Raw genomic sequence first — 42120 nt, 5'->3', positions numbered from 1 at the left:
TTTCTGCTCATAGCCTAAAAATAAGCAGCTATAACTTTTTATACAAAAAAGAGGCTGCCTTTTCAGACAGCCTCTTTTGCCATTTTTGGAAGCCTGTTATGACTGAAGTTAAACCGCTTCTGATTCTTCTGAAACTTCTTCTGAAATTTCTTCGGCAACATCGTCTTCCGAAGTATTTGAAGTCTCAACACCAAATTTTTCTAACTGCTCTTCTTCCCCTGTAAAGTATGGGAAAACATCCAAGATTGGAGATTCGGTAATTGCGGGAATGGTGTAATCTCCCATAGTATCGGCCATTGCCGTAGTAGTGTTCTCAAAAGCCTCTTTTATGTCGTTGGCCTGGACAAGCAGATAAATATTCGTTTTTCTTTCCTTCCCGCTCTCCTCATCGAGTGCTATCAGGGAAACTTTTGATTTGAACCATCTGTCAGAATTTTCAAAAGGATGAACTTCCGAAAAATTCGCCACTTTGATGTTCATGATCCTGAAGTCTTCGTTGGTAAAGGTTTTCATCTCCTCTGTGATTCGAGATTCGGCCTCTGTATAAGAAACCGCATCAAGCAGGTAAGTATCGGTTGTCACCTTCTGCTCTCCCGTCTCATGTGTTTTTCTGTATTTCACCTTACATTCATACCAAATAACGCTCATAGTTCATTTTTTTAGGGTGCCAAAAATATCATTTTAGACAGGTGTTCCTAAAAGAATTCAGTAATAGATATTCACAAATTGAAAAACTATTTCTTTAACACCTGAACTTCAACACAATGAATATTTCTATATATTTTCAGAATTTGTGTTTAAGATTCGGGCTTCCGGACCACTCAAATCTACTCCTGGTTTTAATTCACCTAATCTCCTTCAGGTTAGACCCCTCAAAAATGGCATTTTAGAGTTTCTTTCTTCAGTAATAATTTGGTTTTTCCATAATAATTTTAACTAATTCAAAGAAAATTATTGTTCTAAATATTAGTCTTACTAAATTTTTATTAGATATTTGTGACTCATCGTATACAAATTTAAAATTAGATTATTGTGTGTGGAATTGTATGTGCTTTCGAATTAAAAGAATCATCTGAATCTTTAAGGCCCCGCCTTTTAAGTATGGCGAAATGCCTGCGTCACCGCGGGCCCGATTGGAGCGGGATCTACAGTAACGAAAAAGCTATTTTGGCCCATGAAAGACTGGCTATAGTTGACCCTACTTCTGGAAAACAACCTTTAATAAGTGAAGACCAAAATCTTGTGCTTGCTGCCAATGGTGAAATTTATAATCACAGGGAGCTGCGTAAGCAGTTTGAAGGAGCTTATAATTTCCAGACAGAATCTGATTGTGAAGTGATCCTTCCGCTTTACCGGGATAAAGGTGCAAAGTTCCTTGACGAAATGAATGGGATCTTCGGCTTTGCCATTTATGATGCCGAGAGAGATGAGTACTTAATTGCACGCGACCACATGGGTATTATCCCTCTTTACATAGGTTGGGATGCCAACGGAACTTTTTACGTGGCTTCAGAACTAAAGGCACTGGAAGGCCATTGCACCAAGATAGAATTATTTCCTCCGGGACATTATTTATCAAGTGAAGAAGAAGGTTTTCAACGCTGGTATCAAAGAGACTGGATGGATTATGAGAACGTAAAGAACAACGAAACCAGCATCGCTGAACTGCGGAAGGCCCTTGAGGCTGCCGTACACCGGCAATTGATGAGTGATGTTCCTTACGGGGTGCTTCTTTCCGGGGGGCTTGATTCTTCGATCACTTCAGCTTTAGCAAAAAAATATTCAGATAAACGAATTGAGAGTGACGATGCCGATGCTGCCTGGTGGCCGCGACTTCACTCCTTCGCCATTGGTCTTGAAGGTTCACCCGATCTTGCTGCGGCCAAAAAAGTGGCAGAGCACCTGGATACGGTTCACCACGAAATAGAATTTACCATTCAGGAAGGTATTGATGCCATTAAAGACGTGGTTTATCAACTGGAAACTTATGATGTGACCACGATAAGGGCTTCCACGCCTATGTATCTAATGGCCAGGGCTATTAAAGCTATGGGGATTAAAATGGTACTTTCGGGAGAAGGTGCAGACGAGATTTTTGGGGGTTACCTGTATTTTCACAAGGCTCCCAATGCCAAAGAGTTTCATGAAGAAACCGTGAGAAAACTGGATAAACTACACCAGTACGATTGTCTTAGGGCTAATAAATCGCTTTGTGCCTGGGGTATTGAAGGGAGAGTGCCCTTTCTTGATAAAGAATTTATGGATGTTGCCATGCGCATCAACCCTCAGGACAAAATGATCAATGGTGAACGCATGGAAAAATGGGTGCTGCGAAAAGCTTTTGAAGACTATCTTCCCGAAAGTGTGGCCTGGAGGCAAAAAGAACAATTCTCTGACGGAGTTGGGTACAGCTGGATTGATACGCTTAAGGAGATGGTGAATACACAGGTAAGTGATGAGCAACTTAAGAATGCCCATTTCAGGTTCCCGGTGCAACCGCCAAAGAGCAAGGAAGAGTTCTTTTACCGCTCAATTTTCACTGAGCATTTCCCGAGTGATGCCGCTGCCCTCTCAGTACCATCGGTACCATCTGTAGCCTGTAGTACGCCTACAGCTTTAGAGTGGGATGAATCATTCAGGAATATGAACGATCCATCGGGAAGAGCTGTTGCCAATGTTCATTCAGATGCCTATAAAAAAGAAGAAAAGAAAGCTGCAATTTAACAGGCTTTAATCTCGCGTTAATGTTCAGCCAAATTAGCTGTAATCATTGCTGTTAATATAAAACCCCTTCAAAGTGAGAACCTTGAAGGGGTTTTTTGGTCATATTTTTTAGATTTAAATTTGGTCCCGTACTTCGTACATTATTGGCAGGGAGTATTCTACTGATACCGGTTTTTCCCTTTGCCTGCCGGGAATCATTTTAGGTAACAACCTCACAACACGTGCTGCTTCCTCTTCCAGCCTCTTATTGGGCCCTCGTGCCCTAATATCGGCAACATCTCCTTTTTCATTGATCTTAAAGACAACATAAATCCTGTTCATGCCGGTGAGCCCCAGTTCTTCACTAATCCGAACATTGAAATGCTTCCTTACATGGGCATCGATCTTTTGAGACATACACTTTTTCTGCTCATCCTTGTCCTTAATACCTTCACAACCCGGGTAAGTTGGTATTTGTTGAACGACCATAAAAGGCACTTTTTCAATCTCTTCTTCTTCCTCTTCATAGGCCACTTCTTCTACCTCAATGATCTTCTCTATCTTATCTTCCTGGCTGGTTTCGGTAGAGCGTATCTCTGTTTCCTCAACCTCCATTTTATCTTCTACAACTTCTATCACTTCGGGCATTGGCGGGGGTGGAGGTGGCGGAGGCGGTGGAGGGGTGTTGAGTTGTGTAATTGGAATATCTTCCTGGTCAAAATCGGTCACCTGCACTTCCTGAAGGTCAACATCTTCACTGCCATAAGATCTCCATTCCAAACCATAATAAGTGAGGCCGAGCATTATTATAAGTCCCACCTGGAAAAAAATCATGCTCCTTCTTCCAAGATCTGCTTTTGGGTTCTTTTTGAATTGCATAACAGTAGATTTAGAAATTAACTACTAAAGCTTTATATCAAGAGGATTAATCCTCTGGAACTTGCAATTGGAAGGCTTCCCAACTTACTATTATAAAGACTCTGAAATTCTTTCAGTCTTCCAGGTCTTTCTAAAGAGAGCTGTGACTGGTTTCCGTCATTTTCAGCTTAAAACATTTATTAACCAGCATATTAAAGATACTCACTCTCTAAGGTTTAAATAATGATATTTATCATGCAGCCCCGGGAATCCAGCTATAGATCGAAAGAATTGTGCATAAAAAAACCCGACTATTGCCGGGCTTCTATCAGGGAGTTTAATACTCTTATTTTCTTTCTGAAGAAGTGTTTGTATCCTTCAGACGCTTTTTATATTAGTCAAAGATCTTGAGGTGTACCGCTTTTGTTACTTCAGAAAAATATATTGTTCTAACAGAACCTGAAGTAAAAGAAATAGTTTCCTCTTTCAGCACATTTAGGAATATTATCGGCTTTAATTCCGATAATATAAATTATCGGGTTATAAGCCTATATTTGCATATATCGGATATTAACCCGATATTTAAACTATGAAAGCAGTAATCACAGGAGATATTGTAAATTCAAGAGCCGAGCCGGCAGCACACTGGCTTCCTGTTCTTAAGGAAATACTGGAGCAGTACGGCCAGGAACCTCAGGAATGGGAAATTACCAGAGGCGATAGTTTCCAACTTATTTTAGATCCTGAAGAAGCCCTTTATGCTGCTTTCCAGATCAAAGCGGGAATTAAGCAACTTTCGGGGCTTGATGTAAGAATGGCAATTGGAATTGGAGAGCAGGAGTATAAGGCCAGGAAAATTAGTGAATCTAACGGCTCAGCATTTATTCGTTCGGGAGAATGCTTTGAAAATCTAAAAAAGCAACATCTGGGAATTCGTACAGGAGATCAGGAAAAAGACGAAACTTTCAACCTGCTCTTTTCCCTGGCCCTGCTCACTATGAACAACTGGAGTGCTACGGTAGCCAAAACCATTACTGTTTTTCTTAAATTCCCGGAAAAGAGTCAGACGGAATTGGCTCAACAATTAAACAAATCCCAAAGTAGTTTAAGTGAAGCCTTGAAACGGGGTGGGTTTGACGAAATAATGCAGCTTGAAAACTTTTATCGTAAAAAATTTGATCGCCCATGACAGCACTTGCTTTAAAATTGCTTTTGGCTCACCTCCTGGGTGATTTCCTGTTACAACCTGACAGCTGGGTGGCTCAAAAAAGGCAAAAAAAACATCGTTCTCCTCTACTCTACGCTCATATTGCCATTCACTTCTTTGTAATGCTGGCGCTGCTGGGCTTCAACTTCACTTATTGGCTGGGCATGCTTATAATTGTGGTCACTCACTATTTTATAGACCTGCTTAAGCTACATCTTGAGGAGCATTACCACAAAGGAAAACTGTTCATTTTTGATCAGGTAGCACATATTTTGGTTATTGCTGCAGTAACCTACAGCTACCACGCATTTACCATAGAACCGGGGGAATTCCTTCAGCCTGTGGTACTGCTTTTCATTACCTGCATAGTATTTCTTGGTCCCGTGGCTGCAATCATAATGAGGCTGTTAATGAATCGCTGGGTTTTGCCTGAAGACAAAGAAAATGAATCCCTGCCCCAGGCCGGTAAATATATTGGAATACTTGAACGCCTGCTGGTCTTTACATTTATCGTCATCCAGCAATGGCCGGCAATTGGCTGGCTCATTGCAGCCAAATCAATTTTACGTTTTAGCGACCTTACCCGTGCTAAAGACAGGAAACTTACCGAATACGTACTTATTGGCACCCTGCTAAGCTTTTCCCTGTCCATAGTTACGGGCCTTATTTATTTTTATGTGAGAAATAGTATCTAAAATGATTTTACTATTTTAGAAAAAATAATTATGTCGGGTACCGCATGGGGTTTTGCCATTATTTCAGGAGTAGTTTTAATTGCTGTTGCTGTGTACAGTGATCAAGCTTAGAAAGCAGGTACACAAAAGAGAACAGGAAGAGCAAAAAAAGAATGATTTAAACTGAATATTTCTGAAATTACCTCTCAAAAATGGCATTTTTGACACCTAATTTTTCACTGGTTACTTCGGAAGAAATTATTTTGAATTCGGAAAGAAAAATTTACCTGGTTTAGGTAAATTTGTAAGGTGTTACTCCTGAATATTTCAGAAGCATTTGCCCTTTCAAGCCCGTAATGATCTTAGCCTACACCATTTAACTTATTCTGGCACGGTTGCTGCTTTAAAGTAAACACACAGCTTTTTAAGTATCTACCTAACTACTAAAACTCACATCTATATGAAGATTAAAAACTTCACCTTACTATTTGCCGCGTTTGCCTTCATTTTCACATCCTGTTCTAAAGACGATGAAGTTCTTGAAAAAGAACCTACATCGAAGAATCCGGAGGAAAATGTGGTGGCACAGGAGCTGGAAGTCGAAGACTTCATCTATTCGGGAATGAACGAGATCTACCTTTATAAAGCAGATGTTGATGTTCTGGCCGATAATTATTTTAATTCTGAAGATGAAAAACTTGATTATCTCGCTGGCTTCAGCACTCCGGAATCCCTTTTTGAGAGTCTTAAGTCTTCCAGCGATAAATTCAGCTTTATTACAGATGACTATAAGGCGCTTGAAGATCAATTTAATGGCGTAAGCAGCAGTACAGCCGGAATGGATTTTGGTTTGGGTAGAATTACCGGTACCAATTACCTCTTCGGATTTCTTCAGTATGTTATTCCTAATACTCCTGCCGCCGAAGCCGGTCTTACCCGCGGAACTATTTTCACAGAAATAAACGGAGAAAAAATCACCTTAAACAATCTAGAGTCTCTACTCGATTCAAACTCCCTTACCATTAACATTGGAAAAGTGGAAAATAACACGCTGGTACTTACAGACGAAACTGTTACTCTTGATCATTCCTCATACACTGCAAACCCGGTTCAAGTGGTGAAAACTCTTGAAGTAGACGGGATACAGGTGGGATACCTAATGTATAACAGCTTTATTGGGAACTTTGATGACGAATTGAACCAGGCTTTTGGCGAACTTAAAAGCCAGGGCGTTGATGAACTCATTCTTGATCTTAGGTACAATGGCGGTGGAGATGTAGAATCTGCCGTAGATCTTGCCAGCATGATCACCGGTCAATTTGAAGGAGAAGTATTTATGCAGGAAATGTGGAATGAGACTTACCAGAAATATTTTGAAGAAAATGCTCCCGAGAGATTGCTGAATCTATTTGACAGCAAAATAAGAACCGGTGAGACCATAAACAGTCTTAACCTTTCAAAAGTGTATGTTTTAACTACAGCGAGTACAGCTTCGGCCAGCGAACTTATCATCAACGGACTTGAACCTTACATTGAGGTAGTACAGATAGGCGAAACAACAACTGGTAAATTTCAGGCTTCGGTAACCTTGTATGACAGTGAAGACTTTTCCAAAGATACCGAAGTAAATAAGAACCATACCTATGCCCTACAACCGCTTGTACTAAAATCGGCCAACGCCAATGGAAAATCCGATTACTTTAACGGCTTGAAGCCTGATGTAGAAATGAGGGAAGACATTAATAATCTTGGTACACTGGGAAGTCCCGATGAACCATTTTTACAGGCAGCTTTAAACCATATACAGGGAATCTCACCAGCCGCCGCAGCTTCTGCCCAACAAAAAAGATCAGAAAGCACTCTGAAAATTGTAGGAGACGGAGAAATGTTTGAACCTTACTACCAGAGAATGTACCTTGATAAGGTGCCTGCGATTATCAGAAGAAAATAACCAGAATTAAAAGAACTCAAATCTCTCTAATCCAATTAGAGATTGACAATCAAGAGGCTTCGAAAGGAGCCTCTTTTTTTGTGTTCAAGCCCATGAACGAATAACGCAAAGAAATTTAGTTCTTATCTAGTCTACACCTTTCTGTGGAAAAATTCATCATTTTTTGTTAATCTATTGGCTAAATCCCCATATTCAGCCATTATTATATGGAGAAATTTACATATCGACAGGGTTGTATGAAACCACTTACACAAAACACAACCTATTGTAAATAAGGCGTTTAAACCTCTTCGCCACATATAGCTTTAGGTATTTCATAGTATTTATTCTTCTTGCTTCTTCAAAATGGAATTGGTATTGCTTCTATAGCTATGACCAAATACCACAATTATGAGATTAAGAGAAAAACGATTATACAAAAAAGTTTTCCTTGAGGCATATCTTGCGCAAATTAACTGGGATTGGCTATTTCTAAAAGGTCAATTGATCTTCACCGGAATTATTAGTCTTGGAACTATAATTTTCATCTTCTGGTTTTTGCTCTAACTCTACCCAGAAAAACTACTTTCCTCTGAAAACACACTTCATCTTTAAAATCCTTCCATTCAGTAGAATTTAGTTCTGCAAACATTGTAAGCTGTTCATCTTTACAAAAACTAATAAGATGAAGTCGGTATTTACATTGGTGGGATTGTTCCTTACATTATCGCTACAGGCCCAGAATCAAATTTCCGGAAAAGTAACCGACCGGAACGAGCAGCCAATTGCCGGTGCCAACGTTTACCTGGAAGGAACCTATGATGGCGCCACTACAAACTCTTTTGGAGAATTCTCTTTTTCTACTAAAAACCGGGGGGAACAAATCCTCGTGATCTCCTACATTTCTTTTGAAACCGCACGCAAAAAGATACAGGTAAACACTGCGCAGCACCTGTTTATAAAGCTAAGGGAAGATGTTACGGCTCTTGATGCTGTTACTCTTAGCGCAGGCACATTTTCTGCGGGAGACAACTCTAAAGTCACTGTGTTAAAACCTCTTGATGTAGTTACCACGGCAGGGGTGGCAGGAGATCTTATGGCCGCTTTACAAACCCTTCCCGGCACTCAGCCGGTAGGAGAAGATGGCCGTCTTTTTGTAAGAGGAGGTACAGCCGGAGAAACCGCAGTCTTTATTGATGGGCTCAGGGTATTCCAACCTTATACTTCTTCTGCTAATAACCTGCCCAGTCGCGGGAGATACTCCCCTTTTCTTTTCGACGGAATAACTTTTTCTACAGGTGGCTATTCAGCCGAATATGGACAGGCACTCTCAGGGGTTTTACTCCTGAATACTATTGCCGAACCAGACCAAACTGAAACCAATATTTCGCTCATGAGTGTGGGTGGCGGGCTGGGGCACACTCAAAAATGGCAAAAATCTTCCCTCTCTTTAAATACAGGTTACATCAACCTTTCCCCTTATCTTAAATTGGTGCCCAATAATGAGCAGGCAAAATTTAAAAAACCATACCAGAGTTTTAGCAGTGAAAGTGTTTACAGAAAGCATAGCAAAAATGGCATTTTTAAGTGGTATACTGCTTATGAGCTTACCAACCTCGAAGTACTTCAACCCGAGATTGACCAACCCCAGCCGGTAAACTTTAGCCTGAAAAATGAAAACCTCTATACCAACCTTTCCTATAAATCGGCTCTTGGGAATGGCTGGAGTTTTAACCCCGGAATAAGCGCCTCATACAGCCGCAACAAATTTGATATAGACCTCACCCAAATTGAAAATCGGGAATTGGCTGCCAATTTAAAACTGAAAATGAGCAAAAGGTTCAACAATCATATCAAACTTCACTTCGGAGGAGAGTATATCTATAAAAATTTTTCTGAAGATTTTATTGCTTCTGAAAATCCTGAAGAGCTTCAGATTAAACCCGAAGTTTCAGCAGGATTTGCTGAAGCCGATTTTATATTCAGTAAAAAATTTGCGCTCAAAATGGGTTTCCGAAGTACTTATCTGGATTTAAAAAAACAGTTTTACTGGTTACCACGACTTTCAATGGCTATGAAAACCGGAAATGACGGGCAACTTTCCCTGGCCTACGGACAATACCTGCAACAGCCTGAAACTGATTTACTAAAATTTGATCAAACCCTGGAGCCTGAAACCGCTACCCATTACATTTTGAATTATCAATGGACGCGCCCCGGTTACATTTTACGGGCAGAAGCATATCACAAAGAATACAATGATCTCGTTAAGTTCAATACGCCCGAACCCGGCTATAATAGTGCTTATACCAATGAAGGATACGGTTACGCCCGTGGTGCTGATTTCTTTTTTAGGGATGATAAAAGTGTCGAAAACCTGCAATATTGGATCTCTTACAGTTTCATTGATTCACAACGGAATTTTAGAAATTACCCGGTAAAGACCACTCCTCAATTTGTCGCCAACCACACAGCAAGCCTGGTGACAAAATTCTGGATTGAGGAATTAAGGAGTCAGGCGGGTTTCACCTATACCTTCGCTTCGGGAAGGCCTTATGAAGATCCCAATACTCCAGGATTTATGAATAGAAAAACGAAAAACTACAATAGCCTCAGCTTTAACTGGGCATATCTACTTAGTCAGCAAAAGATCATTTATTTCTCTGTCTCCAATGTTTTGGGTAGCAGGAACGTCTTTAACTATGATTACGCAAAAACGGCTGACGAAAATGGCATTTTTGAGAGGCAGGCAATTACCCCGGCAGCCGACAGGTTCTTCTTTGTCGGGTTCTTCTGGACCATCAGCAGTAATAAAAGCAAAAATCAACTGGATAATCTCTAAAGATTTCGGTTCATCATTAAAATATTACAGTTCAGTAAAAATGAATTCAGGCTTGAACAAAAAAACTGCAATTTCGAAATAGATTTTAGTATTAACCGTAAAACCACCTCATTATGCAAGCATTTATCATCACTATCGCCCTCTCCCTTTTTACTGCTATTGGTTTAAACGCCCAGACACAATATGAGCAAGAAATGACCAGAGCCCTGGAGTTATGGGAAGATCAAAAACCCGAAGAGGCTGCCAATCTTTTTGAACGTATTGCCGGCGCCGAAGCAGAAAATTGGCTTCCGTATTATTATGCATCACAAATTAAGATCGTGGAAAGCTTCCCTGTGACCAACAGAGCTCAAAAAGAACAAATGCTTACAGAAGCCCAGAATTTACTGGATAAAGCAAAAAACCGCAATGCCGATAAAATAGAGATCATGATCCTCCAGGCCATGTTACATACTTCAAGGCTAACCATAGACCCTTCAACCTACGGAATGAAACTGGCGCCTGTGATTTCAGGAATTTATTCTGAAGCTTCTAAATTAGCCCCAGACAACCCCCGGTTATTTCTCTCAAAAACTGAATGGGATATGGGCACTGCAGCCTACTATGGTGAAGACCCCAAAAAATATTGTCCTACTTTAGAAGCAGGGCTTGAGCTCTTTGCAGAAGAAGATCACGCTCCCACAGTGGCTCCCGCATGGGGGGAAGAAAGAATGAAAAAGCTCATTGAACAGACATGTAACAACAAGTAGTCTTTAACAGTACCCCAAAAAAAATATATTTAAAAAACCGGAAAAGAAACCGAAATTAGCTCATCTAAATACTAAAAAAGTGAAAGAAATCCTCAAAATCATAAAGATCTCAATTATTATTTGTGCAGGACTCGTTCTCATAAATAGCCTTTTTGGTGCACACAGTTGGAAAAACATAATGGACTGGAGTGTATGGGGAACATACTTTTTTTATTCTTTCGTTCTCACCGCCCTAAACTCCACATACTTCAACCTTTTTGCCAGGAAGATTGGATGGCAGGGAGCGAATTTAATGACGATTATTTTGGCAGCTGTGGGCTCTATTGTGCTTACAATGATAGGCTTCTTTCTTTGCAGGCTTATAGATGAGACGCTTTTCCAGGGCTTCACGGTACAGCATTTCTTAGCCAATGAAAAGCTGAGCTATTATCTTTTTCCCTTATTCTTAACCGCCTTTATATCGCTTATTTTTCATCTGGTGTATTTTTATAAAGCACTCCAGGATAAAAGAGTTACAGAACAAAAAATTATTGCAGGGAATGCTTCAGCGAAATTTGAGAGCCTTAAGAATCAAATTGATCCGCATTTTTTATTCAATAGTCTTAACGTACTTACTTCCCTTATTGAAGAAAATCCGGAGCAGGCTCAAAAATTCACTACCGGTCTTTCCAAGATTTACAGGTATGTACTGGAGCAAAAAGACAAGGAGCTGGTAGACCTTGAGGAGGAAATTAAATTTGCGGTGACCTATATAAACCTTTTAAAAATGAGGTTTGAAAACAGCATTTATTTTGAGGTTCCCGGGCAACTTTCAACCCCGGAAGCCAAAGTTGTTCCTTTATCATTACAATTGTTGCTGGAAAATACTATAAAACACAACGTAGTGAGTGAAAACAAACCTCTGCGCATTAAAATATTTGAAGAAGACGGTTACCTGGTGCTGGAGAACAACCTTCAGGAAAAAGAAGTTTTACAAAAACGTGCGGGAGTAGGGCTACAAAACATCGTTAGCCGGTATGGTCTTGTAACCCGACGGGAAGTCCAGATTATTAAAGACTCAGAGAAATTTTCAGTAAAAATTCCGATACTCACCAAACAAATCAACATCATGAAAACAGAAAATATATCAGAAAACAATGCATATTTTAAAGCTAAGCGACGAGTAAAAGAGATTAAGGAATTCTACGGCAATTTAATCTCTTACTGTCTCGTGATCCCTGGGCTCGTTTTAGTTAACTACTATACTTATTGGGACTTCCAGTGGTTCTGGTTTCCAATGGCAGGCTGGGGTCTTGGACTTGTAATTCATGGCTTCTCGGTCTTTGGTTACGGTGCCAACTGGGAAGAACGAAAAATACAGGAATTGATGGAAAAAGAAAAACAATGCACAAAAACCTGGAACTAATGGAAACAAATGATAAATCCTTTCAGTATCAACTCGCTAAAAAAAGGGTGAAAAAAATTAAAGGATTTTATGTGCACATGCTGGTGTACCTGTTTATTAATATTGCCATTATTGCAGTGAATACAAGAGGAAGAGGCTTAATTGAAGGCATGCAGGATCTGGGTAATTACTTCACTGCCTTCTTTTGGGGAATTGGACTATTTTTTCATTGGTGTAATGTTTTTGGTCCCGATGTTTTCTTCGGAAAGAACTGGGAAGAGCGAAAAATCAGGGAAATTATGGATAAAGAACAAAGAAACACCTGGGAATAAATTTTTATAGATGATACAAGCAGTTATTGTTGAAGACGAAAAACCATCTGCGCGAAGGTTGCAGCGCATGTTGGAGAGCCTGGGAGTAAAAGTAAGAACCACCCTGCATTCTGTTGAGGAAGCCCGCGATTGGTTTTTAAAAAACCAGCACCCCGATTTAATCTTTTTGGACATCCAGTTGAGCGATGGGCTTTCCTTTGAAATCTTTGAAGATATTGAAATTAAAAGTCCAATAATATTCACCACTGCCTATGACGAATATGCACTACAGGCTTTCAAGCTAAATAGTATAGATTACCTCCTGAAGCCTATAGATGACGAAGAGCTGGCAGCCGCGGTTAAAAAGTTTCAAAACAACCATCAAAAAAGGGATGTTAATGTAAGTTTTAATGAGCTTAAATCTCTGCTAAACATCCCCGGTTCAGGTTTTAAGAAGCGCTTCTCCATACAGGTGGGGCAGCATTTAAAACTCATAGATGTTTCAGAAGTTGTTTGTTTTTATTCCGAAAATAAAGCCAGCTACCTCCATACTTCCGGAAACAGAAGCTACCTGCTGAATGGCAGCCTGGACAAGCTGGAACCTGAATTAGATCCTGAAAAATTCTTCAGGGTGAGTCGAAAATTCATAATCGCAATGGAGGCTATTGAAGACATACTCACCTATTCAAATATGCGGCTTGAAGTAAAACTGAAGGATTACAATGGGGAACAGATCATAGTAAGCCGGGAACGCGTGAAAGATTTTAAAGATTGGTTGCAATGATTGGGAGTATGCCTGTTTTCTGTACTAAACCAGACGAAATCATATCCTATGGAGATACTTCAATAAGAGTTGAGAGCAAAAACAAGTCAAAAAAGAAGCCGCCTTCTCTACGAGCATTCCGGTTACCCTACATTCCCGGAAGCATGGCAGAAAATGACGGCCTTTCTTTATCTAGTTAGATCAATTTAAGATCTTTCAATATACCCACTAAATGCGGGGTTGTATTGGCTCCAAAATCTTCGCGAAGCTCTTTTAGTCTTTTTTCTATAGAACTCCTGCTGTTTGGTGTTATTCCCCTTGTTTTAAAATCTCCCTCTATTTCATCCTGCGTGTAGCCTGTAGCAATAGACCTTAAAAGTTCCATCTCCCAGTCTCCCAGAATTAAAATAGTGTCGTCTCTCAAAAGTCTTTCAATGCGCAAAGAATTGTACTTATCACCTTTGTTGACCGCCTGAATTGCCTCCCTGAGGTCGCGCATTCCATGCCGGTCTTTAGAGACATATCCATCAATATTACCCGATTCCCAAAGGGTGCGAACAGTTTGTGGATTATCTTCAATAGTGTTTACCAACACCTTTAAATCGGGGTCTTCTTCTTTAACCGCTGAAATCAACTCTTTACCCGACCTTAATTTCTCAGGACGATGATCGGGCCTGAAAGACAGGTCACAAATAAGAAGATCAAATGGACTCCCTTCCCTTTTTGCCTTTTTAAAAAGCAACCATGCTTCATCGCAATATTGGGCATGTTCTACCGTGCATATTCCAAGATCATTCAGTAATCCGGCAACTGCCAGGTTAATACTGTCAATATCTTCTGCTACAAGTACCTTCTGAAACATCGCTCTTTGAACAGGTAAACCCACTTTAATGACTTTCTTTGCCCCAAAATTAAGACAAACAATTCAGGTTCTATTACGGAAAACCGTAATTCACTAAAAAAAACGAAAACGTTTGAATTTATTTATTTCAATACTTCCCGCTGCTGCACCCTTAGCAGCTTGAGTTTAAAAGAATTCAGCAATAAAAGAACTGTGCAGGTTTTCAAATAAACTCAAAACAGTATATTTGAAGCAGCCATCTTAAACAAGAATATGAATATTGCAGAAGTAACTGCTTACATCCTCAGTTTTATTATCCTGTTTCCCACAGCGGCCTCAATAAGCCGGTTTGACCAGTGGTGGATTAGAGATTTCGATTTTCCCAGATTGCAGATAAGTGTTCTTATCCTTGCGGTGATGATCTACAATGCCGTAGCTTTCGACTTTAGTTCGATATGGGAGACGATCATAACCGTGGTGGTAGGATTAAGCTTTATCTACCAGGCAACAAAGATCTATCCCTACACTTACCTGGCTTCAAAACAGGTAAAAGTATACCGGGGAAAGGAGGTAGAAAGACAGGTGTCAATACTTGTGAGCAATGTACTTACAACCAATACTAAATACGATAAGCTCGTTAAACTCATAATTCGGGAGAACCCCGACCTTGTTCTTACCCTCGAAAGTGATGAAACATGGGAAAAAGAGCTAAGTCGCATAGAAGAAGAATATTCCTATACGGTAAAGATTCCGCTTAAAAACCTCTACGGAATGCACCTCTACTCAAAACTTGAGCTGGAGGATATTCATGTTAAATATATCATTTCAGAAGAAATTCCTTCAATTCACGGTAAGGTAAAACTAAGATCGGGAGAAAAGGTAAATATTCACTGCCTTCACCCCAAGCCTCCAAGCCCTTCAGAAGATGATACTTCCACAAATCGCGATGCAGAGCTACTGCTGGTAGGAAGAGAAATAGATGGTAAAAATGCTACGCTCGTGTTTGGAGATCTTAATGACGTGGCCTGGTCAAGGACCACGAAACTTTTCCTTCGTTTAAGCGGACTACTTGATCCGCGTATTGGTCGTGGCTTTTACAATACATTTCATGCACAATATCCCGTTTTCAGGTGGCCTCTGGACCATGTTTTCCACAGCAGCGATTTTCTGCTGCTCAGCTTAAAAAGACTGGAAAAAATGGGATCAGACCACTTCCCTATGTTCATTAAACTTGTCTATCAACCTGAAAACGTAGAGAAAAATGGCAATGGTGAAACCGAAGAACCCGATGAAGAAGAAAAAGAATGGGCCGAAGAAAAAATAGACAAAGGCCAACATCCTGAGTCACATCAATCCTGAATATTCTTTATAGTTTTTTATTTTTATTCGGAAGTTGTGCGCAAGCAAAAAAAATCCTGCTAAAAGATGAAAAGTATTTTCTTTATATTTCTTAGGATGATTTTTTGGAGTAACTCCTCTGCACAGAATCAAGAATCAGACAAATATGATTCATTTACTGAAAATGAAAACTACCAAGTTCAGATGAAAATATCTGACAATAAACACATAATAAAATATTCTAGAAAAATAGATTCCTTAAATTTTCACTTGGAAATAATCCCAAGTATGAGAAATATTTTCGATTCTGTATCCCGTTTGAGTGATAATAAACAAATTTTCATAAAAATAATTCAAGTAGATAAAAATCTCTATCAAATTGATCAAATGAACTTTATAAATTTAGATGGTAGAAACATTTCCGTCCACAGGGACTCAGATCATTTATTTAATATTGACCTATCAGATTATAAATTAAGAATGATAGATTGTCAAAACTGTATGGAAGAAATCTCATTTTCGATTTACGATAAAGAAACTGAAAAAGAATAAAAATTTAGAAGAATGCCAGCGCACAACATCGGTTACGAGCAAATAGCGGGCATTATAGTGAAAAGTGCTATTTTAGAGACCAATTAAAAACCAACTAAGCCGACAAGGACGCGTCCCTACTCCACGCCACTTGCCGTAACCAAGACCGTTGTGGGCAATTTAAAAAGTTATTGTAAAATCTTATTAAGTGTATTTTGCAGTTCTACATCCAGACAAATTTAGATCCGATATTAGAAGATTTAGGATCGGATTAATAGTTTTAACTGCACTTTATCTTGGATTTATCGGAATAATTTTAATAGGTGGTTTTATTTTTATCCTAAAAAACCAAATAACGGACAGTGGCCTAATAACCCTTTGGTTCACAGCAATATTTTTCGGTGGAATTATCCTAAGTATTTACCAGTTAATCTATTCATATCGTTTCAGATCTTTTGAGCGAAAATATATACCTGTTTCTAAAAAGAAAAATAATGACAACTTCAAAATGTCAATATTTACAGGAATTATCGGACTATGGCTATGGCTACCAAATAAAAAAGAGATCAAGAAAATTATTGAAAAAACTGGCTATAGTAAATAACACAAATTGTGGATTACTTCTTGAAAATGGCACTTTTGACTACCTTTTAAAAACAGTATTTAACTGATAAACTTGTATTCCCAAGCCGCAACTTGCGTTATTCGAGTTTTTAAAATTTAAGAAAATGACCCAATCGGAACTTATCATTTTAAATCTTTCAGAAATAAGGCAAAGAAGTATAAAGATTTGGAAAGCACTTCCTAAAAACTATTACAATTGGAAACCTGACGAAAAAGCAATGACTGCAATTGAAATGATCAGGCACGTTTTAGAAGCTGATTATGGATGGAATATTATAATCAACAATGGGAGTATGTTGAATTATAAAACACCCTGTGAAAATAGACCTTTTGTTAGTGTTTCTGACGAACTGGAATTTGCCGAACCCTATAGAAAAGCATTTTTAGAAAGTATTCAAAAATTTTCTGATCCCGAATTAAGTGAAACCCACATTGTTCATCCCGGAAATGGAGAAATGAAAATCCTGGGAAAATATTTATTGAGAATAGGTTATCATGAATCTGTTCACGCAGGACAATTTCTTTCGTACTTAAGAGCAATGAAAGTTACCCGCCCGGGAATATGGGACTGAAAAATAAAAGCACTACAACTAATAACACATTGTGAAAGACCTGTCAAAAATGCCATTTTTGACACCTAATCTTTTTCTGTAATTACAGGTTCAAGAACTTCCCACACGTTCATAGCTACAATATCATAACCTTCGGCTGTTGGATGAATCCCATCCTGCTGGTTAAGCTCTGGATCACCTGCCACTCCTTCCAGTAAAAAAGGAATAAGATGAATATTGTTTTGCCGGGCCAGTTCGGGGAAGAGTTCCTTAAAATCTGTAGTGTATTCTGTTCCTAAATTCGGCGGAATCTGCATTCCGGCCAGGATGATCTCCACATCAGGATTTTTTTGCCGCACCATATCAATAATGGCCTGCAGGTTCTTCCGGGTCTCCTCTACTGCAATTCCGCGAAGGCCATCGTTAGCGCCCAGAGCCAGTACAAAAACATCAACCTCCTGGTTAAGCACCCAGTTGATCCTGTTTTTTCCGGCCGCGGTGGTTTCCCCACTAAGTCCGGCATTTACCACCCTGTAATTAAGCCCCAGGGAATCGATGATCTTCTGAATTTCTGCCGGATAACCTTCAGCAGGATCAAGACCCATAGCTGCGGTAAGGCTGTCCCCAAAAAACAGGATAGTACCAGTGTCTCCAGCATCTTCAGGAGCATCAGTATCTTCAGTTTCATTTTCAACTTCCGAAGCAACATTTTTTTCAGCCTCATGCGCTTCTTTTTCGGTTTGTTTACAGGAAGAAAATAACAGCAGTGTCAAAAATAGCAAAAACAACAGGTTTCTCATGGCTACAGGCTTGAAGTGAAAATCATTTCTTATTTTGCTTTTTTTGAAAGCGAACTAAAGATGACAAAAATATTGAACGTGCACAACCTGAAGAAAAGCTTTTCGAGCGGCTCAAGGTTGCTTACCGTGCTCCACGACATAAGTTTTGATGTTGAAGAGAAAGAAACCTTTGCGATTGTGGGGCCTTCGGGCAGCGGTAAAACCACCTTGTTGGGGCTTTGTGCGGGGCTGGATAAGCCCGATAGCGGCAGTATTGAACTCTGCGGCACCGGGTTGACTGCGCTTTCAGAAGATGAGCGGGCAGTACTCCGCAATCAAAAGGTCGGCTTTGTCTTTCAGGATTTTCAATTACTTCCCACTTTAACGGCTTTAGAGAATGTTGCTGTTCCGCTTGAGCTACAGGGTGCCAGAAATGCTTCGGAAGTTGGAAAAGATTTACTCGAAAAAGTTGGCCTGGGCGGCCGATTTGATCATTATCCTTCACAGCTTTCGGGCGGGGAACAACAGCGGGTAGCAGTAGCCAGGGCTTTTTCGAACCGGCCCACCATCCTCTTCGCCGATGAACCCACAGGAAATCTTGATGCCGAAACAGGAGAAAAAATTATTGAACTCTTGTTTGAGCTCAACAAACAGGCAGGAACCACGTTGATCATCGTCACGCACGACCTTGAGCTCGCAAAAATGACACAGCGTATTCTGCACCTCAAAGGTGGAAAAATTGTAGAGACTCATGAGCAGCACTAACACCGGGAGCTTCTACTGGCTAATAAAAATGGCCTGGCGCGACGGAAAAGCAAGTGGCCGCAAACTGAGCCTTTTCATGGCCTCGATTATTTTGGGGATTGCTGCCGTGGTTTCTATACAATCTTTTGGAGAAAGCCTTAAAGACAATATCGCACTGCAATCTAAAGCCATGATGGGTGCCGATTATAAAATTGACCTTGACCAGGCTCCCACTCCTGAAGTACTCTCTATCATTGATTCTTTAGGAGGTGCCCCTGCCAGGGAAATAAGTTTTACCTCGATGGCTGCCTTTCCCCGAAATGGCACAACCAGGCTGGTGCAGGTAAGAGGAATTGAAGGCGATTTCCCTTTTTATGGAGAGCTGGAAACCCGCCCTGCTACGGCAGGAAAGACCTATCAGCAAACCGGCGGCGCTTTGGTTGATGCCACTGCAATGCGCCAGTTCAACCTAAGCCCAGGCGACAGCATTAAAATAGGAAAAGTAACCCTGCCTATTGCCGGAGCTTTAACATCTATTCCCGGCAGCAATTCATTCTTTAGCTCTGTTGCCCCACCTGTTGTTATTCCACACCATCTTATCGAAGAAACAGGCCTGATTCAAACCGGGAGCCGTATCTCTTACGATTATTATTTCACTGCAGCAGCAAATACAGATCTTGAACAGCTGGACGAAGTACTGGACCCGCAACTGGACAAACTGGAAGCCGATCTTGACACCCACACCGCTACCAGTGAAAGACTTGGCAGGCGTTACGACAACTTTGGGAAATTTCTCAACCTCGTAGCCTTTATAGCCTTACTTCTTGGGTGCGTAGGGATTGCAAGTGCAATAAATATTTACATTAAAGGTAAATTGAAATCGGTTGCAATCTTAAAATGCCTGGGAGCAACAAAAAGGCAGTCTTTTATGATATACCTTCTCCAAATTGCGGCTATGGGCGTTCTTGGTGGAATTATAGGCACTATTGCAGGTTTGCTTTTACAGCAGCTATTTCCTTTACTGCTCGAAGGTCTTTTACCGGTAAACATCCAGGTTAGTTTTAAACTTCAAATTATCATTTTAGGAATTTTGCTGGGGCTGTTTATGGCAGTTTTGTTTGCTTTAATTCCGCTTATTGGCACGCTGTACGTCTCCCCTTTACAGGCCCTAAGAGTACAATCTGAGAGCAACCCTAAAAAAGGAAAAGCAAAACTTGCTGTATTGGCAGGCATTTTTCTTTTTATCCTTCTTTTCTCTTACTGGCTGCTGCAAAACTGGAAATATTCTTTGGCCTTTGTGCTGGGAATTGTTGTGACCTTCTCAATACTTGCGGGCATTGCCACACTATTCATGAAGCTAATCAGGAAAAATTTCCCTGCTGCCTGGGGCTTTCCGGCAAGGCAGAGCCTTCAGAATCTATTCAGGCCTCAAAACCAGACTTTGACCCTGGTACTGGCTATTGGGGTAGGAACCTTTTTAATTAGCACACTCTATTTTTCCAAAGATGTTTTACTTGCACAGGCTTCTTTAGATGCTCAAAAGAACAGCCCAAATATGATCTTGCTGGATGTGCAGACGGAGCAGGCAAAGGCGGTGACGCAAACTATTAAGAATAGCGGGAGCCCGGTACTTAATGATATTCCCATTGTTACTATGCGCATACAGAGCATTAAAGGAAGAACCGTAAACCAGATAAGGGAAGATTCTACCTCGGGGATTAACCGTTGGGTGCTTAATCATGAATTCAGGGTGACTTATACTGACTCCCTCAAAAATTCTGAAACCCTTACCACCGGAGAATGGATTCGCCAGGTTGATGATACTAACCTCATCCCTATTTCAATAAGTGATAATTTTGCTGAAGATGCACAGGTGATAATTGGAGATAAAATTTCCTTCAACGTACAGGGAGTAATGATGAATACCGAAGTGAAGAGTATGAGGGCGGTTGACTGGAGCCAGATGGAACCAAATTTCACCATAGTCTTCCCGCGGGGAGTATTGGAAGATGCGCCACAATTCCGGGTGATCACTACAAAAGTCCCCAATGATAATGCCAGTGCAGCATTACAACAGCAACTGGTGAGTTCCTTCCCTAATATCTCTATTCTTGATCTCAGGCAAATCATTTCGGTCGTAGAAGATCTCCTGAATAAAATTGCATGGCTCATTAATTTCATGGCTTTTTTCAGCATTTTTACCGGTATCATTGTGCTTCTTGGGGCCGTTCGCACCAGCAAATTTCAGCGAATAAGAGAAAGTGTCTTGCTGCGCACTATTGGCGCCCGGAGTTTTCAAATTCTAAAAATTCTTGCCCTGGAATATTTTTATTTAGGAGCGCTGGGAACATTATCGGGCATCCTGCTTTCCCTGTTAAGCAGTCAGTTGCTCGCCTGGCTGTTATTTGACAGTGTTTTTACGCCTTCTATTTTTCCATTTTTGGTGCTCTTTCCGGCAATTACCCTACTGGTTATATTTATTGGGCTCACCAACAGCATAAGCGTAATTAAAAGTCCGCCATTAGAAGTGCTTCGGAAGGAAAGCTATTAGCGCATTTTGTTATGAACTGAATTTATTCCGAAGTAATTCAGGTAAAGAAGATCGAAAAAGCACTTTTTTAGAACTTCAGAAAAAGCTTTTGAACTCCTTCTTGTATCTGATTTTTTACCGAATAAGGTAATCTCGATTGAAGCATCAAAAAAAGCTATTTTTCATTCTCTCTTATTCTTCGTATTATCCCGATCTTTGATTAAAACTGAATTTTGCTATGTCTCACAATACTACTTCTATTCCATATTCTATACTAGAACTCGCCAGTGTGGGTGCCGGTTCCTCTATTGAACAAACTTTTAAAGACAGCCTTGATCTTGCCCAAAAAGCTGAAGACATGGGCTATACACGGTTTTGGCTGGCAGAACACCACAACATGGTAAGTATAGCCAGTTCGGCAACTTCTGTGCTTATTGGCCATATCGCCGGAGGCACCAAAAAAATAAGAGTGGGCAGCGGCGGAATCATGTTGCCAAACCACTCTCCTCTTATAGTTTCTGAACAATTTGGAACGCTTGGCTCCCTTTACCCAAACAGGATTGATCTTGGCCTGGGAAGAGCCCCGGGTACAGATCAGGTCACCGCACATGCCATAAGGAGTGACCGGATGCAGGCGGTTTATAAATTCCCGGAAGAGATAAGCGAGATTCAGCAGTATTTTTCAGCAGAGAACGCCAAATCCCAGGTGCGCGCTGCAGTGGCCGAAGGAGTTGATGTTCCTATTTACGTACTGGGTTCGAGTACCGACAGTGCACACGTGGCCGCAGAAAAAGGCCTGCCTTATGCCTTTGCCAGCCATTTTGCGCCGGCACAACTTTTTGAAGCGCTGAATATCTATTATAACAAGTTTCAGCCTTCAAAATACCTCGATAAGCCTTACACTATTGCCTGCATTAATGTGATTGCAGCCGACACCGATGAAGAAGCCGAAAATATTTCGACTACCCTCATCAAAATGATGCTGGGCGTAATGACGGGAAATATAGATTATATGCAGCCTCCGGTCAAAATGAACAGCGAATTGAGAGACCTCGCCGCAAATCCTGCTTTCCAGAGAATGCTGAAATATGCCTTTATTGGAAGTAAAGAAACAGTGAAAGAGCAAACCTCAAAGTTCCTTAAAGAAACAGGAGTAAACGAAGTGATGGTCGCTTCTCACATTTTTGATCACAACGACAGGCTGAAGTCGTATAAGATCTTTTCTGAAATAATGAAAACACTGTGATTTTTTGCCCTTTTTGGAAGGTATAGCGGTGGAGTAAAGAAAATACTATTTGAAAAGCAGAATCCCTGCCGGTTAATTGTTATTTTTAATCATGCAATTACACGTTTATCAAATCAATGCTTTTACAAACGGACTTTTTAGTGGAAATCCGGCCTGTGTAGTACCTTTATCTGAGTGGCTTCCCGATGATCTCCTTCTGAAAATCGCCAGGGAAAATGCAGTTGCCGAAACGGCTTTTTTCGTAGATTTAGGCTATACCTTCCACCTTAGATGGTTTACCCCCGAAATGGAAATGGATCTTTGTGGTCATGCCACACTGGCTACTGCACATGCCTTAAAAGAAATCAGGAAATACCCGGGGCAAAGTATCATTTTTGAGACCTCTAACGGCACCCTTACGGTAAAGGTAACCGGTGATCTTTATGTGCTAGACCTCCCGGCAAGAAAACCTGCCTCCACCACCTTACCTCAGCTTCTCAAAGATTCCCTTAACATACAGCCACAGGAAATTCTGAAAGCTCGCGATTACGTTTTAGTTTACAACAGCGAACAGGAAGTAAAAGATATTAAGATTGATCGTGCTTACTTTGATCAACTCGAGTTGGGTACCGGTGGCGTCATTGTCACTGCAAAAGGCAGCCAGTGTGATTTTGTTTCCCGGTTCTTCACCCCGAGAGCTTCGGTATTTGAAGATCCTGTGACGGGTTCTGCACATTGTTCCCTCACCCCCTACTGGAGTGAAGTACTTGGCAAAAATGAAATGACAGCCATGCAATTGTCTGAACGCGGTGGCCAACTCTTGTGCAGAGATAAAAAAGAAAGGGTTGAAGTCGCAGGGAAAGCACGGACTTATTTTGTGGGAAAACTATGGACTGAATAATAATTCGACCCCTTCTTTTTCTGCTGAAATTATTCCTGGATCTTAACTGGTTTTACCTGCCATATTCTATCACAGTAATCCTGAATAGAACGGTCTGAAGAGAATTTACCCATTCTGGCCACATTCAGAATAGATTTTTTAGTCCATTCTTCCTGATCGTTCCAAACTTTAAAAACTTCCTCTTTTTTAGCACAATACGAATCAAAATCCTTTAAAAGCTGATAAGGATCCTGTTGGAGTAAATTATGATAAAGAGGTTTAAACAGGTCTTTATCGCCATTCGCAAGTTCTCCCGACACCAAAAAGTCCAGAACCCTTTTTATTTTTTCATTTTCTTCATAATACTGATAAGGCCGGTAACCTTCACGCCTGGTTTGCTGTATCTCTTCGGTAGTTTGACCAAACAAAAAGAAATTCTCATCCCCCACTTCTTCCCGTATCTCTACATTTGCCCCATCAAGAGTTCCTATGGTTAACGCCCCGTTAAGCGCAAACTTCATATTTCCTGTACCCGAAGCTTCTTTACCTGCCATCGAGATCTGTTCCGAAAGATCGGCAGCGGGATAGACTCTCTGGGCCTGTTTGACATTGAAATTGGGCAGAAATACCACTTTAATAAGCTTGTTCACCTCTTCATCGTCATTCACAAGATCAGCCACAGCTGTGATAAGACGTATTATCAGTTTTGCAAGAAAGTAGCCGGGTGCCGCTTTTCCGGCAAAAATAAAAGTAGAAGGGGCTATATTTTCTGTTTTTCCATCTTTGATCCGCAGGTAGAGATCAATGATATGCAACACCATGAGGTGCTGCCTTTTGTACTCATGGATCCTTTTCACCTGCACATCAAAGAGCATATCAGGATCTACCTTCACCCCGGTTTGCTCTTCAATAAACCGGGTTAAAGCTGTTTTATTCTGAAGTTTTACATCTCTCCATCGCTGCTGAAACTTTTCGTCTTTGGCAAATTTCTCCAGTTCGCTAAGACTGCTGAGATTTGTTAGCCACCCGAAGCCGATTTTTTCTGAAATAAGATTGGCTAAACCTGGATTGCTCACTGCCACAAACCGGCGATGTGCCACCCCATTGGTAACATTAGTAAACTTACCGGGCCATAAATCGGCAAAATCATTCAGCACCTGTGACTTTAAAAGCCGGGAGTGCAGTTCAGAAACACCGTTCACTTTAAAACTTCCTACTGTTGCGAGGTGGGCCATTCTCACTGAAGGCTCTCCCTGCTCATCTATAAGAGACATACGGGCAATTTGGTCACCACTATAACCCTTATCTCTCAATTCTTCTAAAAAGCGGCTGTTTATCTCGTAAATGATTTCCAGGTGCCGTGGCAGTATTCTTCCGAGGAGGGAAACCGTCCACTTTTCAAGAGCCTCGGGCAGCAGGGTGTGATTGGTATAAGCAAAGGTTTGCCGGGTGATGTCCCAGGCCTCATCCCATTCGATCTCATGCTCATCTACCAACAAACGCATTAGCTCGGCCACCGCAATTGAAGGGTGGGTATCATTAAGCTGAATAGCAAATTTCTCATGAAACTTCTTCAGTTTTCTACCTTGCATTGTATGAAGTCTTATCATATCCTGCAAAGAACAGGATACAAAGAAATACTGTTGTTTAAGCCTCAATTCTTTTCCTGAAAGATTTTCATCGTTAGGATAAAGTACTTTGGTAATATTCTCAGAACGCAGCTTCTTCTCTACCGCACGATAGTAATCGCCTATGTTGTAGACAGAAAAATCAAAGGATTCTACAGCTTCAGCCTTCCAAAGACGCATGATGATGCCGTTACTTTGATAACCTAAAATGGGGGTATCGTAGGCAGTACCTTTGATCTCAGAGTCGGGCAACCAGTCTACTTCATATCGGTTCTGCCCATTGGTGCGGTGCTCGGTTCTGCCACCAAATTTTACAACATAAGAAATTTCGGGACGCACAATTTCCCAGGGGTTGCCACTATGAAGCCACTTATCTGTAGTTTCCATTTGCCAACCTTCCTTGATCTCCTGCTTAAAAATTCCGAATTCATACCTAATACCGTACCCAATAGAAGGTATCCCAAGGGTTGCCAGGGAATCCATAAAGCAGGATGCCAGCCTGCCCAGGCCGCCATTACCCAATCCAGGTTCCCCTTCCTGATCCAGGATCTCATCAAGATCAAGATCGAGTTCGGCTAAAGCTTCTTTTGTTTCCTCTACAATGTGAAGATTGAGTAAGTTATTTCCCAGGTGAGGCCCGGGGAGATATTCGGCTGATAAATAAGCGACGCCGCGCGCATCTTGTTGGGTGAACTCTTCGATTGACCTTACAAACTTCCGCAGCGCCCTGTCACGTATGGTTAGGGCCATAGCAGTATAAAGGTCGTTAGGAGTTGTTAAGGCAGGTACTCTTCCAAGATGATAGAAAAGTTTATGTAAAAAGGCCTTTTTTATGTCTTCTTTACTCAGGCCAACATCACTGGCTCCGGCACCTATTGACTCAAAATAACTCTCTATAGATCTATTGTGTTTTTTCATAGCTGCTTTTTCCAAAAAATAAGAAAAAATTGAAATATGCTGACACAAAAAACTAAGTTATAAGATAACTTTAGGACTTTTTAGGTGAAACCATCTCTGCTGATCCTGAAATTTCTTCTGAAGAAAAGGATGTCAAAAATGACATTTTTGACAGGCTGTAGATTTACTCCTGCGCCATAAAGAGTCGTTTTTCCTTGATCATCGCTGTGGTCTTTGGCGGTAACATCTCTTCCCAGCCCGGTTCCCCGTCTACAATCATTTGATGTACTTCCCTGGAATAGATATCGAGGATTTCGGGATCGTAGTCTGTAATATCCACCACCCTGCCATTGTCTTTGAAGAACTTGAACAACTCCTTCATTCGTGGATGTACTTTAAGGTTGTTACTGGTAATGATCTCACCTGTTTCGGGATCTTTTAACGGGTGCAGGTAGATCTTCAGATCGCGGAAGAACAATTTTCCGAAAGCTTCGAGAATCCCTCCGCTAAGGTGCCGGTAGTATTTTTCGTCAAACAGTGCCAAAAATGTATTTATTCCCATGGTGAGCCCCATTCTTTCGGCCGTGTATTGAGAGAAATACTCTACAACTTTATAGTATTCCTGAAAATTAGAGATCATTACCATTTGTCCTAAAGACCCCAGCAAATCGGCCCTATCCAGAAAATCCTTTTCATCAATATCTCCTTCAGACCTAAGGTTGGAAAGAGTGATTTCAAAAATGACTTCAGTTTTTTCCTCACTCACCTTTTTTTCATTCAGAAACAATTTGAGGGATTGTTCAAACATGTTCATATTCACTTTGGTAACAGGCCTGAAGCTACCTCTAAGAGTGAGGATATTCTTTTTGTAAAGTTCATTGGCCGGAAGTACGTTGTTTCCGGTTGAAGCGAACATAACGGCCTGGGTCATCCCATTCTTTACCAGCTGCAGACTCATAAGGCGATTGTCAACATCTTTGAAAACAGGCCCTGTAAAATTGATCATGTCAATCTCTACCTGGTCATTGTTGAGATGATCATACAAATGTTGCAAAAGCACCTTAGGCTTATCATACTGATAAAAGGCACCGTAGATCAAATTTGTGCCCATAGTGCCCAGCGTGATTTGCTGTAGCCCGGCATTATTCTCATGAAACTGAACATGAATAATAATCTCACTGAATTCTTCTTCTGGCTTAGTCTGAAATCTAATCCCCAACCAGCCGTGGCCTTTATATTTCTTGGCAAAATCTATAGTAGCAACTGTATTGGCATAACTAAAGAAGAGTTTATCGGGATGTTTCTCCCTCAAAATTCTTTGTTCAAGAAGATTGGTCTCATACCTGAGCATACTTTTTAATCTTGCCTCGGTCACATAGCGCGCATCAGATTCAATGCCGTATATCGCGTCGCTAAAATCCTTATCATAGGCACTCATAGTCTTCGCAATGGTACCCGATGCGCCACCCGCTCTAAAAAAATTACGCACGGTCTCCTGCCCCGCACCAATTTCGGCAAAGGTGCCGTAGATATTTTCATTGAGGTTTACGCGAAGCGCTTTATTCATTATCGAGGGAAGAGGATCGAACTCTAAATCTTCTACATCTCTGGATTTCATATCAAAAATTACTTTTGATTTTAATTTAGGAATTAAATCTGGTAAAAAGTGAATTTTTGACAAGCTTATTTCAGAATAGAAGTAAATGATGCTGAATTTCTTAAGATTCGGCCAGGGCTATAAGTTGGAATGCCTGAAAAAGAAGTGAATCTTATTATATTGGGAACCTATTTCTAAAAAAATCAATTTTATTACCAACTACTGGCTCCAAACAATTAAATACTCTGTATTTCAATAACTTATATAAAATAAACGTCTTTTTTCATTAAAGATTGTCGTATATTTCCATTTACTATAATATTTACTCTCCAAAATTATCCAATGCCTACTTATAAAATAAACCATATCAATTATTACGGTTATTACGGCTTCAGTTTTTGGTGCCAAAAGCAATAAAATTAGAGCCTTATGAATATTGATTAATCAATTTAACAGGCAAAGCAATGATAAACTTGATTATTAGATCTTATATATGGTTTACTGCTTTGCTCTTATATATGAGTGCACTTCCCCAAAGTCTCCAAACCACAAAAGGTGAAATAAGGATTTCTGAATTAAGAGTTTCCCAAAAACTCTCCCCTAATGAAGTTGCTGCATTAAGTAGAACTTACCAGGACAAGGCATTATGGTTTAAACAAATGCCCCACTTTAACCGGGACAGTACTGTTTATTATTTTGATAAGGCCGCGCAACTACTCCAGAACAGCAAACCTCGACAATATGAACGTTTGGCTAATTTATATCGTGATATTACAGACAGAGCTAATAGGTCGCACAATTTTAATGTGGTAGATTCTCTGGCACCTATAGGTTGGTCTTATTATGAAAATATTCCGGAAAGCAAGAAAGATAAAGTGTTGGGATATGACCTGTTAATCAATTGGGCTTTAATTAAAATTATAAGAGGAGAACCAAAAGAGGGACTGGAGCTTTTCGTGAAAGCATTGAACCTCCTGGAGAATGATAAACGGCCTGAAATTCAGCTTAAAATATTGAAAGACAAAGGCAGATTTCTTTCTCAATATGGTTTACCAGAAGAGCAGGAAAAAGCTTTTCAATATTTAAGAAAGAGCATGATAGGATATCAGACCTCAATTTATCCTGAAAGAAATGAGGCCCTTGCTGTTGCGTATAAACTTTTATCCTACCATTATTCCGAATCCAATCTTGATTCAAGTGACTATTACGTACAAAAAATGGGAAAGCTCCTGCCTGAGGTTGGTAATCCCTTCCATCACACCTGGTACTATTATTCAATGGGCAACAACCTCATTAGGAGGGAAAAATATGAAGAAGCAAAAGATTATTTAAACAAGACCATCCAGTTATTAGAAGAATATAATCTCACTACCATTGATGTTTACCAATTTGCACATTCCCGGATAGGAGACATATACATGGCTGAAGACAATTATAATGAAGCAATTGACTATTATGAAAAAGCCAGAAATTCATCGATAGCAATTAATACAAAAGCAAATACTGCATATTTTCTCAACAAATTATACAGTGCGCATGAACAGAAGGGCGATTACAAAAAAGCTCTTGAATACTACATTGCATGGTCTGAGGCTAATGATATCATTGAAGTAGAAAGAAACGAAAGGAGTCTTCGTGAGAATGAATTACAGGAAGATATTTTAGACCAGGCCGAACTGCTAAGTGCTAAACAACAACAACAAACTATTTATCTTACTATCCTGCTTATTGCGGCTTTAGTACTGGGGCTATTATATCATAACTTCAGGCTTAAAAAAAGCCGTAATAAGCGGCTAAAAGCACTAAATGATGAGTTGGCCCATAAAAATGTATTGTTGGATAAACGTAACGCAGAGAACGAGCTGCTCCTAAAAGAAATACACCATCGCGTAAAGAATAATCTGGAAATGGTAAAAAGCCTAATCTCCCTGCAGTCAGCTCAAATAGAAGACCCTGCCACTAAGGAAGCCATGATTGCCAGTCAAAACCGGGTGCAGTCTATGGGGATCATTCATCAAAAATTATATCAGGGGACAAATCTTGGTAGTATTGAAATGAAAGATTACTTCATAAACCTGAGTGAAGGAATCCTGGATTCCTTTAATGCTGAAGACCGCATCAAAATTGAATGTGCAATGGACAACCTCGAACTGGATGTTGATACTGCAGTTCCTATTGGCTTAATTGTCAATGAGCTGCTTACCAACGCACTCAAATATGCCTTTCCACAAGATCAACGGGGGGTTATTAATATTAGTCTTGAAAAGGACAGCAATTATAATTTAAAGCTCGAAGTGAGAGATAACGGAATAGGTAAGACTGCAGGAGTTGCTCCTAAAGGCACCGGATTTGGTTCACAATTAATACAATTACTTACGCGGCAACTAAATGGTAAAATGCAGGAATATAGTGATTTGGGAACCCGGGTAGCGTTTGATTTTAGTATTCAGAAAAGTGCATAATGAGCGAAAAAATTAAATTATTGATCGTGGAAGATGAAATGGTCATCGCCGCAAATATTTCTCTCCAACTTAGCGAGCTGGGGTATGAGGTGATGGGGATTATACCACGCGGGGAGGAAGCGCTTATACATGTAAACGATAACCCGCCCGATATCATTTTGATGGACATCAATTTAAAAGGCCATTTAGACGGCATAGCAACTGCACGTCTTATACAAAAGAAGCAGGACATTCCAGTGATCTACCTCACAGCCAATGTTGATGATGCCCACTTTAACAGTGCTAAAGATACCCACCCTTACGGCTTTATTGCAAAACCATTTAAGAAGCTGGATCTCCAGCGGGCTATTGAATTGACCATCAGCCAGACAATTTACAAAAATGAAGAAAGTAAAAATCCAGTATATCAAAGAGATGAAAGTTTTGTTTTGAGCGATTGCATCTTTGTACGGCATTTGAATTCAATGGTTAAAGTGTGCATTGAGGACATTCTTTTTATTGAAGCCGAACGCAACTACTGCCGCATCTTTACAAAAAACAAAGAGTATTTAGTGGTAATTACCCTAAAGGAAATGGATATAAAACTTCCCTCAAAGCATTTCCTTCGGGTTCACCGCTCCTATATCATCAATATCTCCCAGGTCAAGGAAGTAGCCACCAGCCATATAGTTATAGGCAGAAAAGTTATTCCTGTTAGTAAACCTTCAAAAGAGGAGCTGCTTAAGCGGCTACAAACCATATAATCCCTTCGTTTATTAATCTTCCCTTTTCGGACAGCAATTTGATGCCTTAGTCCTACATCGATTTCCATTACCCATGATAATCAGTTACTTAAGACTATTAAAACTGATTATTAATCCTTAAACAAAAAATCATGAGAACAATTAAAATTTTTATTGCAATAGCTCTTATTGCAACAATGGGAATGGATGTGCTGTTTGCACAGAATGGAGGAAGTGAAATTCTGCATACTACAGAAATCACAGTTAAACAGGGACACAATTCCCGGTTTATAGAAGGGGTGAAAAAATGGAAAGATTGTTATCTCAAACATAATGGGAAGGAGAAATGGAGTATGTGGTTCAGGCAGCAGGGAGAAGGAAGGGTTTATATCATGACTGGCAGAAATTCAAGTTGGGCGGAAATGGAAAAAAAAGATAAGGTAGATAACGAATGCTACATAGCCCTGTTAAATCATATTCTGCCTCACATCGAAAAAGTAAATACCAGAGTAGCCAGCACACTACCAGAGGTTAGCAGAAGTACTCCCGAGAACATAAAGTATATATGGGTAACCTACTACAAAGTACATAATGAAAGTACTTTTAAAAAAGTTATAAGTGAGGTGACTAATGCTATAAAGGAGAAGGAAGGTTTGCCCCGTGGCCTTTGGTTCAATTTTCAACTAGGAGCACCCGATACACCAAATTTCATGGTGGTTGAACCTTATATGGGATACGCTGACATTGACATCAAAAAAGATAGTCCGGCAAAAATTTACACAGATGCGGTAGGAGAAGAAAAAGCACGTGAATTATGGAATTTATGGTTTGATACGATTAAGCAAAGATGGTCCTATATCTATAAACTGAATCCTGAAATGAGCAACTAAGAGTAAAATAAAGAAGCATTTTAGAACCTAAAATAAGGTCACGCTTAAATTATTTACTCCTTTAGATCATACGAATTTTTGGAAGCATTAGTCTATTTTCAAAATTTGATTAAACCTGAAATCAAGTTTGGATTAATGAAAGAGTGGATTTTTATATGGGATTGTAAATTGAACTTTATCATACTAATTCCTCTGAGGCTAGCCTCAGAGGAATTAGTATGATAAACACTGCTATCCTGCTTCTAAACTTGTATAAAATTGCGCTTGTTAACTTTCTGAATTGAATGATGAAAGCGCCTCTATATTAGGGAGAGAGAGAGAGAGAGAGAGAGAGAGAGAGAGAGAGAGAGAGAGAAATTGAAAATATTTTACCTTTCTACAGCCACTTTATAGGTGGGATCTTCAAGAATATTTACCTCTATGATCTCATCGGCATTTCTTAGAAGTTGCCGGCAGTCCCGACTCAAATACCTAAGATGCAGTTTTTTACCCTGTTTCAGGTAACGTTCGGTAAGCTTGTTTAAAGCTTCAATCCCCGACATATCTACCACCCGGCTTTCAGAAAAATCGATAATCACTTCCTCAGGATCTCCAAGCACATCAAACTTCTCATTGAAAGCAGCCACACTTCCGAAGAAAAGCGGTCCGTAAATCTCGTAGTGTTTCACGCCTTTATCGTCCATATATTTACGGGCACGGATTCTCTTAGCATTGTCCCAGGCAAAGACCAGGGCCGAAATAATTACTCCCACCAGCACTGCCAGTGCGAGATTGTGAAGTACTACCGTCACAAAAGTTACCAGCACCATTACCAGCACATCACTTTTGGGCATTCTACGGAAAGTTCTCAAACTTGCCCACTCAAAAGTACCTATCGAAACCATGATCATTACGCCGGTAAGCGCTGCCATAGGAAGAAGCTCAATAACATCTGCGGCAAACATCACAAAGACAAGTAGCATTACCGCTGCAATAATTCCTGAAAGTCGTGCTCTTGCACCCGAAGAAACGTTGATAAGGCTTTGACCAATCATGGCGCAACCTCCCATTCCAGAAAAGAAGCCCGATAAAATATTGGCAGTACCCTGAGCCACACACTCTTTATTTCCACTGCCGCGGGTTTCGGTGATCTCATCAACAATGTTAAGAGTCAACAGGCTTTCAATAAGTCCTACCCCAGCCATTATTGCTGCATAAGGAAAGATAAGAACGATAGCCTCCCATGTAAACGGCACCATTGGAATGTGAAACGGTGGGAACCCTCCTTTTATCGATGCGATATCTCCCACGGTTTTGGTGTCAATTCCCAGAAGTGCCACAATGCCAAAAATTGCCAGAATTGCGGCAAGCGAAGATGGAAATACCTTTGTAAGCTTTGGTAATCCCCAGATGATAACCATGGTAAGTAGTACAAGTGCCAGCAAGATGTACAAACTTTCGCCAGTCATCCAAACAAGTTCTCCTGCTTCGTTAACTGTCTTGAACTGGTCTAACTGAGAGGTGAAGATGATAATGGCCAGGCCATTCACAAACCCGAATATCACCGAATGCGGCACCATCCTGATTAGTTTTCCAAGCTTTAGAACTCCTGCCAGAATTTGCAGAATTCCGGCTAAAACTACGGTAGCAAAAACATATTCTACCCCGTGCGATACGGCCAGAGCAGCAATTACAACGGCAACTGCTCCTGTGGCACCAGAGATCATTCCGGGGCGACCACCCAAAATAGAAGTTACCAGCCCCATAACAAAAGCTGCGTAAAGCCCTGTTAAAGGAGAAAGTCCGGCTATCATCGCAAAAGCAACAGCTTCGGGGATAAGCGCGAGTGCTACAGTGAGACCCGCAAGAATTTCAATTTTGTAATCTACTTTTTGTGAAAAATCAAACAGGTTGAAGATCTTTTTCATCTAAATGTTGTCAAAAAAATTAATAATAGAAAAGGACTCCCCATGTCAAAAAGGGAGGAAAGTGAGAAGGAAAATTATCTCAGGGCGGAGTAACCGGTGAAACGGATATTTGTTTTGTGCTCGTCATAAGAGGCGGCAAAAATATACTTTTCTGGGTACTAACAAAAATTAATAGAAAAAGATTGAGGCATTAAAATACCTATAAGGTTTTCGGAGGAAGAAAAAATACTAAATATAAAATATGAGTTCATGTTTTAGTGAAATCTACTGAAAACCAGTTCCTAAAATTTAAGCTGAATTATGCTAAGGTTCCAAAAATGGCATTTTCACAATCCTTTTTTAAAACCTGAAATTTGCTCCACAGCAATAAAAAATTCCTGATAAACTCAGGAAAAGAAAACTGCTTTTCTGAAATTATCAGGAAAAATTATAAAACCCTAAACTGAAAAGGTTTTTAGCCCAAAATTTTCATCAGGCTACCCTTACGTCGGCAGGATTGAATGTGTAAAGAAGTTTATAGTATTCATCTACAGATTTCTTCCAGGTAAATCGCATTCTACGGGCGTTGAGGCCTATCTGTTTCCACACAGTCTTATCATTTTCAAAGAAGTAAAGAGCTTCTTTAAAACTTTCTACCATGTTATAGACTTTTTCATCGTAGGTTTTGCCATCAAAGGCGAAACCTGTGTGCACGTGCTGTACCGTATCTTTAAGTCCGCCGGTATGGTGCACCAGGCAGGGCTGCCCATTTCTCATGGCAAGCATTTGGCTAATCCCGCAAGGTTCAAAAAGGCTTGGCATAAAATAAAGGTCAGAATCTCTATAGATAGAATTCACCACCTGCTCGCACTGGGCATTGATAAAAATGAAATTCTTTCTTTTATAACTTATATCCCGCAACAGCTGCTCATAATCGGCCGCTCCGGTACCAAGAAGTACATAAATACCATTGACTTCTTCCAGCCTGTCAAGAATTTCCAAAAGAGCTTCGGGAGAGCGCTTAAAGAAATAGAACTTTTGTTCAGTAAGCCTCGCCACACTGGCACTTATAAAGTTTGGTTTTTTCTTCAGAAAAGGAACGATCTTCTCTCCTGTATGTGCCAAAAAAGCTGCTTTTTCCCTGTCCTGTTCCTTCTGAAGTTGTTTAAAGATGGCAGTAGCAATATTGGGGAACAACCGGTTTTTTTTCACCAGGGTTTCAGGACGATAATCTGATCCATTGAGAATACCGTGAAAACGACCTTCGCGGTCGGCCTGTCTTAAATCATTTTCTAAGCCTTCACCACCAATAAATTCGGGAGCAGCGCTGGGCAAAAGCACATCCTGCTTGTAGGAAGGTGAAACGGTATGTACAGCATCGGCATATCTTATTCCAATAGCCATAAGGTTAAAACAATCGGCATACCTTGGATCTTTCAAAGCTTCACGATCTATTTCGAGTTGCGGAAACCAGTTTTGCAGGGAAGAATAATTATTTTCAAACGGCCGAATTCCCTGTAATGCCAGGTTGTGTATACAGTAAACAAACCTGTTCTTCTTAAGACAGGAATACTGCGGATGATAATTTTTTAGGAACAACAATAAACTGGAATGCCAGTCGTGCAAGTGCACAATATCAAGCTTTCCGAAGTGCTTTTGTTTAATTGCTTCGGCAACCGCTGTACAAAAGATGGTATATTTAATAACGTCACTGTAAAAGGGCTCAAAGGGATCATGATGGTAAATGCCCCCAAGGTTTCCCATTTCTATTTCGGGGTGGTGAATTACATAGTGGCTAATGTTCTTATCTTCTTCTTTGGCCGGCACCTCATAGAGTTGTGCGGTATAAGATATTCCGCGTAAATTTAGCTGAAGTGAGGCCTTAAAAGTTCCACTTTCGTGGAGCCTGGAATAAGATGGAACCACAACGTGCACCCGATCTCCACGCTCTGAAATCTGTTTTGGAACGTCGCGAATAACATCTCCTACCCCTCCTACTTTACAGTTGGCAATGGCATCATTCTCTGAAGCAACAAAAAGAAAATTATTCATATATAGCGCTCTTAAATACTTACGTAATTTGATCTGAACGAAAGTAAATCTTAAACCCTAAGTATCAGCATATCAAAAGGTTAAATTAGTATTAAAAAATTGTTGCTTCAATCGTTTTAGTCGTAATTATTTCGTGTGATGCGGCAAAATGAATTCTAAAGCACGTCATATTCATCTCAGAATCAATAAAAAAGAATTATTTAGGTGTGTCCCAAATTTTTATTAATGCACCTTCCCTTCCTTCTATGGGGTCAAACTTCGGAATTGGCACTTTTGCAATATTTTCATCTGCCTGTGGGCGTTCCTCTTGTTTCCCTACGTTCATGTCGTGCGACCTTCCTTCGGGATAGGCACCCACTACTGAAAAATCATTGCTTCCAAGATTCTTATGAGCTACCCCGGCAGGAATTATAATCACATCTCCGGCAAACACCTTCAGTTTTTGCCCTTTTTCGCCCCCCAGTTGCAGCAAAGCTTTTCCCGAATACACTCCCAGGACTTCATGAGTGTTACTGTGGTAATGGTGATAATCGAAAACTCCGTTTCTCCACGAATTTTTCCAGTTGTTTTCAGCAAATTTCTTTTCAAGCCACTGTGCTGCTTCATCTCCTCTTGCTGAAAAAACACCTTTATATATAATGACAGGAAATTTATTATTCGGAATTGATCCGTCATCTTTAAAATGATATGTTTCGGTCTTCATAGAAAGTCTTTTTTATCTATTTAAAAGGTAACAAAATTAACGGAAACACCTATAACGTTTTCGCAATTGTGGTCACTGCCATTATTCCGAAAAAGCCTGTAAATAAAGGCAGCAAAGGAAATTTTTGTCGACCAAAAAGGCCAAAAATCGTTAACAATTTCCTAAATTGGGAGTTCAAATAGAGTACTCAAAAACCCTATGAAAATGAACAATACCCCTAATACGAAAGTATTTACTAAAATTGAGCAGGACATGCAATTTCTTACAGATTGCTTCCAGCAGGTCCTCAAGGATCTGGGAGAGCATGAACTTGCCAGCTTATTGACCAGACATGAGGATCTCAAGGATGCTTTTTCCAGTAATCTTGCGCTCGAAGAAAAGCAGATCCAGGTGCTTAGCATCTATCTCCAACTCATGAACCTGGTAGAAGAAAATGCCGCAGTACAATACCGCCGAAAACTAACCGACAGCAACGGGATGGAATCTATTCGCGGTTCCTGGAGCGAGACCTTTCAACGCTGGAAGTCCCAGGGCCTTAGTGAACATCAAATGCAGGAGATCATCACCAAGGTGAAATTAATTCCGGTTCTTACGGCACATCCTACAGAAACTAAAAGGATTTCCATTCTTGAGCTGCACAGGGAAATATACCTCAACCTCATAAAACTGGAAAACACTTCCTATTCTTTTACCGAAAGGAGCATTATAGCCCAGGATATTAAAACCCTTCTGGAAAGATGGTGGCGCACCGGCGAGGTGTACCTCAAAAAGCCCACTGTAGAAATGGAAAGAAGTAATGTAATGCACTACTTCAGCAAAGTTTTTCCACAGGTATTAAAAAAGAGTGATATTCAGCTTAAGCAAAGCTGGAGCAACATGGGCTTTAATCCTGAAACGCTTCGCTTTCCCGGCCTGCAATTTGGAACCTGGGTAGGTGGAGACCGTGATGGCCATCCTTATGTGACCGCCTCTGTTACAAAATCTACCCTGACAGAACACCGTAAATCGGCTCTTCTTCTGGTGCACGAGCAACTGGAGCATCTCGCCGCAGGCATGAGCTTCTCAGGGATCACCAATAAAGCTTCCAAACCTTTACAGCAGGCCATTGAAGAAATGGCTCAAAGCCTGGCAGAAGAAGGCACCAAAGCCCTTGAACGTAATCCGCACGAGCCATGGCGACAATTTGTGAGCCTTATTGCCCTCAAGCTGGAGCACACCAGGATAGATGATGACCTTCAAAACAGCTACAGGCGCCCCGAAGATCTTATGAAAGACCTGGCACTGCTTAAAGACAGCCTCCTGGAAATTGGTGCAAAACGTATTGTTGATGATTTGCTATTCCCCGTGCAGCGCATGGTAGAATGCTTTGGTTTTCACCTCGCAAGACTTGACATAAGACAAAACAGCGAATTTCACGACAAGGCAATGGAACAGATACTGCGAGTGGCATTTCCTGATCTTACCGATTACCGCAGCTGGACTGAAGAAGAACGTATAAAATTCATTTCTGAAGAACTACAGCATGAGCGGCCGTTTGCTATTACAGGACGGTCTTTTGGACCAGAAGCAGACCAGGTGCTGGACAGCTATAAAGTGGTTAAAAAACATACCGATAAATATGGGCCGCACGGAGTGGGCTCCTTTATTGTAAGTATGACACGGCAATTGAGCGACCTTCTGGTAGTTTACCTATTCTTTAGGGAAGTTGGTATTGACAGGAAGACCTTTCAGGTGGTTCCGTTATTTGAGACCATAGATGACCTAAAAGCTTCCGGAGAAATTTTGGAAAGCTTCCTCACCCATCCGGCTTATTCCAACCACAGTGAAAGTCCACAGGAAGTAATGCTGGGGTACAGTGACAGTAACAAAGACGGAGGTATCATTGCCAGCCGATGGAATATTTATCGTGCCGAGAAAACCCTCACCGAAACAGCAGACAGGCTTGGTAAAGAACTACGGTTCTTCCATGGTATTGGAGGGACAATAAGCAGGGGGGGCGGTAAATACCACCGTTTCCTTGAAAGTATGCCCTCAGGAAGTATGAGCGGTGAAATGAAACTTACTGTACAGGGAGAGACCATCGCACAGCAGTTCGCCAATTTGCTTACAGCCACCTACAACCTTGAAATGTTGTTGTCTGGATCTGCGCTGCAAACAGGCAACAGGATGTACCCGGCCAAAAAGAAGAACTATCCAATTGATGCTTTGAGGCAGCTGGCCGAATATTCCAAAGAGAGATATCAGGAGCTTATCGCCCACCCGGCATTCCTCAATTTCTATGGGGAGGCTACTCCAATAGATGTACTGGAATTGAGCAAAATTGGTTCCCGTCCTGCAAGACGTACCGGTACAAGAACGCTCAATGACTTACGGGCAATCCCGTGGGTGTTTAGCTGGAACCAGTCCAGGTTCAACATTACCGGCTGGTTTGGAATAGGCTATGCTTTACAAAAATTGAAATCTGATAATCCAGATTACTACCGGCAGCTAAGAGAAGTTTCACAGGAATGGCCTTTCCTGAGGTACATATTGATACAGGTAGAAACTAACATTATGAACGCCGAACCCGAAGTAATGGAAGCTTATGCCTCTCTTGTAAAAGATGAGCGCGTAAGAACCGAGCTCACCGATACAATTAAGGCTGAACACACTAATGGCCTGCAGGAGATTGAAGCCATGTTTGACCGAAGCAGGCAACAAAGAAGGCAAAGTCTCTTAGACAACCTTAACCGTCGTAATGATGCTTTAATTTCCCTTCACCGCCTGCAAATAAAGAACCTAGAGGAATGGAGAAAAACAAAAGGAAGCACAAAAGATGATAAACTGGTAACGCATCTGTTACAGATTACCACTGCACTTGCCAGCGGACTAAAAAATACCGGTTGATTTATTCTGAAGTAATTTACTTCTGAAGAAGCATATAAGGCTGTCTCTAAAGTTATTGAACCTTATCCCTAAATAATATCAGGGTAGCGTAAAATGACTTTTTAGACAGCCTTTTTTCTTATCTCTCTTTTACTGAAATAATCTTTACTGGGCAGGCTTTTGCAGCTGCCTCGCAAGGTTCCTGAATAGAATGATCTGCAGATTTCAGTGTATGGAAACCTTTGCGGTCATTCGACTTCAGCAGGACGCTTTTTCCATCTTTTTTGGACATCTGGAATTGCCCCGGCGCAAGTTCTACACAGTAATTGCAGCCAATGCACTTATTCCGTTGCAGTGTGACTATAACCATTAAGCCTCTACCATTTTATAGAGCTTATCTGAAAGCCTCACCCTAAATGGAACTTTAATAGTACAGCTGTCACCTTTTCCGGCTTTTTCTGAAAGCAGATCGTTCACAAACATTTCTTCCAGCTCAAATTCCTGTGCACCGGTACTGGGTCCCGTAACCAGTATTTTGTCTCCTTTTTTAATGTCGTAAGCTTCAATTTTGAACTCGGCAATTCCGGCTTTTGGAAAGTAATGTACTCCCTTGCCCACATACACTTTCTTTTGTGTAGCCTGTGAACCTGAAGTTTTGCTCCATTCCCCCATTTTTTGGCCCAGGTAATACCCGCTCCAAAATCCGCGGTTGTAAACGGTACTTAGCCGCTCCATCCAATCTGCCACCTTTTCTTCGGAAAAAGTATCGTCATTCAACGAATCTATGGCTTCACGATAAGCTTTTGTTACTGTAGCCACATATTCCGGAGCCCGGCCCCGGCCTTCAATCTTAAGAATCTGCACCCCAGAATCTTTCACTTCATCCAAAAAGTTGATAGTACACAAGTCTTTTGGAGACATCATATATTCATTATCGATCTCAATTTCAAAACCAGATTCCTGATCAATAACCGTGTATTTCTTCCGGCAGTTTTGCTTACAAGCGCCGCGATTGGCTGAAGAGTTATGCGAATGCAGGCTCAAATAACACTTCCCCGAAACAGCCATACATAATGCACCATGCCCAAAGATCTCCACCTTTACGAGTTCCCCGGAAGGGCCTTTAATTTGCTCTTTTTGGATCTCTTCGGTGATCTTCTTAACCTGTCTCAAACTCAGTTCCCGCGAAAGCACCATAGTTTCAGCAAAAAGACTGTAAAACTTTACGGTTTCAATATTAGTAATATTGAGTTGCGTTGAAATATGCACATCAATACCCATACTTCGAGCCGAAGAGATCACTGCCTGGTCACTGGCAATCACGGCCGTAATTCCCGCCGATTTTGCTGCGGAAAGCAGGTTTTTAATCAGGGAAAGGTCATGATCATAAACAATGGTATTTAAGGTAAGATAGCTGCGCACGCCTTTCTCTTCACATCTTTTCACGATCTCGGGTAGATCGTCCATGGTGAAATTTATAGAAGCCCTGGCCCTCATGTTGAGTTGATCTACGCCAAAATAAATAGCATCTGCACCGTTATCTAAAGCAGCCTGAAGGGATTCAAAATTTCCCGCAGGTGCCATTAATTCCATTTTTCCTGAATTCTTGTTCATGAGCTTTCTCCAATAAATAGTAGCCGCAGCAGATTGTTCCACCCGGCAGAATTATGTGGCAAAGAAAATGTCATTTTTGAAAAGAAAATATGATTCTGGTCATCTTATTCCGGGGAGAAATAATATCTCATAAAATAGTTGAACGGGCATACCTGATTGCCTATTAAATCAATAGGAAGCGTTGTTGGAGAGACTATAACCTAATTGTTAAAAACAATATAGATTATATTTGTATTATCTTATTCCCGATTGTCCCTGAAGAAATTCAAACTATCGGGTTTCGTTTTTTATAATCATTTCTACTCTACTCAATAGGTTCCTGCCAAAATCTACTAAAGAATGCCCTGATTTGTTGCTTTACGCATTCACAACATGTTGATCTTTATACGAAAGGGTTTCACAGTCTTTTTTAGCTAAGGCTAAATCTCTTACCTTTACAAAAAGGTATTTTTATGAGTCAGTTTTACAATTTCACCGCAAAAGATTTACAGGCTAATGATGTTTTCATGGAACAGTATAAAGGAAAAGTGGTACTGATAGTAAATACTGCCTCAGAATGCGGCCTTACCCCGCAATTTGAAGGTCTTGAAGCGTTCTATAAGAATTACCGGGATCAAGGGCTCGAAATTCTTGGCTTTCCCTGCAATCAATTCGGAAAACAGGAACCGGGCGACGAAAATCGATTGCTGAAGGCTGTGTGGTGAATTACGGGGTCACTTTCCCAATGTTCTCTAAAATAGATGTGAACGGCGACAATGCACATCCTCTTTTCAAGTACCTCAAGAAAGAACTCGGAAGCATCTTGGGCAGCAAGATCAAATGGAACTTCACAAAATTCCTGATTGATCGCGACGGCAAACCTGTCAAAAGATTTGCGCCCACCACAAAACCCTCGAGCCTGGAAAAAGACATCAAGAAATTGCTCTAATCTCAGCCTTGGCTTTTTAGAGTTTTAAACCAAGATCCAGGTAAGATCAGAACACAAGAGGCGTCAAAAATGGCATTTTTGACGCCTCTTGTGTTTACCTGACTCATTAAAATCATGAAACTTCATGACGAAATCTTCGGAATAAATTCTTCATGTGACCTGGGTCATAAATCAGGACAATTTTATCCGTTTTCTTTGCTGAAAATTGATGGATCATGAGCGCAAGCACAGAAATTTCAGCATTACCAAAGGGGCATCCCGTTACTATATATTCCGAAGAAAAAGAATTGATACAGAAGTTAGGTCAGGAGCTAATGGACACAAGTTCCGAAGCCGAAGGTCAGAAATTCTACAACATCTTTAATCAGCTTCAGCAGATAAAGCGGCGTTTTGAGCGGAAAGAGAATCAGCT

General features: G+C 40.7%; 33 protein-coding genes and 1 pseudogene (1 of these 34 running past the window's edge). 23 read left to right on the top strand and 11 right to left on the bottom strand.

Annotated features, from left to right (window positions below):
* Positions 1-108 precede the first annotated feature (108 nt).
* Positions 109-648 carry a DUF4494 domain-containing protein gene (locus OQ279_RS06020; protein WP_266068941.1) on the bottom strand — a complete coding sequence of 180 codons (540 nt, stop codon included), beginning with the start codon at positions 646-648 and terminating at the stop codon, positions 109-111.
* Between the two features lie 384 nt (positions 649-1032).
* Here OQ279_RS06020 and asnB point away from each other — a divergent pair, with 384 nt between their 5' ends.
* Positions 1033-2724, top strand: a complete 1692-nt coding sequence (asnB, locus tag OQ279_RS06015; protein ID WP_266068940.1) for an asparagine synthase B — start codon at positions 1033-1035, stop codon at positions 2722-2724.
* A gap of 114 nt (positions 2725-2838) precedes the next feature.
* Here asnB and OQ279_RS06010 read toward each other — a convergent pair whose 3' ends face one another.
* Positions 2839-3582 (bottom strand): energy transducer TonB, encoded by a 744-nt coding sequence (locus tag OQ279_RS06010; protein WP_266068939.1) that lies wholly within the window; start codon positions 3580-3582, stop codon positions 2839-2841.
* A gap of 568 nt (positions 3583-4150) precedes the next feature.
* Between OQ279_RS06010 and OQ279_RS06005 the strand changes: the two genes are divergently transcribed.
* The 8 genes from OQ279_RS06005 to OQ279_RS05970 all read left to right on the top strand — a co-directional run bounded on the left by OQ279_RS06005 (position 4151) and on the right by OQ279_RS05970 (position 13442).
* Positions 4151-4750 (top strand): SatD family protein, encoded by a 600-nt coding sequence (locus OQ279_RS06005; protein ID WP_266068938.1) that lies wholly within the window; start codon positions 4151-4153, stop codon positions 4748-4750.
* Entirely contained in the window at positions 4747-5463 is a 717-nt protein-coding gene (locus OQ279_RS06000) for a DUF3307 domain-containing protein (RefSeq protein WP_266068937.1), read from the top strand. Before OQ279_RS06005 ends, OQ279_RS06000 begins: the two co-directional genes overlap by 4 nt.
* Before the next feature lie 439 nt (positions 5464-5902).
* Positions 5903-7393 (top strand): GFO_1087 family putative carboxy terminal peptidase, encoded by a 1491-nt coding sequence (locus OQ279_RS05995; protein ID WP_266068936.1) that lies wholly within the window; start codon positions 5903-5905, stop codon positions 7391-7393.
* Between the two features lie 664 nt (positions 7394-8057).
* Positions 8058-10214, top strand: a complete 2157-nt coding sequence (locus OQ279_RS05990; protein WP_266068935.1) for a TonB-dependent receptor — start codon at positions 8058-8060, stop codon at positions 10212-10214.
* A 113-nt stretch (positions 10215-10327) separates the two neighbouring features.
* Positions 10328-10963, top strand: coding sequence for a hypothetical protein (locus tag OQ279_RS05985; protein ID WP_266068934.1), 636 nt, complete (start codon positions 10328-10330; stop codon positions 10961-10963).
* A gap of 79 nt (positions 10964-11042) precedes the next feature.
* Complete coding sequence (locus OQ279_RS05980; protein ID WP_266068933.1) at positions 11043-12368, top strand: 2TM domain-containing protein; 1326 nt, start codon at positions 11043-11045, stop codon at positions 12366-12368.
* Positions 12368-12679 (top strand): 2TM domain-containing protein, encoded by a 312-nt coding sequence (locus OQ279_RS05975; RefSeq protein ID WP_266068932.1) that lies wholly within the window; start codon positions 12368-12370, stop codon positions 12677-12679. The genes OQ279_RS05980 and OQ279_RS05975 overlap by 1 nt, the downstream gene beginning before the upstream one ends.
* Before the next feature lie 13 nt (positions 12680-12692).
* On the top strand, positions 12693-13442 hold the full coding sequence (locus OQ279_RS05970; RefSeq protein WP_266068946.1) for a LytR/AlgR family response regulator transcription factor: 750 nt from the start codon (positions 12693-12695) through the stop codon (positions 13440-13442).
* A 175-nt stretch (positions 13443-13617) separates the two neighbouring features.
* On the opposite strand, the gene OQ279_RS05965 is transcribed toward OQ279_RS05970, so the two are convergent.
* Positions 13618-14283 (bottom strand): response regulator, encoded by a 666-nt coding sequence (locus OQ279_RS05965; protein ID WP_266068931.1) that lies wholly within the window; start codon positions 14281-14283, stop codon positions 13618-13620.
* A gap of 252 nt (positions 14284-14535) precedes the next feature.
* On the opposite strand from OQ279_RS05965, the gene OQ279_RS05960 reads away from it, so the two are divergent.
* The 4 genes from OQ279_RS05960 to OQ279_RS05945 all read left to right on the top strand — a co-directional run bounded on the left by OQ279_RS05960 (position 14536) and on the right by OQ279_RS05945 (position 17327).
* Positions 14536-15621 (top strand): endonuclease/exonuclease/phosphatase family protein, encoded by a 1086-nt coding sequence (locus OQ279_RS05960; protein WP_266068930.1) that lies wholly within the window; start codon positions 14536-14538, stop codon positions 15619-15621.
* Between the two features lie 66 nt (positions 15622-15687).
* Entirely contained in the window at positions 15688-16152 is a 465-nt protein-coding gene (locus tag OQ279_RS05955; protein WP_266068929.1) for a hypothetical protein, read from the top strand.
* Positions 16153-16339: 187 nt separating this feature from the next.
* On the top strand, positions 16340-16735 hold the full coding sequence (locus tag OQ279_RS05950; protein ID WP_266068928.1) for a hypothetical protein: 396 nt from the start codon (positions 16340-16342) through the stop codon (positions 16733-16735).
* A 124-nt stretch (positions 16736-16859) separates the two neighbouring features.
* Positions 16860-17327, top strand: coding sequence for a DinB family protein (locus tag OQ279_RS05945; RefSeq protein WP_266068927.1), 468 nt, complete (start codon positions 16860-16862; stop codon positions 17325-17327).
* Between the two features lie 65 nt (positions 17328-17392).
* Here the strand turns inward: OQ279_RS05945 and OQ279_RS05940 are convergent, their stop codons facing one another.
* Positions 17393-18106 carry an arylesterase gene (locus OQ279_RS05940; protein WP_266068926.1) on the bottom strand — a complete coding sequence of 238 codons (714 nt, stop codon included), beginning with the start codon at positions 18104-18106 and terminating at the stop codon, positions 17393-17395.
* Between the two features lie 60 nt (positions 18107-18166).
* On the opposite strand from OQ279_RS05940, the gene OQ279_RS05935 reads away from it, so the two are divergent.
* The 4 genes from OQ279_RS05935 (at position 18167) to OQ279_RS05920 (ending at position 23485) form a co-directional block, all read left to right on the top strand.
* Complete coding sequence (locus tag OQ279_RS05935) at positions 18167-18850, top strand: ABC transporter ATP-binding protein (RefSeq protein WP_266068925.1); 684 nt, start codon at positions 18167-18169, stop codon at positions 18848-18850.
* Positions 18837-21380, top strand: coding sequence for an ABC transporter permease (locus tag OQ279_RS05930; protein WP_266068924.1), 2544 nt, complete (start codon positions 18837-18839; stop codon positions 21378-21380). Before OQ279_RS05935 ends, OQ279_RS05930 begins: the two co-directional genes overlap by 14 nt.
* A 217-nt stretch (positions 21381-21597) precedes the next feature.
* A complete protein-coding gene (locus OQ279_RS05925) occupies positions 21598-22605 on the top strand; it encodes an LLM class flavin-dependent oxidoreductase (RefSeq protein ID WP_266068923.1) in 1008 nt (335 codons plus the stop codon).
* A gap of 91 nt (positions 22606-22696) precedes the next feature.
* Positions 22697-23485 carry a PhzF family phenazine biosynthesis protein gene (locus OQ279_RS05920; RefSeq protein ID WP_266068922.1) on the top strand — a complete coding sequence of 263 codons (789 nt, stop codon included), beginning with the start codon at positions 22697-22699 and terminating at the stop codon, positions 23483-23485.
* 29 nt (positions 23486-23514) lie between these two features.
* Here the strand turns inward: OQ279_RS05920 and OQ279_RS05915 are convergent, their stop codons facing one another.
* Together OQ279_RS05915 and OQ279_RS05910 are read right to left on the bottom strand one after the other, a co-directional pair.
* Positions 23515-26010 carry a glycogen/starch/alpha-glucan phosphorylase gene (locus tag OQ279_RS05915; RefSeq protein ID WP_266068921.1) on the bottom strand — a complete coding sequence of 832 codons (2496 nt, stop codon included), beginning with the start codon at positions 26008-26010 and terminating at the stop codon, positions 23515-23517.
* 163 nt (positions 26011-26173) lie between these two features.
* Complete coding sequence (locus OQ279_RS05910) at positions 26174-27607, bottom strand: TonB-dependent receptor (RefSeq protein ID WP_266068920.1); 1434 nt, start codon at positions 27605-27607, stop codon at positions 26174-26176.
* A gap of 443 nt (positions 27608-28050) precedes the next feature.
* Between OQ279_RS05910 and OQ279_RS05905 the strand changes: the two genes are divergently transcribed.
* From OQ279_RS05905 to OQ279_RS05895, 3 genes are all read left to right on the top strand, one after another.
* Entirely contained in the window at positions 28051-30048 is a 1998-nt protein-coding gene (locus OQ279_RS05905) for a tetratricopeptide repeat-containing sensor histidine kinase (protein ID WP_266068919.1), read from the top strand.
* Positions 30048-30791 (top strand): LytR/AlgR family response regulator transcription factor, encoded by a 744-nt coding sequence (locus OQ279_RS05900; RefSeq protein ID WP_266068918.1) that lies wholly within the window; start codon positions 30048-30050, stop codon positions 30789-30791. Before OQ279_RS05905 ends, OQ279_RS05900 begins: the two co-directional genes overlap by 1 nt.
* Before the next feature lie 131 nt (positions 30792-30922).
* Positions 30923-31660 carry a hypothetical protein gene (locus tag OQ279_RS05895; protein WP_266068917.1) on the top strand — a complete coding sequence of 246 codons (738 nt, stop codon included), beginning with the start codon at positions 30923-30925 and terminating at the stop codon, positions 31658-31660.
* 368 nt (positions 31661-32028) lie between these two features.
* On the opposite strand, the gene OQ279_RS05890 is transcribed toward OQ279_RS05895, so the two are convergent.
* The 3 genes from OQ279_RS05890 to OQ279_RS05880 all read right to left on the bottom strand — a co-directional run bounded on the left by OQ279_RS05890 (position 32029) and on the right by OQ279_RS05880 (position 36301).
* Positions 32029-33567 carry a SulP family inorganic anion transporter gene (locus OQ279_RS05890; RefSeq protein WP_266068916.1) on the bottom strand — a complete coding sequence of 513 codons (1539 nt, stop codon included), beginning with the start codon at positions 33565-33567 and terminating at the stop codon, positions 32029-32031.
* Between the two features lie 471 nt (positions 33568-34038).
* Complete coding sequence (locus tag OQ279_RS05885) at positions 34039-35598, bottom strand: glycogen synthase (RefSeq protein WP_266068915.1); 1560 nt, start codon at positions 35596-35598, stop codon at positions 34039-34041.
* A 196-nt stretch (positions 35599-35794) separates the two neighbouring features.
* Positions 35795-36301: a cupin domain-containing protein gene (locus OQ279_RS05880; protein WP_266068914.1), complete on the bottom strand. Its 507-nt coding sequence runs from the start codon at positions 36299-36301 to the stop codon at positions 35795-35797.
* Between the two features lie 204 nt (positions 36302-36505).
* On the opposite strand from OQ279_RS05880, the gene OQ279_RS05875 reads away from it, so the two are divergent.
* Positions 36506-39187: a phosphoenolpyruvate carboxylase gene (locus tag OQ279_RS05875; protein ID WP_266068913.1), complete on the top strand. Its 2682-nt coding sequence runs from the start codon at positions 36506-36508 to the stop codon at positions 39185-39187.
* Between the two features lie 118 nt (positions 39188-39305).
* Here the strand turns inward: OQ279_RS05875 and OQ279_RS05870 are convergent, their stop codons facing one another.
* Both OQ279_RS05870 and OQ279_RS05865 read right to left on the bottom strand, forming a co-directional pair.
* Positions 39306-39536: a ferredoxin gene (locus OQ279_RS05870; protein WP_266068912.1), complete on the bottom strand. Its 231-nt coding sequence runs from the start codon at positions 39534-39536 to the stop codon at positions 39306-39308.
* Positions 39536-40780 carry a peptidase U32 family protein gene (locus OQ279_RS05865; protein ID WP_266068945.1) on the bottom strand — a complete coding sequence of 415 codons (1245 nt, stop codon included), beginning with the start codon at positions 40778-40780 and terminating at the stop codon, positions 39536-39538. Before OQ279_RS05865 ends, OQ279_RS05870 begins: the two co-directional genes overlap by 1 nt.
* 452 nt (positions 40781-41232) lie before the next feature.
* Here OQ279_RS05865 and OQ279_RS05860 point away from each other — a divergent pair.
* Both OQ279_RS05860 and OQ279_RS05855 read left to right on the top strand, forming a co-directional pair.
* A pseudogene (locus tag OQ279_RS05860) lies at positions 41233-41708 on the top strand (glutathione peroxidase).
* Positions 41709-41923: 215 nt separating this feature from the next.
* Positions 41924-42120: the start of a DUF438 domain-containing protein gene (locus OQ279_RS05855; protein ID WP_266068910.1), read on the top strand. The gene runs 778 nt beyond the window's last position; the window shows 197 of its 975 coding nt (coding positions 1-197); the start codon lies at positions 41924-41926; its stop codon lies off the right edge, out of view.

Source organism: Salinimicrobium profundisediminis (assembly GCF_026241755.1).
In the GTDB taxonomy this organism is placed as follows: Bacteria; Bacteroidota; Bacteroidia; order Flavobacteriales; family Flavobacteriaceae; genus Salinimicrobium; species Salinimicrobium profundisediminis.
The sequence above is the reverse complement of the archived record's forward strand: the minus strand, read 5'-3'. Positions and strand labels throughout refer to the sequence as shown.

What these genes read in the sequence shown, in the direction of transcription:
- OQ279_RS06020 (WP_266068941.1), bottom strand. Translation starts at nt 648, where the DNA reads ATGAGCGTTATTTGGTATGAATGTAAGGTGAAATACAGAAAAACACAT.
- OQ279_RS06010 (WP_266068939.1), bottom strand. Translation starts at nt 3,582, where the DNA reads ATGCAATTCAAAAAGAACCCAAAAGCAGATCTTGGAAGAAGGAGCATG.
- OQ279_RS06005 (WP_266068938.1), top strand. Translation starts at nt 4,151, where the DNA reads ATGAAAGCAGTAATCACAGGAGATATTGTAAATTCAAGAGCCGAGCCG.
- OQ279_RS06000 (WP_266068937.1), top strand. Translation starts at nt 4,747, where the DNA reads ATGACAGCACTTGCTTTAAAATTGCTTTTGGCTCACCTCCTGGGTGAT.
- OQ279_RS05995 (WP_266068936.1), top strand. Translation starts at nt 5,903, where the DNA reads ATGAAGATTAAAAACTTCACCTTACTATTTGCCGCGTTTGCCTTCATT.
- OQ279_RS05990 (WP_266068935.1), top strand. Translation starts at nt 8,058, where the DNA reads ATGAAGTCGGTATTTACATTGGTGGGATTGTTCCTTACATTATCGCTA.
- OQ279_RS05985 (WP_266068934.1), top strand. Translation starts at nt 10,328, where the DNA reads ATGCAAGCATTTATCATCACTATCGCCCTCTCCCTTTTTACTGCTATT.
- OQ279_RS05975 (WP_266068932.1), top strand. Translation starts at nt 12,368, where the DNA reads ATGGAAACAAATGATAAATCCTTTCAGTATCAACTCGCTAAAAAAAGG.
- OQ279_RS05965 (WP_266068931.1), bottom strand. Translation starts at nt 14,283, where the DNA reads ATGTTTCAGAAGGTACTTGTAGCAGAAGATATTGACAGTATTAACCTG.
- OQ279_RS05960 (WP_266068930.1), top strand. Translation starts at nt 14,536, where the DNA reads ATGAATATTGCAGAAGTAACTGCTTACATCCTCAGTTTTATTATCCTG.
- OQ279_RS05955 (WP_266068929.1), top strand. Translation starts at nt 15,688, where the DNA reads ATGAAAAGTATTTTCTTTATATTTCTTAGGATGATTTTTTGGAGTAAC.
- OQ279_RS05945 (WP_266068927.1), top strand. Translation starts at nt 16,860, where the DNA reads ATGACCCAATCGGAACTTATCATTTTAAATCTTTCAGAAATAAGGCAA.
- OQ279_RS05940 (WP_266068926.1), bottom strand. Translation starts at nt 18,106, where the DNA reads ATGAGAAACCTGTTGTTTTTGCTATTTTTGACACTGCTGTTATTTTCT.
- OQ279_RS05935 (WP_266068925.1), top strand. Translation starts at nt 18,167, where the DNA reads ATGACAAAAATATTGAACGTGCACAACCTGAAGAAAAGCTTTTCGAGC.
- OQ279_RS05930 (WP_266068924.1), top strand. Translation starts at nt 18,837, where the DNA reads ATGAGCAGCACTAACACCGGGAGCTTCTACTGGCTAATAAAAATGGCC.
- OQ279_RS05925 (WP_266068923.1), top strand. Translation starts at nt 21,598, where the DNA reads ATGTCTCACAATACTACTTCTATTCCATATTCTATACTAGAACTCGCC.
- OQ279_RS05920 (WP_266068922.1), top strand. Translation starts at nt 22,697, where the DNA reads ATGCAATTACACGTTTATCAAATCAATGCTTTTACAAACGGACTTTTT.
- OQ279_RS05915 (WP_266068921.1), bottom strand. Translation starts at nt 26,010, where the DNA reads ATGAAAAAACACAATAGATCTATAGAGAGTTATTTTGAGTCAATAGGT.
- OQ279_RS05910 (WP_266068920.1), bottom strand. Translation starts at nt 27,607, where the DNA reads ATGAAATCCAGAGATGTAGAAGATTTAGAGTTCGATCCTCTTCCCTCG.
- OQ279_RS05905 (WP_266068919.1), top strand. Translation starts at nt 28,051, where the DNA reads ATGATAAACTTGATTATTAGATCTTATATATGGTTTACTGCTTTGCTC.
- OQ279_RS05900 (WP_266068918.1), top strand. Translation starts at nt 30,048, where the DNA reads ATGAGCGAAAAAATTAAATTATTGATCGTGGAAGATGAAATGGTCATC.
- OQ279_RS05895 (WP_266068917.1), top strand. Translation starts at nt 30,923, where the DNA reads ATGAGAACAATTAAAATTTTTATTGCAATAGCTCTTATTGCAACAATG.
- OQ279_RS05890 (WP_266068916.1), bottom strand. Translation starts at nt 33,567, where the DNA reads ATGAAAAAGATCTTCAACCTGTTTGATTTTTCACAAAAAGTAGATTAC.
- OQ279_RS05885 (WP_266068915.1), bottom strand. Translation starts at nt 35,598, where the DNA reads ATGAATAATTTTCTTTTTGTTGCTTCAGAGAATGATGCCATTGCCAAC.
- OQ279_RS05880 (WP_266068914.1), bottom strand. Translation starts at nt 36,301, where the DNA reads ATGAAGACCGAAACATATCATTTTAAAGATGACGGATCAATTCCGAAT.
- OQ279_RS05875 (WP_266068913.1), top strand. Translation starts at nt 36,506, where the DNA reads ATGAACAATACCCCTAATACGAAAGTATTTACTAAAATTGAGCAGGAC.
- OQ279_RS05870 (WP_266068912.1), bottom strand. Translation starts at nt 39,536, where the DNA reads ATGGTTATAGTCACACTGCAACGGAATAAGTGCATTGGCTGCAATTAC.
- OQ279_RS05865 (WP_266068945.1), bottom strand. Translation starts at nt 40,780, where the DNA reads ATGAACAAGAATTCAGGAAAAATGGAATTAATGGCACCTGCGGGAAAT.